Annotated in this window: 58 protein-coding genes and 2 pseudogenes (1 of these 60 only partly in view); 24 read left to right on the top strand and 36 right to left on the bottom strand. The window is 62.1% G+C overall.

Features of this window, described 5'->3' with window-relative positions; translation table 11 throughout:
• On the bottom strand, positions 1-212 hold the start of the coding sequence (locus ASD03_RS07010; protein ID WP_025427941.1) for a MaoC family dehydratase. 259 nt of this gene lie to the left of the window's left edge; the window shows 212 of its 471 coding nt (coding positions 1-212); its start codon is at positions 210-212; the stop codon falls past the left edge of the window.
• A complete protein-coding gene (locus tag ASD03_RS07005; protein WP_057212573.1) occupies positions 209-664 on the bottom strand; it encodes a MaoC family dehydratase in 456 nt (151 codons plus the stop codon). The genes ASD03_RS07010 and ASD03_RS07005 overlap by 4 nt, the downstream gene beginning before the upstream one ends.
• Positions 665-907: 243 nt before the next feature.
• Here ASD03_RS07005 and ASD03_RS07000 point away from each other — a divergent pair, with 243 nt between their 5' ends.
• Complete coding sequence (locus tag ASD03_RS07000) at positions 908-2014, top strand: hypothetical protein (RefSeq protein ID WP_063997064.1); 1107 nt, start codon at positions 908-910, stop codon at positions 2012-2014.
• A gap of 150 nt (positions 2015-2164) precedes the next feature.
• Here the strand turns inward: ASD03_RS07000 and ychF are convergent, their stop codons facing one another.
• Positions 2165-3268: a redox-regulated ATPase YchF gene (gene ychF, locus ASD03_RS06995; protein ID WP_057208775.1), complete on the bottom strand. Its 1104-nt coding sequence runs from the start codon at positions 3266-3268 to the stop codon at positions 2165-2167.
• Between the two features lie 204 nt (positions 3269-3472).
• On the opposite strand from ychF, the gene clpS reads away from it, so the two are divergent.
• Complete coding sequence (clpS, locus tag ASD03_RS06990; RefSeq protein WP_025427937.1) at positions 3473-3784, top strand: ATP-dependent Clp protease adapter ClpS; 312 nt, start codon at positions 3473-3475, stop codon at positions 3782-3784.
• 3 nt (positions 3785-3787) lie between these two features.
• Here clpS and ASD03_RS06985 read toward each other — a convergent pair whose 3' ends face one another.
• The 6 genes from ASD03_RS06985 to ASD03_RS06960 all read right to left on the bottom strand — a co-directional run bounded on the left by ASD03_RS06985 (position 3788) and on the right by ASD03_RS06960 (position 10470).
• The gene (locus ASD03_RS06985; protein WP_057208773.1) at positions 3788-4240 is read right to left on the bottom strand and encodes a GNAT family N-acetyltransferase; all 453 of its coding nucleotides are present in this window, start codon (positions 4238-4240) and stop codon (positions 3788-3790) included.
• Positions 4241-4243: 3 nt separating this feature from the next.
• A complete protein-coding gene (gene pth, locus ASD03_RS06980; RefSeq protein ID WP_025427935.1) occupies positions 4244-4963 on the bottom strand; it encodes an aminoacyl-tRNA hydrolase in 720 nt (239 codons plus the stop codon).
• Positions 4964-5025: 62 nt separating this feature from the next.
• The gene (locus tag ASD03_RS06975) at positions 5026-5760 is read right to left on the bottom strand and encodes a transporter substrate-binding domain-containing protein (RefSeq protein WP_057212571.1); all 735 of its coding nucleotides are present in this window, start codon (positions 5758-5760) and stop codon (positions 5026-5028) included.
• Between the two features lie 30 nt (positions 5761-5790).
• Positions 5791-8163, bottom strand: coding sequence for an EAL domain-containing protein (locus ASD03_RS06970; RefSeq protein WP_025427933.1), 2373 nt, complete (start codon positions 8161-8163; stop codon positions 5791-5793).
• Between the two features lie 283 nt (positions 8164-8446).
• The gene (locus tag ASD03_RS06965) at positions 8447-9055 is read right to left on the bottom strand and encodes a 50S ribosomal protein L25/general stress protein Ctc (RefSeq protein ID WP_025427932.1); all 609 of its coding nucleotides are present in this window, start codon (positions 9053-9055) and stop codon (positions 8447-8449) included.
• A 233-nt stretch (positions 9056-9288) separates the two neighbouring features.
• Complete coding sequence (locus ASD03_RS06960; protein WP_025427931.1) at positions 9289-10470, bottom strand: benzoate/H(+) symporter BenE family transporter; 1182 nt, start codon at positions 10468-10470, stop codon at positions 9289-9291.
• Positions 10471-10718: 248 nt separating this feature from the next.
• Here ASD03_RS06960 and ASD03_RS06955 point away from each other — a divergent pair, with 248 nt between their 5' ends.
• The 3 genes from ASD03_RS06955 (at position 10719) to ASD03_RS06945 (ending at position 14043) form a co-directional block, all read left to right on the top strand.
• The gene (locus tag ASD03_RS06955; RefSeq protein ID WP_025427930.1) at positions 10719-11675 is read left to right on the top strand and encodes a helix-turn-helix domain-containing protein; all 957 of its coding nucleotides are present in this window, start codon (positions 10719-10721) and stop codon (positions 11673-11675) included.
• Between the two features lie 267 nt (positions 11676-11942).
• Positions 11943-13451, top strand: a complete 1509-nt coding sequence (gene adh, locus ASD03_RS06950; protein ID WP_025427929.1) for an aldehyde dehydrogenase — start codon at positions 11943-11945, stop codon at positions 13449-13451.
• A gap of 199 nt (positions 13452-13650) precedes the next feature.
• Positions 13651-14043, top strand: coding sequence for a DUF779 domain-containing protein (locus ASD03_RS06945; RefSeq protein ID WP_025427928.1), 393 nt, complete (start codon positions 13651-13653; stop codon positions 14041-14043).
• 85 nt (positions 14044-14128) lie between these two features.
• On the opposite strand, the gene ASD03_RS06940 is transcribed toward ASD03_RS06945, so the two are convergent.
• The 8 genes from ASD03_RS06940 to lgt all read right to left on the bottom strand — a co-directional run bounded on the left by ASD03_RS06940 (position 14129) and on the right by lgt (position 21466).
• Positions 14129-14482 carry an EF-hand domain-containing protein gene (locus ASD03_RS06940; RefSeq protein WP_025427927.1) on the bottom strand — a complete coding sequence of 118 codons (354 nt, stop codon included), beginning with the start codon at positions 14480-14482 and terminating at the stop codon, positions 14129-14131.
• 17 nt (positions 14483-14499) lie between these two features.
• Positions 14500-14739 (bottom strand): membrane protein, encoded by a 240-nt coding sequence (locus tag ASD03_RS06935; RefSeq protein WP_025427926.1) that lies wholly within the window; start codon positions 14737-14739, stop codon positions 14500-14502.
• A gap of 516 nt (positions 14740-15255) precedes the next feature.
• On the bottom strand, positions 15256-16188 hold the full coding sequence (locus ASD03_RS06930; protein ID WP_025427925.1) for a ribose-phosphate pyrophosphokinase: 933 nt from the start codon (positions 16186-16188) through the stop codon (positions 15256-15258).
• A 208-nt stretch (positions 16189-16396) separates the two neighbouring features.
• The gene (locus ASD03_RS06925) at positions 16397-17212 is read right to left on the bottom strand and encodes a hypothetical protein (RefSeq protein ID WP_025427924.1); all 816 of its coding nucleotides are present in this window, start codon (positions 17210-17212) and stop codon (positions 16397-16399) included.
• An 89-nt stretch (positions 17213-17301) separates the two neighbouring features.
• Positions 17302-18453 carry a Xaa-Pro peptidase family protein gene (locus tag ASD03_RS06920; RefSeq protein WP_025427923.1) on the bottom strand — a complete coding sequence of 384 codons (1152 nt, stop codon included), beginning with the start codon at positions 18451-18453 and terminating at the stop codon, positions 17302-17304.
• 1 nt (position 18454) lies between these two features.
• The gene (gene pgeF / locus ASD03_RS06915) at positions 18455-19249 is read right to left on the bottom strand and encodes a peptidoglycan editing factor PgeF (protein WP_025427922.1); all 795 of its coding nucleotides are present in this window, start codon (positions 19247-19249) and stop codon (positions 18455-18457) included.
• A gap of 255 nt (positions 19250-19504) precedes the next feature.
• A complete protein-coding gene (locus ASD03_RS06910; protein WP_025427921.1) occupies positions 19505-20608 on the bottom strand; it encodes a class I SAM-dependent methyltransferase in 1104 nt (367 codons plus the stop codon).
• Positions 20609-20620: 12 nt separating this feature from the next.
• Entirely contained in the window at positions 20621-21466 is an 846-nt protein-coding gene (gene lgt, locus ASD03_RS06905; protein WP_057212569.1) for a prolipoprotein diacylglyceryl transferase, read from the bottom strand.
• Positions 21467-21657: 191 nt separating this feature from the next.
• Between lgt and ASD03_RS06900 the strand changes: the two genes are divergently transcribed.
• From ASD03_RS06900 to ASD03_RS06880, 5 genes are all read left to right on the top strand, one after another.
• Entirely contained in the window at positions 21658-21918 is a 261-nt protein-coding gene (locus ASD03_RS06900; RefSeq protein WP_025427919.1) for an accessory factor UbiK family protein, read from the top strand.
• A gap of 447 nt (positions 21919-22365) precedes the next feature.
• Positions 22366-22866: a YbjN domain-containing protein gene (locus ASD03_RS06895; RefSeq protein ID WP_025427918.1), complete on the top strand. Its 501-nt coding sequence runs from the start codon at positions 22366-22368 to the stop codon at positions 22864-22866.
• Between the two features lies 1 nt (position 22867).
• Positions 22868-23686: a pyrroline-5-carboxylate reductase gene (proC, locus tag ASD03_RS06890; protein WP_025427917.1), complete on the top strand. Its 819-nt coding sequence runs from the start codon at positions 22868-22870 to the stop codon at positions 23684-23686.
• A gap of 15 nt (positions 23687-23701) precedes the next feature.
• Entirely contained in the window at positions 23702-24043 is a 342-nt protein-coding gene (locus tag ASD03_RS06885) for a tRNA-binding protein (protein WP_025427916.1), read from the top strand.
• A gap of 4 nt (positions 24044-24047) precedes the next feature.
• The gene (locus ASD03_RS06880) at positions 24048-24611 is read left to right on the top strand and encodes a protein-tyrosine phosphatase family protein (RefSeq protein ID WP_025427915.1); all 564 of its coding nucleotides are present in this window, start codon (positions 24048-24050) and stop codon (positions 24609-24611) included.
• A 158-nt stretch (positions 24612-24769) separates the two neighbouring features.
• On the opposite strand, the gene ASD03_RS06875 is transcribed toward ASD03_RS06880, so the two are convergent.
• The 4 genes from ASD03_RS06875 to ASD03_RS06860 all read right to left on the bottom strand — a co-directional run bounded on the left by ASD03_RS06875 (position 24770) and on the right by ASD03_RS06860 (position 28061).
• Entirely contained in the window at positions 24770-25273 is a 504-nt protein-coding gene (locus ASD03_RS06875) for a tetratricopeptide repeat protein (RefSeq protein ID WP_198956839.1), read from the bottom strand.
• A 43-nt stretch (positions 25274-25316) separates the two neighbouring features.
• Positions 25317-26699 (bottom strand): ATP-binding protein, encoded by a 1383-nt coding sequence (locus tag ASD03_RS06870; RefSeq protein WP_057212567.1) that lies wholly within the window; start codon positions 26697-26699, stop codon positions 25317-25319.
• Positions 26700-26831: 132 nt separating this feature from the next.
• A complete protein-coding gene (locus tag ASD03_RS06865) occupies positions 26832-27533 on the bottom strand; it encodes a response regulator transcription factor (RefSeq protein ID WP_025427912.1) in 702 nt (233 codons plus the stop codon).
• Between the two features lie 45 nt (positions 27534-27578).
• Positions 27579-28061 carry a MarR family transcriptional regulator gene (locus ASD03_RS06860; protein ID WP_025427911.1) on the bottom strand — a complete coding sequence of 161 codons (483 nt, stop codon included), beginning with the start codon at positions 28059-28061 and terminating at the stop codon, positions 27579-27581.
• A 271-nt stretch (positions 28062-28332) separates the two neighbouring features.
• Between ASD03_RS06860 and ASD03_RS06855 the strand changes: the two genes are divergently transcribed.
• Positions 28333-29223 (top strand): branched-chain amino acid aminotransferase, encoded by an 891-nt coding sequence (locus tag ASD03_RS06855; RefSeq protein ID WP_025427910.1) that lies wholly within the window; start codon positions 28333-28335, stop codon positions 29221-29223.
• 75 nt (positions 29224-29298) lie between these two features.
• Here ASD03_RS06855 and ASD03_RS06850 read toward each other — a convergent pair whose 3' ends face one another.
• On the bottom strand, positions 29299-29565 hold the full coding sequence (locus tag ASD03_RS06850) for a hypothetical protein (protein ID WP_025427909.1): 267 nt from the start codon (positions 29563-29565) through the stop codon (positions 29299-29301).
• 338 nt (positions 29566-29903) lie between these two features.
• Positions 29904-30527, bottom strand: coding sequence for a DUF1236 domain-containing protein (locus ASD03_RS06845; RefSeq protein WP_025427908.1), 624 nt, complete (start codon positions 30525-30527; stop codon positions 29904-29906).
• A gap of 243 nt (positions 30528-30770) precedes the next feature.
• Between ASD03_RS06845 and ASD03_RS39890 the strand changes: the two genes are divergently transcribed.
• Both ASD03_RS39890 and ASD03_RS06840 read left to right on the top strand, forming a co-directional pair.
• A complete protein-coding gene (locus ASD03_RS39890; protein ID WP_164474916.1) occupies positions 30771-30935 on the top strand; it encodes a hypothetical protein in 165 nt (54 codons plus the stop codon).
• A gap of 271 nt (positions 30936-31206) precedes the next feature.
• Positions 31207-31848 (top strand): MBL fold metallo-hydrolase, encoded by a 642-nt coding sequence (locus ASD03_RS06840; RefSeq protein ID WP_057212565.1) that lies wholly within the window; start codon positions 31207-31209, stop codon positions 31846-31848.
• A 106-nt stretch (positions 31849-31954) separates the two neighbouring features.
• On the opposite strand, the gene ASD03_RS06835 is transcribed toward ASD03_RS06840, so the two are convergent.
• Both ASD03_RS06835 and ASD03_RS06830 read right to left on the bottom strand, forming a co-directional pair.
• Positions 31955-32407, bottom strand: coding sequence for a BA14K family protein (locus tag ASD03_RS06835; RefSeq protein WP_025427906.1), 453 nt, complete (start codon positions 32405-32407; stop codon positions 31955-31957).
• A gap of 142 nt (positions 32408-32549) precedes the next feature.
• Positions 32550-32765, bottom strand: coding sequence for a cold-shock protein (locus tag ASD03_RS06830; protein ID WP_025427905.1), 216 nt, complete (start codon positions 32763-32765; stop codon positions 32550-32552).
• Positions 32766-32983: 218 nt separating this feature from the next.
• On the opposite strand from ASD03_RS06830, the gene ASD03_RS38700 reads away from it, so the two are divergent.
• Complete coding sequence (locus ASD03_RS38700; protein WP_128090426.1) at positions 32984-33391, top strand: hypothetical protein; 408 nt, start codon at positions 32984-32986, stop codon at positions 33389-33391.
• 77 nt (positions 33392-33468) lie between these two features.
• Here ASD03_RS38700 and ASD03_RS06825 read toward each other — a convergent pair whose 3' ends face one another.
• Entirely contained in the window at positions 33469-34365 is an 897-nt protein-coding gene (locus ASD03_RS06825) for a DMT family transporter (protein ID WP_025427904.1), read from the bottom strand.
• A gap of 104 nt (positions 34366-34469) precedes the next feature.
• Between ASD03_RS06825 and ASD03_RS06820 the strand changes: the two genes are divergently transcribed.
• A complete protein-coding gene (locus ASD03_RS06820) occupies positions 34470-34922 on the top strand; it encodes a hypothetical protein (RefSeq protein ID WP_038576303.1) in 453 nt (150 codons plus the stop codon).
• Between the two features lie 35 nt (positions 34923-34957).
• Here ASD03_RS06820 and ASD03_RS06815 read toward each other — a convergent pair whose 3' ends face one another.
• From ASD03_RS06815 to ASD03_RS06805, 3 genes are all read right to left on the bottom strand, one after another.
• The gene (locus ASD03_RS06815) at positions 34958-36106 is read right to left on the bottom strand and encodes a PQQ-dependent sugar dehydrogenase (protein ID WP_051509213.1); all 1149 of its coding nucleotides are present in this window, start codon (positions 36104-36106) and stop codon (positions 34958-34960) included.
• Between the two features lie 125 nt (positions 36107-36231).
• Positions 36232-36900 (bottom strand): class GN sortase, encoded by a 669-nt coding sequence (locus ASD03_RS06810; RefSeq protein ID WP_025427901.1) that lies wholly within the window; start codon positions 36898-36900, stop codon positions 36232-36234.
• Positions 36890-39175 (bottom strand): marine proteobacterial sortase target protein, encoded by a 2286-nt coding sequence (locus ASD03_RS06805; protein ID WP_244445425.1) that lies wholly within the window; start codon positions 39173-39175, stop codon positions 36890-36892. The genes ASD03_RS06810 and ASD03_RS06805 overlap by 11 nt, the downstream gene beginning before the upstream one ends.
• A 518-nt stretch (positions 39176-39693) precedes the next feature.
• Here ASD03_RS06805 and ASD03_RS06800 point away from each other — a divergent pair.
• The gene (locus tag ASD03_RS06800; RefSeq protein WP_025427899.1) at positions 39694-40896 is read left to right on the top strand and encodes a pyridoxal phosphate-dependent aminotransferase; all 1203 of its coding nucleotides are present in this window, start codon (positions 39694-39696) and stop codon (positions 40894-40896) included.
• Positions 40897-41031: 135 nt separating this feature from the next.
• On the opposite strand, the gene ASD03_RS06795 is transcribed toward ASD03_RS06800, so the two are convergent.
• The 4 genes from ASD03_RS06795 to ASD03_RS06785 all read right to left on the bottom strand — a co-directional run bounded on the left by ASD03_RS06795 (position 41032) and on the right by ASD03_RS06785 (position 43165).
• On the bottom strand, positions 41032-41337 hold the full coding sequence (locus ASD03_RS06795) for a hypothetical protein (protein WP_025427898.1): 306 nt from the start codon (positions 41335-41337) through the stop codon (positions 41032-41034).
• Between the two features lie 176 nt (positions 41338-41513).
• Positions 41514-41939, bottom strand: a complete 426-nt coding sequence (locus ASD03_RS40310) for a hypothetical protein (RefSeq protein ID WP_348523266.1) — start codon at positions 41937-41939, stop codon at positions 41514-41516.
• Complete coding sequence (locus ASD03_RS40305) at positions 41940-42380, bottom strand: NAD(P)-binding domain-containing protein (protein WP_244494608.1); 441 nt, start codon at positions 42378-42380, stop codon at positions 41940-41942.
• A gap of 23 nt (positions 42381-42403) precedes the next feature.
• Positions 42404-43165: an SDR family oxidoreductase gene (locus ASD03_RS06785; RefSeq protein WP_025427896.1), complete on the bottom strand. Its 762-nt coding sequence runs from the start codon at positions 43163-43165 to the stop codon at positions 42404-42406.
• Positions 43166-43279: 114 nt separating this feature from the next.
• Here ASD03_RS06785 and ASD03_RS06780 point away from each other — a divergent pair, with 114 nt between their 5' ends.
• The 3 genes from ASD03_RS06780 (at position 43280) to ASD03_RS06770 (ending at position 45829) form a co-directional block, all read left to right on the top strand.
• Positions 43280-44185 (top strand): LysR substrate-binding domain-containing protein, encoded by a 906-nt coding sequence (locus ASD03_RS06780; protein WP_025427895.1) that lies wholly within the window; start codon positions 43280-43282, stop codon positions 44183-44185.
• A gap of 93 nt (positions 44186-44278) precedes the next feature.
• Positions 44279-45037, top strand: a complete 759-nt coding sequence (locus tag ASD03_RS06775; protein WP_025427894.1) for an AraC family transcriptional regulator — start codon at positions 44279-44281, stop codon at positions 45035-45037.
• 30 nt (positions 45038-45067) lie between these two features.
• A complete protein-coding gene (locus tag ASD03_RS06770) occupies positions 45068-45829 on the top strand; it encodes a sulfite exporter TauE/SafE family protein (protein ID WP_025427893.1) in 762 nt (253 codons plus the stop codon).
• Positions 45830-45903: 74 nt separating this feature from the next.
• On the opposite strand, the gene carA is transcribed toward ASD03_RS06770, so the two are convergent.
• Positions 45904-47109, bottom strand: a complete 1206-nt coding sequence (carA, locus tag ASD03_RS06765; RefSeq protein ID WP_025427892.1) for a glutamine-hydrolyzing carbamoyl-phosphate synthase small subunit — start codon at positions 47107-47109, stop codon at positions 45904-45906.
• 324 nt (positions 47110-47433) lie between these two features.
• Between carA and ASD03_RS06760 the strand changes: the two genes are divergently transcribed.
• Complete coding sequence (locus tag ASD03_RS06760; protein WP_025427891.1) at positions 47434-47883, top strand: GatB/YqeY domain-containing protein; 450 nt, start codon at positions 47434-47436, stop codon at positions 47881-47883.
• On the opposite strand, the gene ASD03_RS06755 is transcribed toward ASD03_RS06760, so the two are convergent.
• Positions 47864-48121, bottom strand: coding sequence for a hypothetical protein (locus ASD03_RS06755; protein WP_025427890.1), 258 nt, complete (start codon positions 48119-48121; stop codon positions 47864-47866). The two genes, ASD03_RS06760 and ASD03_RS06755, sit on opposite strands and share 20 nt — an antisense overlap.
• A gap of 236 nt (positions 48122-48357) precedes the next feature.
• Between ASD03_RS06755 and dnaG the strand changes: the two genes are divergently transcribed.
• Positions 48358-50376 carry a DNA primase gene (dnaG, locus tag ASD03_RS06750; protein WP_025427889.1) on the top strand — a complete coding sequence of 673 codons (2019 nt, stop codon included), beginning with the start codon at positions 48358-48360 and terminating at the stop codon, positions 50374-50376.
• Between the two features lie 57 nt (positions 50377-50433).
• Here dnaG and ASD03_RS06745 read toward each other — a convergent pair whose 3' ends face one another.
• Positions 50434-51273, bottom strand: a complete 840-nt coding sequence (locus ASD03_RS06745; protein WP_025427888.1) for a hypothetical protein — start codon at positions 51271-51273, stop codon at positions 50434-50436.
• Between the two features lie 198 nt (positions 51274-51471).
• On the opposite strand from ASD03_RS06745, the gene recQ reads away from it, so the two are divergent.
• From recQ to ASD03_RS06730, 3 genes and pseudogenes are all read left to right on the top strand, one after another.
• Positions 51472-53349 carry a DNA helicase RecQ gene (recQ, locus tag ASD03_RS06740; RefSeq protein WP_025427887.1) on the top strand — a complete coding sequence of 626 codons (1878 nt, stop codon included), beginning with the start codon at positions 51472-51474 and terminating at the stop codon, positions 53347-53349.
• A 239-nt stretch (positions 53350-53588) separates the two neighbouring features.
• A pseudogene (locus tag ASD03_RS06735) lies at positions 53589-53875 on the top strand (GIY-YIG nuclease family protein).
• Between the two features lie 411 nt (positions 53876-54286).
• A pseudogene (locus ASD03_RS06730) lies at positions 54287-54490 on the top strand (glycine C-acetyltransferase); the annotation flags it as partial.
• Positions 54491-54555: the final 65 nt, after the last annotated feature.

The following is a 54555-nucleotide window of genomic DNA, read 5'->3' as shown; positions in this document are numbered from 1 at the left end:
AACCGGACGAAACACTGCATCCATCCGGCCGCGGTGTGCCAGCCGGAGGCGCACAGACCGCCAAACAGCGAATGCCGAGCCTCTTCCGCGTCGAGGTGGAACGGTTGCGGATCGAAGTCACGGGCGAAGCGGACGATATCCTCGGCGGTAAAGGCCAGGGTGCCGATGACGGTCCTGCGACCGGTGGCGTAAAACTCCTCCATCGTCATCATGAATTCTGACCTTTGTCGCGGCAGCGGAAGAGCACGGAACATTCCGAAACCGCCACCGGTTCGCCGGTCTGGTTGACGATTTCGTTGCGGAACTTGACGATGCCGAGGCTCGGCTTGGACTTCGAGCGGCGCGCTTCGAGCACCTGGCTGAAGCCGGTCAGCACGTCGCCTGCTATCACCGGCTTCTTCCAGTCCATGAAATCGATGCCGGGAGAGCCTTGAGACGAAGACTGGCCCATGAAAGCGTCGAGCATCATGCGCATGCCGACGGCGCTGGTGTGCCAGCCGGAGGCCGAGAGCCCGCCAAGGATGCTGCGCTTGCCGGCTTCCTCGTCGAGATGCATCGGCTGCGGGTCGAATTCACGGGCAAAGGCGATCATGTCCGCAGGCTTCATTTCGACCGGCTTGTAGTCGAAGCGTCGCCCTTCGGAAAAATCCTCGAAATACAGCATGCTGAGTTGTCCCGTCTGATTTGCTGACGCTTTACGTACTGCATAATTTCTCAAACCGGAATCGATTTAAGCGGGAAATTAAGCAGTGGCTTTCAAACGTTAGAGCGTGCCTCATTCGTCATCTCTGACCTGTGGCGCTCTCGTGTCGGTTGATCGTAGAATTTCCAGGTTGCGCATGCCGATTGTTCATGCAACCACCATGATTCATGGGTGTATCGACCGGCTTTTGATTGAGGAATGCTCGTGACCGAACTGAACAGGGCGCTCGCAGGCGCTGCCGAAAAAGGGATCATCTCTGCCCATCAGGTGAGCGATCTCGAAGCCTATCTCGCTGACCGTGGCATCAGCTTCGGGCCGGTGGCACCGGATGCTGCCGCCGACCGGGACGATGCGGCGTTCGATGCCCGCGCCGCCGAAGACAGCGAACAGCCGCGGTTCGTCAGGGGATTTCACGATATCCTGATCACGATCGGCGTCGTTGTCGTGCTGATCGGCCTCTGGGGCTTGGGCGGCCCATTCGTAACGCTGCCGGTCATTCTTGGGCTCGCGGAAATCCTGGTGCGGCGCCAGCGGCTGGCGCTGCCGTCGGTGGCGCTGACGGTTGCTCTCGTGCATTGGGTCGGGACGACGTCAATGTTGTTCGTGAGCGAGCATGATGATGCCTGGAAGCCGATGGTCTTTGCACTCGCCTATCTATCAGCGTTCCCGATCCCGCTTGGTCTGTTTTACTGGCGCTATCGCGTTCCGCTGGCGCTGGCCGGTCTGATGGTGTCGGTCGCACTCATCTGCGTGGTCGCGATCCTTCTTGCCTTCGAGAGGAGCTTGGGGATCGACCTCGCCAACGACGACCATTTCATGCTTCTCGCGCTCACCGTTCTTGTCGGAGCCCTGGGTCTCTTTGCGACCGCCATGCGCTACGACGTTTCCGATCCACAGCGTGTGACGGCGCGCTCCGATACGGCGTTCTGGCTGCATCTGGCCGCCGCGCCCGCATTGCTCTACTCGCTGATCGGTCTGGTCTTCGTGTCGAACGGCCGCGGCACGTGGTGGGACGGGCAGGCCGGGCTTGGCCAGGCGATTGCCGCCATTCTGATCGTTGCCCTGTTCATGCTGGTCGGATTGGTCATCGACCGCCGCGCCTTCGTCACTTCAGGGCTGTTGTCGCTCGGAGGCGCGATCTGGACGATGCTCAACCAGACCGGCGCGTCGCTTGACAACTACGTCTTCGTTGCCTTCGCGGCGGTCGGCGTCACCGTGCTTTTCATCGGCATTTTCTGGCAGAAGCTGCGGCGCATTGTCATGAACCTGTTGCCGGAAATGATTACGGCGCGGTTGCATGCCGCGCCGTAATATCGGGTAACGCGCGTTGCGATCTTTCAGATCGCTTTCTGCGCTTTAAGCTCTTGTTCTTTGCGCATGTCGTTATCGCAAAACCGCAGCACACTTTTGCGCGACATGCTTCAATGGCTGCGCGCGTGAAGCGCGCCTCATCTCATTGTCTTACGTGTTGAAGCGGAAGTGGATGACGTCGCCGTCCTGGACGACATATTCCTTGCCTTCGTCGCGGGCCTTGCCGGCTTCCTTGGCGCCGACTTCGCCGCCGAGCGCAATGTAATCGTCGAAGGCGATGGTGTTGGCACGGATGAAGCCGCGCTCGAAGTCGGTGTGGATGACGCCGGCGGCCTGCGGTGCCTTGGTGCCGCGCGGGATCGTCCAGGCGCGCGTTTCCTTCGGACCGACCGTGAAATAGGTGATGAGATCGAGCAGCTTGTAGCCGGCGCGGATCAGGCGGTCGAGACCAGCCTCCTCGAGACCGAGCGCGCTCAGGAACTCCTTGGCTTCCTCTTCCGGCAGCTGCGCCACTTCGGATTCGATCGCCGCCGAAATCACGACGCTTTCAGCGCCTTGGGTCTTTGCCATTTCGGCAACCGCGCGGGTGTGCTCGTTGCCGTCGACGGCATCGCTTTCCGCGACGTTGCAGACGTAAAGCACGGGATGGGCGGTCAGGAGATTGAGGCCCTGCAGAATGCGCAGTTCTTCGGCATCAAGCTTGGCAAGCAGCGTGCGCACCGGCTTGCCGTCCTGCAGCAGCTTCAGCGACGCGTCCATGATCGGCAGCTGTGCCACCGAATCCTTGTCCTTGCCGCCGGCGCGCTTGCGGGTCTGCTCGGTGCGGCGCTCCAGGCTGTCGAGGTCGGCGAGCATCAGCTCGGTCTCGATCGTCTCGGCATCGGCGACCGGGTTGATGCGGCCTTCGACGTGGGTGATGTCGTCATCTTCGAAGCAGCGCAGCACGTGCACCACCGCATCCACTTCGCGGATGTTGGCGAGGAACTGGTTGCCGAGGCCTTCACCCTTCGACGCGCCGCGCACCAGGCCGGCGATGTCGACGAAGGAGATGCGCGTCGGGATGATTTCCTTCGACTTGGCAATGTCGGCCAGCTTGCGCATGCGCGGATCGGGAACCGCGACTTCGCCGGTGTTCGGCTCGATCGTGCAGAACGGATAGTTGGCAGCCTGAGCCGCCGCCGTCTTGGTGAGTGCGTTGAAGAGGGTGGACTTGCCGACGTTCGGCAGCCCGACAATACCGCATTTAAAGCCCATGGCTAAAACCTGTCGTTCTCGAATTCGTTGGGCGTGGCTATGGGATAAAGGAGCCGAACGGTCAAGCCTTCGCGCGTTTCGGCGCGGTGAAGGAGCGGGCTTTTGCTTGATTGGCGGTGTCTGGCGTACGATATTGAGTGGCAGCGTCCTGGGGCCGGATGGCCAACCGCGACCGCCTTCCTGTCATCAACGGGTGGATTTCCGATGAGTGACGACGATCTTGCCGCAAAACCGAAGCTGAAGCCGAAACCGAAGCTGGAGCGGCCGAAGCTCTACAAGGTCATTCTCGTCAATGACGACTACACGCCGCGCGACTTCGTCGTCATGGTACTGAAGGCCGTGTTCCATATGAGCGAGGAGGCGGGCTACCGGGTGATGATGACGGCGCACAAAATGGGGGTTTCCGTCGTTGTCGTCTGCGTGCGCGATATCGCCGAGACCAAGGCAAAGGAGGCGACCGACCTCGCCAAGGATGCCGGCTTCCCGCTGATGTTCATGACCGAGCCGGAGGAGTGACGGTCAGGGGCGGCGGATCTGATAGCCGGTCTTGTCCTGCCGGAAGCCACAATTTTCGTAGAAACGCAGCGTCGCGGGATCCTTCGACCCCGTCAGCAGCATGACTTTGTAGCAGCCGGCGGCCCACGCATCGCCGATGGCATGCAGGATCAAAGCGCGGGCAAAGCCGCGCTTGCGAAAGGCGGCCGAAGTGACGACGTTTTCGATGAGAGCGTAGGGTGCGCCGCCCCGCGTCAGGTTCGGCACGACGACCGACGTGACCGATGCGGCGGCGACATCGCCGGCAAACCCGATGAAGACCGTCATGCCGGGTTGTGCAAGGATTGCCTGAAAGCGATCGGTGGCGAGGGTTGTGTCGAGCGAAGGGTCGTCCGGGTTCAGTTCGCCATAAAGCGCAAGAAGTCCCGGCAGATCGTCTGCCGATGCCGCACGGATCGCGAAGGGCAGGGGCGACACCTGTCAGTCGCCCTTGGGGCCGAACAGCTTCTTCAGCATGTCGGCCATCGGACCGCTCGTAGGCAGCTTCTTCGGCTGAGCCGAATTGCGCGCCTGATGGATATGGGATTGCGCGCCCTGCTTCTTTTGCGCCTGCGGCTTGTCCTCGTCCGGCTTGCCGCCGGTCGCAAGCGCGATCTTGTTCAGAAGCTGCGAGTCCTCACCGCGCACCAGCATGTCGGCATTGTCGGCGATGGCGTCGAGCAGCGGCACCAGCCAGGTCTGGTCGACCTTGGCGAAATCGCCGAGCACATGGGCGTGGACGAGGTCCTTGACGCCAGGATGGCCGATGCCGAGCCGCAGACGGCGATACTCCTTGCCGCAATGGGCGTCGATCGATTTGATGCCGTTGTGGCCGCCGTGGCCGCCGCCGACCTTGATGCGGGCTTTTGCCGCCGGCAGATCCAGCTCGTCATAGATGACGGTGATATCCTTCGGATGCAGCTTGTGGAAGCGCATGGCTTCGCCGACCGCCTCGCCGGAGAGGTTCATGAAGGTCTGCGGCTTCATCAGCAGAACCCGTTCGCCGCCGATTTCACCCTCGGCGATCTCGGACTTGAATTTCTTCGACCAGGAGGAAAAGTTATGGCGGCGATGGATGACGTCGACAGCCATGAAACCGATATTGTGGCGGTTTGAGGCATATTTCGAACCTGGATTGCCAAGTCCTGCAATGATCAGCATGTCGTTACGCTCCGTCGGGCTTTCCCCGCTTCACGAGCGCGAAACGCCATCAGAGTCAATCCTTATTTCGTTGCCTGTTCGCTTCCGCTCGGCCGAACGCCGTAACGATCGAAGATCGCATCCTGGGTGCCGTTGCCGATCAGGCGGTCGAGTTCGCGCTGCATCTTCTCGACCGTTTCCTTGTCCATGTCGCGATGGCAGGCGATGCCGTAATATTCTCCTTCCAGCATCAATGCCGCCTCGACGGGCTTGCCCTCGGCACGCATGCTTTCGAAGGTCTTCTCCGATGTCATCATCAGGTCGATGCGGCCGCCGATCAGTTTCTTCAGCGTCGAATCGAGATTGGTCGCATAGTCGATCTTCTCGAAGCCGTGTTCCGTGAGGTAGGTGGCGGAAAAATCTTCCCGCTGGGTGCCGATGGTGAACCGCTTTGCCGCATCGATCGAACCGGGGGCGATGTCAGATCCCTTGCGCCGGACCATGATCATGTGGTCGACGAGCAGCGGCTGCACCCACTGGAACAGCTTTTCGCGCTCGGTGTTGCGGCCGGTGGTGAAGACGCAATAGGACGCATCGGTTTCTGCCAGCATGTAGGCCCGCGCCCAGGGCAGGACTTCGATCGTATAGGGAAGCTTCAGCCCCTCCATGATCGCGGTTACCTGCTCGACCGAGGCGCCGCTTGCGCCGCTCGAAGTCGAGAAGTTGTAGGGCGGGTAGTCCTCGGTGACGAATTTGATCGTCTGTGCTTCGGCGGCGGTGGAAAGGCCGAGGAACAATGCCAGGATCAGCTCTTTCACGCCTTGCTCCTTCGCGCCAGTGTCTGGCCGTTATGCCTGGATGTTGGCCTTGACTTCGGAATCGCTCTCCAGCATGGCCAGCATCTTGCCGATCGGCATGGGGCGGCTGAAAAGATAACCCTGCCCACAATCCACACCAAGCTTGCGCAGGAGTTGCCACTGCTCCTTGGTCTCGATGCCTTCCGCGACCACGGTGCAGCCCATCTGGTGCGAGATCGTGCGGATGCCCTTGATCAGCATCCGGCTCTTGCGGCGGATATCGGCGGTGCCGGAGCTGAGCGAACGGGTGAAGGACTGGTCGACCTTGACGATGTCGACCGGGAAGCGGTTGAGGTAGCTCAGCGACGAGTAGCCCGTTCCGAAATCGTCGAGCGCGATCCGGCAGCCGAACTCGTTGAGCTGCTTCAGCACCGCGTGCACTTCCGGATTGTCGAGCATCAGCACCGCCTCGGTGATTTCGATGACGATCCGGTTCGGCGAAATATGGTGCTTGAGGAGCAGGGCCGCGAGCTTGTGCGGCAGCGTAAGCTCGAACTGCAGCGGCGAGAAGTTTACCGCGAGATAGGTGTTCTGCGTGCCGTCGAGGGCGGAGATATCAGCCAGATGCCGGATAGCCTTTTCGAGAATGCAATCGCCGATGCGGGCGATCGTTCCCGTTTCCTCGGCAATGCCGATGATCTTGCCCGGCGGCATCACGCCCTTTTCCGGGTGGTTGAGGCGCATCAAGGCCTCGAAGCCGGCGATCTGGCCGTCGCTGAGGCTGACGATCGGCTGCAGCCACGCCTCGAAGTGATCGTCCTTGAGGGCCGCTTCGATGCACTGTTCGATCTCGTGGCGCTCGCGCGCGGCATCGAGCATGCTGGCGTCGAAGACCTGCAGACCGTTCTTGCCGTCGCGTTTGCGCGCATACATCGCCATGTCGGCGTTGAGCAGCAGGTCCGAAGCATTCTCGGCGTGCTCGGGATAAACGGAGATGCCGACGCTGGCGCTGACGAAAAGTTCGTTGCCGGCAATCGGCATCGGCTCGCGCAGGGCACTGACGATGCGCTCGCCGATTTCAGACGCAAGAGTGGCGACGTCCTTATCCGATACCAGGATCGCGAACTCGTCACCGCCGAGGCGTGACATGACATCGTCAGGGCGCAGGGTTGCGCGGATCAGCTCGACCGTGTGGCGCAGAACCTCGTCGCCGGCGGCATGGCCGAAATTGTCGTTGATCCACTTGAAGCGGTCGAGGTCGATGAACAGGCAGCCGACCTGGATGCCGCAGGCATCGGCGGTGACGATCGCCTCGTCGAGTGCCGCCTCGAAGCCCTGGCGGTTGAGAAGGCCGGTGAGGTGATCGGTGATCGCCTGGGCATGGTTGCGGCTTTCGGCCTGCTTCAACGCGGTGACGTCGGTCATGACGGATAGCGACAGGTCGCCATCGCCGGCCGTTTCCGTCTCCAGGATCAGCACGGTCATGAACGCGCCGTCTGCTTTGCGGAAGGGGACTGTGACCTCGCAGATGTCGTGGTCGCCGACGGCAATCGCCTTGGCGTGGCTGCGGTACGTCTCGTGCCAGTGCGGGTCGATGAAATCGGTGAAATCCTCGCCGATCACCTGTTCGCGGTGATAGCCGGTTGCCAGCAGCCAGTAATCGCTGACGGCGCAGAGGCGGTTGTCGGTGTCGAGCGAGAACAGCATCGCCGGGGTCAGGTTGTAGATGTCGGTGGCGCGCTCATGCGCGCTCTTCAGCTCCATCGACTCACGCTCGAGCCGGTCCTGCATCTCGTTGAAATTGGCAGCCAGCGCGCCCATTTCGTCGTCCGAGGTCCAATCGACCCGGTGGCGCGAGCCCAGGCGCCGGGTCGCCTCTATGGCGGACGTCAAGCGCATCAGTGGGCGAATGACGGTGAAGCGGTTGCCGATGAGCGCGGCGGCAAAGACGGTGGCTACGGCAATCAGCAGGATGGCGAGGATAGCCAGCTCGTCCTTGCTGAACTGCGATAGCAGGCCGGGTGTCGGCGCGCGCACTTCGATGCTGCCGATTTCCTTGATGCCGTCGATCGAGTCGTAGGAAATGGGTGTTTTCAGGCTGCGGCTGTCGCTGTCGATGCCGAGGCCGCCGGAGGGCATCTGCGCGAGGATCGAGCCGGAGGTGTCGCGGATGGTGACAGCGACGATATCGGTGTCGTTCATCAGCGAGCGGGCGATGCGCTTGATGCCGTCGCTGTCGAAATCCCAGATCGGCTTGCCCAACGCTTCGGCGCTTGCGCCCATCAGAAGCTCGATGTTGTGCAGGCGCTCACGGGCGGCGCGTTCGCTGGAGATGCTGAGGAAGAGCACGAAGAGTGGGGCAACGAAAACCAGCATTGCACCGCAGACAATCGCAATAAATCGGTTCTCGACGGAATGCATCACTGGACGCATCCCCCAGGCGTTGCCACTCGTGTCATTTCGGATTCTCTTTAGACGCTTGCTTACAAATTTCCCCGGCGCAAGAACATCATCAAAACCTTAAATGTTGCTGAAATTGCTACGTGACAATTCGTGAGGAAGCCTGCTCGATTGCAGGACAGGGACAGCACGGCGGCAACCGGTGCGTTCAACGCAAAAGGCCCGCCTCGTTTGACGGGGCGGGCCTTTCAATGGGTACCGCAGGGTATCCGGCCGATGCCGGATCGCCGCTTCACCTCAAGGTGAATCAGGCTTCTGCTTCGCCTTCTTCTTCTTCCTTCAGACCGCCAGCCGGAGCAGCGATCGTGGCAACCGTGAAGTCGCGGTCGGTGATAACCGGGGTCGCGCCCTTCGGCAGCTTGATGTTGGAGATGTGGATCGCGTCGCCGACCTTGTGACCCGACAGGTCAACGGTCAGGAATTCCGGAATGTCGTCGGCAGCAACGGCCAGTTCGACTTCGTGGCGAACGATGTTGAGAACGCCGCCGGCCTTGAGGCCCGGGGACTTCTCTTCGTTGACGAAGTGAACCGGAACCTGAACGGTGACCTTGCTGTCCTTGGAGACGCGCAGGAAGTCAACGTGCATGGTGAAGTCGCGGACCGGATCCAGCTGGTAGTCCTTCGGCAGGACGCGGATCTTTTCGCCGTTGACGTCGATGACCGCAACGGTGGTCATGAAACCGCCGGCGTGGATCTTCATCGTCACGTCCTTGGTGGACAGCGCGATCGAAATGGGGGCCTGCTTGTCACCGTAGATGACAGCTGGGATAAGACCGTTGCGACGGAGTTCACGGGAGGACCCCTTACCAACCCGTTCGCGCGTCTCGGCCTTGAGCTCATAAGTTGCGTGGCTCATAGGTAGACCTTTCTATGTCTAATTCTGGAGAGTTCATCCGCAACGCGGAAAAACCGAAGCCGCATGGGCTTCATCCGCGTTGCCTCCAAGGGTGTCTACGCGGACGGGCGGTGCATAGACGAGATCACCCGCAAATGCAAGCTTTGCCGTGGTTTTAAAGCATGTGGCGCAGAGTGCACAGCGGTTTTGCGATAACGACTTGCGTGAAATCAAAGTGCGAAGGCGCGTCGCGCTCAGGCCTTTTTGCGCGTGAAGCGCGCCAGCGCCAGCATCAGGCCACCGGCGATCAGCCCCCAGAAGGCGCCCGAAACGCCGCCGAAGCTGACGCCGGAGGCGGTGACCAGGAAGGTGATTGCGGCCGCCTCGCGTGTCCTGGCGTCGGTGAAGGCCGCCATGGCGGAGCCGGCAAAGGCGCCGACAAGCGCAAGACCGGCGACTGCCTCGATCAGCACCGATGGTGCGAGGCTGACGAAGGTGGTGACCGCGCCGGCGAGCAGGCCGAAGATGACATAGAAGATGCCGGCATTGATCGTCGACCAGTAGCGTCGCGCCGGATCCGGATGGCTGTCGGCGCCGGCACCCATGGCCGCCGTGATCGCCGCAAGGTTGACCGCATGGCCGCCGAAGGGCGCGCTCAGCATCGAAAACAGGCCGGTCGTCGCGAACAGCGGGCCGGGGGTGGGGTTATAGTCATTGACCTTCATGACGGCGATGCCGGGAATGTTCTGCGACGCCATTGTAACGATGAACAGCGGCAGCGCGATGCTGATCATCGCAGGCGTCGTGAAGGCGGGCATCACGAATTCCGGCCGCGGCACCAGAGCCGAAGACAGCTCGGCCAGGGCATCAGCAGGCATTTCGACGCCAAAGGCGATCACCAGCACGAAGGCGAGCAGGGCGGCCGGCACCGCATAGAGCTTGTTGACGCTGCCGACGATCGCCCAGGCCAAGAGGATCGGCAGGCCGAACAGCGGATTGAAGCCGATCGCCTTGACCGGGGCAAAGCAAAGGCTGAGCAGGACGCCGGCCAGCATGGCATTTGCCAGTGTCGCCGGAATGGACGAGACCATGCGGCCGAGCGGCTTCCAGAGGCCGGCAATAACGATGAGCAGGCCGCAGACGAGGAAGGCACCGACCGCGGCGTTGAAGCCGCCCTCGACCATGCCGGAACTGGCGAGCAGCGCGGCACCAGGCGTCGACCAGGCGACGCTGACCGGCAGCCGGGTCACGGCACTGAGGATGACGGCGCATACGCCCATCGAGATCGACAGCGCCATCAGCCCGGATGCGGCCTGTGCTTCTGTCGCACCGACGCCGCCAAGGCCGTGAAGGACGACGGCGAAGGAGCTGGCGAAGCCGACAAAGGCGATCAAGAGACCCATGAAGAGGCTCTGGAGCGAGAAGTCACGAAGCATGGCTGGCAACCGGTTGTTGTGAATGAGTGTCGGATGATGCTCGAACTCGCGTATCATATTCCGCCGGCGTGTCGATACCGCCGGCGTGATGAACGCATCAAACGCGCTGATGCGGGCATGAAGGTGGACCTTCGTCTTGCTGGACCTCTCATCCAATCGATGCCTATAGTATGGCCAAAGCAGGCTCAGCCGTTTGGGAGATCGGGTGGGACTTGCGTTGCCGGACGTGGCTTGCAGGGAGGAAACCGATGCCTGCCGTCAGGGATCATACGGAATACGTCTATCAGGTTGCGCACCGGTCCTCGGCGGCTGCAAGCTCGCCGGTGGCCGCATCCTGGCGCCGCTGCATGACGCTCCATGGCCTGGCACCTGAGGATCGGCGCACACCGGTTCGACTTTCCGATAGCGAGTTCCGATTGGCGCGGCAGCGATCGGCCGAACTGATCGCCGAGGCGGGCGGCGAACTCGACCGGCTGTTTGCGACGGTCGGCAAGGCCGGCTGCTGCCTGCTTCTGACCGACGACAAGGGCGTGGCGCTGGAGCGGCGTGGTGCGGTCGGTGACGATGCGGATTTCCGCGATGTCGGACTGTGGTCAGGAACTATCTGGAGCGAGGCCAGCGTCGGCACCAACGGCATCGGCACGGCGATCGCCGACGAGCGCGCCGTCATTATCCAGCGTGATCAGCATTTCCTCAGCAGCAATATCGGGCTTAGCTGCACGACCGCGCCGATCCGCGATCACCTCGGCCGGCTGGCGGCGGCGATCGACATCTCCACCTGCCGCGATGATGCGTCGGAGATCACCGTCTCGCTTTTGTCACAGGCCGTGCGCGATGCGGCCGCGCGTATCGAGGCGGGGCTCTTCCGTCGAGCCTTTGCCGGATCGCGGATCGTGCTCGTGCCGATCGACCGGGCAGGGCCGGCACTTCTGGCTGTCGATCGCGACGACCTCGTCAAGGGCGCGACACGCGCGGCGCGGCAATGGCTCGGACTCGACGACAAACGCATCGCCTCGGGCATTCCGGCATCCGATCTTCTCAAGGAGGATCCGTCCGGCGACGGGAGCGAGCTTCCCGATGCCGAGCGGGCCGCGCTTCGGCGCGTGCTGTCGCGCGCCAATGGCAATGTGTCGATGGCAGCCGAACTGCTCGGCATCAGCCGCGCCACGCTTTATCGCAAGATGAAACGGCTTTCGGTTAACTGAACTTTTACCTCATCTGAGGCTGCCCCCTCATCCTAACCCTCTCCCCGCTGGCGGGGAGAAGGTCCCGGCAGGGGGATGAGGGGCGGAAGCGGCTCGAATCACTCATCAACGCGCCGCTTATTGCGCTGCAGCACGCTGACCTCAGCCCAGGTGTCTCACATCTGAAACAGATCGCGTCGCTGGCGATCGTGCCTCACTATCGAACACGCACGTTCGGCTTCACCTTCCTCTCACAGCTTTGGTTGCTGTTCACAGGGAGGAATGAACATGTTGCATCAGAAGATCGTCGAGAGCCCGTTCAAGCAGAAATACGGCAACTTCATCGGCGGTGAATGGCGCGAGCCGGTGGCCGGGCGCTATTTCGACAATACGACGCCGGTGACCGGCGGCGTGCTGTGCCAGGTCGCGCGCTCGGATGCGGCCGACATCGAGCTTGCGCTCGACGCTGCCCATGCCGTCCGCGAGAAGTGGGCGCGCACGTCGGCTGCGGAGCGGTCGAACATCCTGATGAAGATCGCCAGCCGCATGGAAGACAATCTGGAGCTTCTGGCGCGCGCCGAGACCTTCGACAACGGCAAGCCGATCCGCGAAACCATGGCCGCCGACATTCCGCTGGCGATCGATCATTTCCGCTATTTCGCCGCCTGCATCCGCGCCCAGGAAGGTTCTATCGGCGAGATCGACCACGACACGGTTGCCTATCATTTTCACGAGCCGCTCGGCGTCGTCGGCCAGATCATCCCCTGGAACTTCCCGATCCTGATGGCCGCATGGAAACTCGCGCCGGCGCTGGCCGCTGGCAATTGCGTGGTGCTGAAGCCGGCCGAGCAGACGCCGGCCTCGATCCTGGTCTGGGCAGACCTCGTCGGCGACCTGTTGCCGGCCGGCGTGCTCAACATCGTCAACGGTTTCGGTCTTGAAGCCGGCAAGCCGCTGGCCACCAGCCCGCGCATCGCCAAGATCGCCTTTACCGGCGAGACGACAACCGGGCGGCTGATCATGCAATATGCCAGCCAGAACCTCATTCCGGTCACGCTCGAGCTTGGCGGCAAGTCGCCGAACATCTTCTTCGCCGACGTGCTGGCCGAGGACGACGACTATTTCGACAAGGCGCTCGAAGGTTTCGCGATGTTCGCGCTCAACCAGGGCGAAGTCTGCACCTGCCCGAGCCGCGCCCTGGTCCAGGAAAGCATCTATGATCGCTTCATGGAGCGGGCGTTGAAGCGTGTCGAGGCGATCCGACAGGGCAACCCGCTCGACAGCGCCACGATGATCGGCGCGCAGGCGTCGAGCGAGCAGCTCGAAAAGATCCTCTCCTATATCGACATCGGCAGGCAGGAGGGCGCTGAGGTGTTGACCGGCGGCGGCCGCAACGTGCTCGAAGGCGAGCTGGCGGAAGGCTTCTACGTCAAGCCGACCGTCTTCCGCGGGCACAACAAGATGCGGGTGTTCCAGGAAGAGATCTTCGGGCCGGTGGTGTCCGTCACCACCTTCAAGACCGAAGCCGAAGCGCTGGAGATCGCCAACGATACGCTCTACGGCCTTGGCGCCGGGGTCTGGAGCCGTGACGCCAACCGTTGCTACCGCTTCGGCCGCGAGATCCAGGCGGGCCGGGTGTGGACCAATTGCTACCATGCCTATCCGGCCCATGCGGCCTTCGGCGGCTACAAGCAATCGGGCATCGGTCGCGAGACCCACAAGATGATGCTCGACCATTACCAGCAGACCAAGAACATGCTGGTGAGCTACAGCCCGAAGGCGCTCGGCTTCTTCTGAGGCTTCGCCATCGTTCCCTCTCCCCTATGGGAGAGGGCCTCCCAGGTGCGGCCGAGGGCTCTTCTCCAGCTCTCGCCCTCGGTCCACCCCGACTTTGAAAACGCAAGGCGCGGCGCTTGTTTCAAGGCGCTTGATTCGCGCATATCGTCATCGCAAAACCGCTGCACACTTTTGCGCGACATGCGCAAGGAGGCTCAACATGACCACCACCGAACCGCGCGTGCTGGCGACCGACGCGGCGCTCGAGTTCATCGCCGAGATCAGGCGCGATCATCCCGACATCCTGTTCCATCAATCGGGTGGCTGCTGCGACGGCTCGTCGCCGATGTGTTATCCCGCCGACGACTACATCGTCGGCGACAATGACGTGAAGCTCGGCGAGATTGGCGGCGTTCCCGTCTATATCAGCGCCAGCCAGTTCGAAGTCTGGAAGCATACGCAGTTGATCATCGACGTGGTGCCGGGCAGGGGCGGGATGTTCTCGCTCGACAATGGTCGCGAGCGACGCTTCCTGACGCGTTCGCGCCTCTTCGGTGGTGGCGAGGCCTGCCCGCTGGCGGCCACAGCCACGGCGACAAGCGCCGGCGCATGACCGCTACTTCCGCCAGCGTGAGCTGACAGCCGTGTCCTCTGTTGCGCTGCCTTCGCGACCGTTTTTCGTCCGATCCGCGCGCGTTCTACTGCAGACTGCCGTCGCCGCCGCGGTCGGCCGCCTTGAAATCGGCCATCACGCTGTTCAGGAACTCGCTTTGGGTGATCTTGCCGTCGCGGTTCACGTTGATGGCGGCAAACTGTTGGGCGTTAAGGACAGGCGCTACCTCGTCGGCGCTTAGAGTGCCGTCCTTGTTCTTGTCCAGATTTGCGAAAGCCGTTGTCATGAAGGCCTGATATTCGGACCGGCTGATCACGCCGTCGCCGTCGCGGTCGAGCCGATCCATTTGCCCCTGATACATCGCCGCAGGCTTATCCTGTGCGGCGACCGGAGCGAACTGGCAAAGCACGGATGCCATAAGGAGAGTCACTTTTCGCATCTCGTAGCCTTTCGCAATCAGCGGCAAGTCAAGGCATTACCAACCGCACCGCCAAGGGTGGCGCCGCCGCCGACAGCCCAGAGCTGACCGGTGCCTGCGCCGATGGCCGAGCCGGCGAACCCGCCAAGGATTGCGCCGCTGACGGTCCCGGCAAGGCAGCCGAAATCGCCGGTGCTCGTCCGAGAGTACGTAGCAGATTGGCAACCAGACAAGGCGAGGCCGCCTGCAAGAATGAGGGTTAGCGTACAGTTACTCATCTTTTCCTCCAAAATTATCCGGGGTGATCGGGATAGATCGGGGAGCCGCCATTTGCGTGGCGCTGCATGGAAGTAACGTTCCGATTATGTTCTTCTAAGAATCAAAAAGGCTTCTGTTCGATCAGAAGCACGTCATTGATGAACAATGCTGTCTGCAGAGAAAGGTGTCAGCAACAGCGGGCAGATGTTACCCCTTGGGATGGAAGATGACAACTCTCGGGGGCCGTTGCTACAGCGCCGCGCCTCCAACTAGACGCGCAAAGATTGCTGTAGCGCTTTGATTTACTGCATAATTCTTTCGCTAGACCGTTTTCGATTTAACGAAAGAATTATGCGCTAAGGCATGTCGCACAAGAGTGCACAGCCGTCTTGCGACAACGACATGCGTGAAATCGAGCCTTGGAAGCGCGTTGCATAGGGCTGCCTAAACGCAACGCGCTTTTCAGGAACGACAGAAAATGGGCGCCAAATCCCGCTTGACGAAGACGGATGCTTTTGCGGGCGGCCGAGCCTCTCTCAGTCGAAGAGGCTCGAAACCGATTCTTCCTGGCTGGTGCGGTTGATCGCCTCGCCGAGCAGAGTTGCCGTGGTGATGACGCGGATGTTGTGCGCCGACTGAACCGCCGTCGTCGGCTGGATCGAGTCGGTGATGACAAGTTCCTTAAGCATCGACGAGGTGACGCGGGCAACCGCGCCGCCGGAAAGCACGCCGTGGGTGATATAGGCGGTAACGCTCGTTGCGCCGTTCTTCAACAGCGCTTCGGCCGCGTTGCAGAGCGTGCCGCCGGAATCGACGATGTCGTCGATCAGCAGGCAGTCCTTGCCCTTCACGTCACCGATGACGTTCATCACTTCGGATTCACCCGGGCGGTCGCGGCGCTTGTCGACGATGGCAAGCAGACAGTCGAGACGCTTGGCGAGCGCACGGGCGCGTACCACGCCGCCGACGTCGGGCGAAACGACCATGACGTTCTTCAGGTCGTAGTTTTCCTTGACGTCGCGGGCGAGGATCGGGATCGCATAGAGGTTGTCGGTCGGAATGTCGAAGAAGCCCTGGATCTGGCCGGCGTGAAGATCGAGGGTCAGCACGCGATCGGCGCCGGCCTCGGTGATCAGGTTGGAAACCAGCTTGGCCGAGATCGGCGTGCGCGGACCGGGCTTACGGTCCTGGCGGGCGTAGCCGAAATAGGGCAGCACCGCGGTGATGCGGCGGGCCGAGGAGCGGCGCACCGCGTCGATCATGATGAGCAGTTCCATCAGGTGATCGTTGGTGGGGAACGAGGTCGACTGGATGATGAAGACATCCTCGCCGCGCACGTTTTCGCCGATCTCGACGAAAATCTCCTGATCGGCAAACCGCCTTACGGTCGCTTTTCCAAGAGGCAGGTTGAGATAGTTGCAGATCGCTTCGGCCAGCAGCCGGTTCGAATTGCCTGCGAAAACCTTCATTGACGGACCGCCTTGAGCTGGCGCGGCTACCGTCCGGGTTCATTTCCGGGAGCGGCATTTTCCGCGCAGATTCCGAGAGCCATTCCAATCGCGGACATTCATTGCGGATGGCCGCCGTTCAGAGCTGATCGGCCGCTTTTTAGCGACACTGAACTTGAATGCAAGGGGAATGCTGCGCCGCGAAGCGCATTATCCTAAAAACTTTGTATCAACCGGGTCTGGATTGCCGCCATTCGAGGTAGGCGCTGATGGTTTTGGTGGCGATTGCCTGCATGGTTTCGGCCGGAATGCCCTCCCAGAGATCGGCACCGACAGTGGCAACTGAGTCCTGCCCCTGAATGCGGTGCAGCCGATTGCCGCTGCCGTCGAGCACATCCCAGACGTAGACGATCGTGGTCTTGCCATTGTCCTTCAGGGCCGAGAAGTAGCCCTTGAGGATATGTTCGCTGCTGGCATCGGCCGAACCCTTGATCGTCAGGCCATGGCTGCGCGCCTCGGCGCCGAGCTGTTTCGACAGCGGCGTGACGGCGGCGACAGGCGCGCCGATGATCGGCAGGAAGCGGATCGTCCCGCTCGTCGCCGTGCTTGCGGAAGGCACGGAGGCAACGGCCGGCTGCTGCTGCTGAACCTCTTCGGCAACAGGTTCGGATGTTTCCACAGGCGCCGGCTCGGCGAGCATCGTCGTGTTCTGCACCGGTTCCACACCGGAAGCCAGGCGACTTGCCTGCGCCTCAAGCGAGCCGGCGGGATCGGTGTAGGTGCTGTCGCCGGTCGCATATTCCGTCGGCATGCTGGCAGGTGCCGGCTGGGAGGCGAAGGCCCGGGTCCGCTGCACCGGCGAGCTTTGCACCGGAACGACGGCGGTCTGCGTCGACATCGATTCGAGGTCGGACTGCGTCACCGGCGGCGAGCGGAACGTTCCGCCGCCGACATCGACCTGCGGTATCAGCGCGTCCGTGCTGTTACAACTTGCCAGGGCCGCTACAAGGCCAAGGCTTGCGATGGGCGTGATAAGCTTTCGCATCGTTCAAACCGTCCGTCTTTCCTTCGCGGCAGTTCTGTGAAGTCATCTCCTGTTGTCTGCCATTTCAGCGCGAGTGTAGGCGGATTTCCCTAAGCAGAAATGAAGTCCAGCCCATAACGGGAAAGAGCACGCGGCGTATCGGTGGTTGTGATGTAGGTCTGGCCGAGCGTCATGGCCGTGCCGCTGTCGGAATCCATGATGATCATGTGCACGAACAGCGACATGTCAGGCTCGATCTCCTGCGGGTTGCCGACATGGAACATCTGGTGCTCCATCCAGGACGGCGAGAAGCGCGCGCCCAGCGAATAACCGCAGGTGTTCAAGCGGTGCCGGGCCAGGCCGCGCTCGTCCATGATCTTGGCGTGCACGTCGAAGACCGTGCCGAAGGTGTTGCCGGGGCGCAGCACCATCTCGATCGCCTGGATGGTCTCACGGCAGGCGCTGTAAAGCTCGCGGTGGCGGTTGGTCGGTTCGCCGATCACGACGGTGCGCATCATGGCGGCGTGATAATGGGCGCTGACGCCCGCCCATTCCAGCGTCAGCTGATCCTGGCTGTCGAGCAACCGGCGGCCGGCCTTGTAGCGGCAGAGCAGCGCGTCGGCGCCCGACCCGATGATGAACTCGTTGGCGGGGTAGTCGCCGCCGCCGGCAAGGATCGCTCCCTGCATCGCGGCAAGGATGTCAGCTTCGTTGCCGCCGGGGCCGATCAGCGGCAGCGCGGCGTCGAGCGCGTCATCGGCAAGGCTTGCGGCCTTTTCCACATGGGCGATTTCGGCCGGGCTCTTGATCAGGCGCAGCCGGCTGACGAGCAGCGAGGCATCGACGAGCTCGCCGAAGGTCGAAAGCTGGTTGTCGACAAGGCGTGCGGTGCGGCCGGTCATGCCATGGGTGTCGTATTCGACGCCGATGCGGCTGCCGAGCAGGTCCATTTCGCTCAAGAGGTTCTTCAGGTCCATCGTCGGGTCGGCGTTGACACGGTCGACCCAGATCTCGATGCGCTCGATATTGGAGGTGTGACGGGCCTGGCGCAGGTCGGCCGAGCGCGTCAAAAGCACCATTGAACCGTCCTTCTTGACCACCAGCGTCTGGAAGAAGCAGTAGCCGAAGGTGTCGTAGCCGGTCAGCCAGTACATGCTTTCCTGGGCAAAGAGCAGAACCGCGTCGAGCTTGTCTTCGCGCATCTTCGCGGTCAGCCGCTCAAGGCGGGCGGCATATTCCTCCTGGGCAAATTGAAGCGCCATGTCAGGTCTCCCGTATGCAAATTGCGGATATCTGCCGGCCGTAGTCCGGCTCCTGCCGATGCGTGGTGCGGCGGTAGGAGAAGAAGCGATCCTCGTCTGCATAGGTGCAGATGTCGAGGTTTTCGGCAGTAACGCCGGCTGCGGTAAGGCGTGCGATGGTCAGGCCCGGCAGATCGAACATGGCGTGGCCGTCGCGTTCGGATGGGTTGAAGAATTGCGCATAGCTGCCATCGGTCGCCAGGAACCGATCGACGAACTCGGCGCCGACTTCGTAGTTGCGCCGGCTGATCGAAGGTCCGAGACAGGCGACGATGCGTTCGCGGCTGGCGCCGAGCGTCAGCATCGCCTCGATCGTGCTTTCGAGCACGCCGCCGAGCGCGCCCTTCCAACCGGCATGGGTCGCGCCGATAACACCGGCGTCGGCATCGGCAAACAGAATAGGTCCGCAATCGGCCGACAGAACGCCAAGCACGATGCCGGGCGTCGCCGTCACCAGGGCGTCGGCCGTAGGTCGGCTGCCGTCGTAGCTTGCGTCCACGACGATGGCGTCGGGGGAATGGACCTGATGGACGGTGGCAAGCTGTTCCGGAGCGGCGCCGAACCAGCGGCTGACACGAGCGCGGTTCTCACCGACCCGCTCCTTGTCGTCATTCGAGCCGAGACCAACATTCAGTCCGCGATAGATGCCTTCGGAAACGCCGCCTTGGCGGGTGAAATAACCATGTGCGATCGCCGGACCGGCCTTGTCGCTAAAGAGCGAGCTTTGCACGGGGGAAAGCGCGGCATCATGCTGCATCGGTGTTTTCGCCCTTTGCTTTGACGTGAGTTTCAATGGGGTTGGGGGCACGTGTGGCCCGGTGGCTGGCGGCTGATTTGCCAGCGCGATGTTGACCCGCGATGGCGGGGCTGTCAATTGCCGAACGACAGGGGTGCCGTTCGGCGCGGGCTTAGGGCCGATGGCGCAAGGCGCCAATCCCAAGGCTCAAGGGGCGCAGGAACACCCCAGGCCCTCTATATGATTTTCACCCTTGGCCGGCCACGCCCGAAGCAATCATGCCTTGGGTTTGCGAAACGGCGGAAGCGCGATTGGCGGGCTGCTGACGGCGAGCACCTTGAAAAGTTCGCCCATCTTGCCTTCGCCGGATCCGGCAAGCCTTTCGACGTCCTGGCGGATGCCTTCCTGGATCATTGCATCCTTCTCGCGGCCCAGCGCCGCGGCGCGCTCCAGAAGACCAAGGCCGATCAGGAAATCGCCCTGGTGAGCAAGCCCATTGATCTGCACGCCGTCGTTCTGCGCGCGCCGCGCCAGTTGCTCGAAGTCGACATGGCTGGTCAGGTCGGCGCGTCCAGGGTTGGCAAGTGGCGGATCGTACTGATGGTCGAGCAGCGCTTGCAGCGTGTCGCCGTAGTTCGTCGCCAGGTGCCCGTAGTCGATGATGACGGCGGTGCCGCCGCCGATCTTCAGCCGTTCGCAAAGGGCGGCCATGACTGCGTCGCGGGCAGGCGCGATCTCGAAGATCGTGCCTTCGGCAACTGCTTGTGCGGGCGTCGGCAACAGTGTCGGGTCGATGCCGGCAATCCCCGCGGCAAATGTCAGCTCGTCCTCAGCGTCGAGGCCGACCATGCGTTCGCGAAACCCTTGCGGCGTTCGCACGAACTGGCGGATCGGGATGGCATCGAAAAGCTCGTTGGCCGCCAGGAGCACAAAACCCTCCGGCAGCGTTTCGAAACTGGTGTGCCATTCCACCTTCTCGCCATGGGCGGCCAGTGTTTCCGCCTGGATCTTGCGCAGGCGATCACTCGTTTCGACGAGATGGACGCTGGCGGTGGCATAGAGTTCGGGGGACAGGCGCCTGACGACCCGTAGGACGTCGGACATCATCGTGCCGCGGCCGGGGCCGATCTCGACGATCACGGGCTGCTCCGGCGCGCCATGCTGCTGCCAGGCATGAACCAGGAAGATGCCGATCATCTCGCCGAAGAGCTGGCTGATTTCAGGCGCCGTGGTGAAGTCGCCCGCTTTGCCGAAGGGTTCGCGAACGCGATAGTATCCGTGCTCCGGATCCGCGAGGCAGAGCGAGAAATAGTCGGTGACGCTGATCGGTCCGTTGGTCCTGATCAGCGTCTTTATCTTGTCCGCGAGTGGTGTCGTCATGCGCCCGTCCAATTATGCAGCAGCGACGGCGGCCCGGCACGCCCGGGCGATGGCCCAGATGCCGGCAAGCGCCATCGGCAGCGAAAGCAGCATGCCCATGGTCAACCAACCGCCGGCGAGATAGCCGATCTGCGCGTCCGGTTCGCGGAAGAATTCGACGAAAATGCGGCTTGCGGCATAACCGAGCACAAAGATGCCGGTGACAAGACCCGGCGATTTCAGCGCATGGCGGCGATAAATGAACCAGGCGATGACGGTGAGCAGCACGAGACCCTCGAGTGCCGCCTCATAGAGTTGGCTCGGGTGGCGGGCAAAGGGGCCGCCGGTCGGAAACACCATTGCCCAGGGCATGGACGACAGCCGGCCCCAGAGTTCGCCATTGATGAAGTTGGCGATGCGGCCGAAGAACAGGCCGGTTGGCACCACGGTCGCGACGATATCGAACATGCTCCAGATGGCGATGCCGTTCCTGCGCGCAAAGACGATCATGGCGATGGTCGTGCCGAGGAAGCCGCCGTGGAACGACATGCCGCCATTCCAGATCTCGAGCGCGCGGATCGGGTTTTCGAGAACGGAGCCCAGATCATAGAAGAGGATGTAGCCGATGCGGCCGCCAAGCACGATGCCGCCGGCGGCCCAGAGCAGGAAGTCGTCGAGCTGCGCCAGGGTTGCCGCGGGTTCGCCATTGCGCCAGAGCGACGTGTTCTGCACGAGGCGGCGCGCGTAGTACCAGCCGATGAGGATACCGGCGACATAGGCCAGTCCGTACCAGTGGACAGCGAGCGGACCGATCTGGAAGATCACGGGATCGATTTGAGGGAAGGGGAGAATGGCGAGGCGGGTCGCGATGGTTTCCAAAATGTCTTCTCGTTCCGGACCGGTTGTTTTGCCGGAACATGGCGATCGAATCCGGCGGGGTCAAGGCCGCTTGCGGCCGACGGCCAGCCACAGTTTGGTGATTTTTCTTGCATCCGTTCGCGCCTGACCCTACCTGAAAACCAGGACCGCATCGCAGTGCGAGGCGGCGGCTGAATATGGAGATCAGAACGATGAGCACAGGCGCCAACCGCATCATGGATGATTTTGCCAAGTTGATGACCGATGCCGCAGGGGCGGCCCAGGGTGTGCGTCGCGAGGTCGAGACCGCGTTTCGCGCCCAGGCCGAGCGCGCGATGAATTCGCTCGATGTCGTCAAGCGCGAGGAGTTCGAAGCCGTGAAGGAAATGGCGATCAAGGCGCGCGACGAAAACGATGCGCTTCTGGCGCGTATCGAGGCTCTGGAAGCGCGTCTCGCCGAAAGTGGCAAGTAACGCGATTCTTGCGAAATAACGGCTTTTCAACGTTTCTACTTCGCCCGCGGATCGATTCTGCGGGCGTTTTGCTGTCGTTACTCCTTGGCGGTGTGAAACGCCGCACAGGGAGGTTAATAAAACCTGAAAAGTTTTCCACCTGTGGACACTGGCAAAAAACCCTTATGCCAGAGTCGCTTAACCACCCGCGCTGAATCGAAATGGCAACACGCAAGTGGTTGTACCCGGCTATTTTTCGGCCGGGGGGCTGGCAGCCAGACTCCGCCATTATACACTGATTTTAAATGATGATTCGAAACGGACCACGCAAGCTCCAGGCAGGGTAAGTCAGCCAGGATGGATGTGAGTTCAGCAATCATAGTGTGTTCTTATTCAGTGCCAGGTTTGCAGAGTTGCGTCTTGTAAACGTGATAACGCGCGCCTGTGTCGCGCCTACTAGGGTGATGCATGAGCCTTTTGGAAATGGAAATCGAGCGTCAGTCCAACCCGGTCGATATGATCGAGTTTGTGGCCGCCACCAATGACTGGTCATTCGAACGGTCGGGCGAGGACGAGATCGCCATGACCGTGGAGGGCAAGTGGGCGGACTACCACGTTTCCTTCTCGTGGATGGAAGAGTTCGAGGCGCTGCATCTTGCCTGTGCCTTCGACATCAAGGTTCCCGACAGCCGCGTCAACGAAGTCATCCGTCTTCTGTCGCACATCAACGGTCAGGTGCTCATGGGGCATTTCGATCTGTGGCGGCAGGAAGAGGTGGTGATCTTCCGGCAGTCGCTGCTGCTCGCCGGCGGCGCCGAGCCCACCAATCAGCAGGTCGAAGTTCTGCTTTCGAGCGCGCTTGATGCCTGCGAGTCCTATTTCCAGGCGTTCCAGTTCGTCGTCTGGTCGGGCATGGATGCGCAGCGCGCCGTTGATGCGGTGCTGTTCGAAACGGTCGGGGAGGCTTGAGATGGCAGCCGTCGCTTCCGGTCCCATCGTTCTCATCGGCGCCGGCAACATGGGCGGCGCCATGCTCAGCGGTTGGCTGAAGAGCGGCGTCAAGGGCGCCGACATTCTCGTCATCGATCCCGGCCCGCCGCCGGCGATGGCAAAGCTGATCGCCGACAATGGCGTCAGTCACGCGACCTCGGCTCCCGCTGGCGTCGAGGCTGCGGTGATTTTCATCGCCGTCAAGCCGCAGGTGATGGAGGCGGTGCTGCCGCCGCTGAAGACACTCGTCGGTGCAAGCACGGTGATAGTTTCAGTCGCTGCCGGCAAGACGCTTGCCTTCATCGAAAGCCATCTGGGTGCTACCGCCACCGTGCGCGCCATGCCCAACACGCCGGCGATGATCGGGCGCGGTGTTACCGGCGCCTTTGCCAATGCCCGCGTCAGCGACGCGCAGCGCGGCCAGGTACATGATCTCCTGAAGGTCAGCGGCCCGGTCGAATGGGTCGAGACTGAAGCCGATATCGATGCCGTCACCGCCGTTTCCGGAAGCGGTCCGGCCTATGTCTTCTACCTCGTCGAGTGCATGGCGGAGGCCGGGCGCAAGGCCGGTCTCAAGGCGGACCTCGCCATGCGGCTCGCGCGGGAAACCGTCGCGGGGGCTGGTGAACTCCTTTATCAGTCCCCCGACGACGCTTCGCGGCTGCGCCAGAACGTAACCTCGCCGGGTGGCACGACCGCCGCAGCACTCGCGGTGCTGATGGCCGATGACGGGATGCAGCCACTTTTCGACAAGGCCATTGCCGCTGCCCGCCAGCGCGCCGAGGAACTGGCCGGTTAATTCAAGAGCATTGTCATGTCGGAAACGATTACTTTCGCAGATTTCGAACGCGTCGATATTCGTGTCGGCACCATCATCGAAGCCGAGGTTTTCCCCGAGGCGCGCAAGCCGGCCTACAAGCTGCAGATCGATTTCGGCCCTGAAATCGGCATAAAAAAGTCATCGGCGCAGATCACGGTGCACTACCAGCCTGAGGATCTCATCGGCCGGCAGATCATGGCAGTGGTCAATTTTCCGCCACGCCAGATCGGTCCTGTCCGTTCCGAGGTTCTTACGCTGGGCTTTGAAGACGAGGCTGGCGCAATCGTGCTGGCCGCCATCGACAAGGCGATTCCCAACGGCCGCAAACTGATGTGATCCGATGACAATCCATGTTGATCTGATACCCGAGCGCGTCAAGGTCTCCTGCCTTTGGCGCGCGGCTGATGCTGCGCGCGACTGGCGCGCCAGCCATGTTCTCTCGCTGCTCGATCCGGAATTGCCCGATACCGACGTGCCTGTTATCGCCGAGGCGAGCCACCGCGTCGTGCGCATGCGCGATCAGGAAAACGCCGGTGCGACGCAGCATTTCCCGGATCTGGTCCTTGAAGTGTTCGAAGCGATGCGGCCGGCTGCCGACGACAGGTCGAGCCGCATTCTGGTGCATTGCCATGCCGGCGTCAGCCGTTCGACCGCTTTTGCCTATGGTTTGATCGCCCACCAGCTCGGCGCCGGCCGCGAGGACGAGGCTTTTCGGGCGCTTTTGATGATCACCAGAAAGCCCTGGCCGAACCGCCGGATCATCGAGATCCTCGATGCGTCGCTTGGTCGTGAGGGCCGGTTGCTTGCACCGCTCGACGCCATGCGCGCGCGCCATCCGCGTCGCATCGATGCCTGGCACCGCTTCAACGAGCGGCGCGGCCTGATTTCCATATATTCGCGCTAGAGCATTCCAGGAAAAGTGCGAAGCGGTTTTCCGTCAAGAAATGCGTAAAAACAAAGAGATAGAGCGTTTGTGCGGTTCCGTCTAAATCGGAAACGCTCAAGAATAAACCGGCCGAAGGTGGGCAGCGCTTTCGGGGAAAACGACTTGCTTGGGGATGCTCACGCGTCCGACAGCAACGCGTCGGCGTAGCGCTTGAGCGAGCGATTGTAGCGGGGCAGATGGCGCGCCAGACGGCCGAGCGCCAGGCCCGCCGCCTCCTGCGCTCGTCCGGCATCGACGAGCGAGAGCGCCAGAAAGCCTAAGACCGCATCGTCGAGTTCGTCGGATGGCATTGTCCGTTCGGCCTCCAGCAAGGCAATGCTCTCTTCGATCTGCCCGAGATTGCGCAGCGTGCTTGCAAGCTGGATGGTGGCGCGGCGGCGGCGAATGCCGGAGAGGCCACCGGCAAGCGCCTGCCGATACAGAGGTGCTGCATTTGCTTCGTTGCCGAGGGAATCCTGGGCTGATGCACGCTCGAAGAGGCCGATCGGATCGCCGTCCGGAAGTTCGGCGGCCAGCACATCGAGCCGTGCGATAAACGCGTCCGCGTCCATATGGCCGAAATCCGCCCAGTGCAGCGCCAGCCGCTGTTCCCAATCGTCCCAGTCTAGCGTGTCGGACAAGTCCGGAGCCTCCATATTTGCAGCGCTGACCAGATCGCCCCGCTCACGCCGGCAAACGCACGGTTGCCCGCAGGCCGCCAAGCGGGCTGTCGCCAAGCGTGACGTTGCCGCCGTGGCTGCGGGCGATGTCGCGGGCGATCGCGAGGCCGAGGCCGGTTCCCGAACTGTCGAGATTGCGCGCCTCGTCGAGGCGGAAGAACGGCTTGAACACGTCCTCGCGCGAGCGCTCGGGAATGCCGGGCCCGTCGTCGTCGACCGTGATCGTCACCCATTTGGCGCTGTGGCGTGCCTCGATTTTGACCCGGTTGGCGTAGCGATAGGCGTTGGATGCCAGGTTGGCGATAAGGCGGGTGAAGGCGTTCGGGCGAACACGGACCTGGTCCTCCCCCTCGACGGAGGTCGTCAGCGTCTTGCCGTGCAGTTCTGCTTCGGCGGCAAGACGCGTCATCAGGTCGCTGAGCTTCAATTGCCCGACGTCTTCCTCAGCCTCCCCACGGGCAAAGGCGAGGTAACCTTCGAGCATGTTCTGCATGTCGTCGACATCCTGATTGAGGCTTTCGAGGTCGGGGTTGTTGCCGGCGAGCGCCAGCTGCAGCCGGAAGCGGGTCAGGATGGTTCGAAGGTCATGACTGACGCCGGTGAGCATGGCCGTGCGCTGCTCGATCTGGCGCTCGATGCGCTCGCGCATCTGGATGAAGGCAAGGCCGGCGCGGCGAATTTCATCAGCGCCACGCGGTGCGAAGTCGTCGATCTTCTGGCCCTTGCCGAAACTTTCCGCTGCCTTGGTCAGCGCCAGGATCGGCCGGATCTGCCCGCGCAGGAACAGGATGGCGATCGACAGCAACACCAGCGAGGCGGCAACCATCCAGACGATGAAGATATGGGTGTTGGAGGCGTAGGCCCGGTTGCGGCGGGCATAGACCCGGAGCATGCGGCCGTCGTCGAGCTTGATGCGGATTTCGACAAGGTTGGAATTGCCGACCGTGTCGATCCAGAAGGGGCGGCGGACCTGGTCGGAGATCTCCTCGCTCAAGATTTGATCGAGGATCTCGAAGAAGGGCTTGGGCCGCGGCGGCGGCAGTTCGCCGCCCGGTTCGACGGAAATGCTGAGATTGAGCTGGTCGCGGGCGATGCGGACGATTTCCGAAATGTCGCGATCGGCGGGGAAAGTGGCGATCAGATCGACGATTGCCGCGATATCTCCGGTCACGGCTGCCGAGAGGCGCTGTGTCACCAGTTGCCAGTGCCGCTCCATGAAGATGAAGGCGACCACCGATTGCAGCAGCACCATCGGGATGATGACGATGAGCAGCGAGCGGGCATAGAGGCCCATCGGCAACCGCCGGCGCAGCCAGCGGGTGACGCGCTTCCACGGATTGTCGCTCGGGTTTGCCGCCTCGCGCCGCATACTGTCAAAGCTTGCCATCGGTTTCCGCTGCCCTCATCGGGGTCGCCACTCTAAAGCGCGTCGCGATCTCCGGGATTCGCTTCTTGCGCTTTAATTTCTTGTTTCTGCGCATGTCGCGCAAAACCGCTGCGCACTTTTGCGCGACATGCTTTAGTCCACGCTCAATCTATAGCCGATGCCGCGGACCGTCTGTAGCCAAACGGGATTGGAGGGATCGTCCTCGATCTTGCGCCTCAGGCGATTGATCTGGACATCGATGGTGCGCTCGCCGACCTCGGCATCGTCGCCGATCAGCTCGTGGCGCGGGATCGTCTCGCCGGCGCGTTGGGAGAACAGCGTCATGATTTCCTGCTCGCGGTCGGTAAGGCGGATGTGATCGGCGCCGCGTCGAAGCTCCTTGCGTACCACGGAGAAGGTGTAGGGACCGAAGATCACCTGATCGATCTTGGGCGCCTGGGCCGGCTGGTTGCGCCGCAGGATATTGCTGATGCGCAGCACCAGTTCGCGCGGCTCGAACGGCTTGGAGAGATAATCGTCGGCGCCGGCTTCGAGGCCCTCGATGCGAGAATTCGATTCCGCCAGCGCCGTCAGCATCAGGATCGGCACGGTCTTGATCTGGCGCAGGCTCTGCGTCAGGGAAATGCCGCTTTCGCCGGGCATCATCACGTCGACGATCAACAGGTCGAAATCGAGACCGACCAGCTTGCGTCGCGCTTCATCGGCGTCGGCGGCGGTCGTGACGCGAAAACCCTGTTCGACCAGATAGCGGTTGAGCAGATCGCGGATACGCCTGTCATCGTCGACGATCAGTAGATGGGCTGCATCGTCGGAGACTGTCGCTTTTGTTGTCATGCCTAGCTTTCCCCCGTCGCCCGCCGATAGCGGGCTTTCGACATTTCAGTCCCCGGCGCCGTTCTTCATGCAGGCAAGGAAGCGCTTGACGGTTTCGCGCGCGCCGGGACCCGTCTTTGCCAATGCATCGGCTATGCGGCGGGACTGTGGCTCGGCAAGCGCACGGGCAAGCGCCTGGCCTTCCTCGGTGGTATAGAGCATGCGCTGGCGCCGGTCCTCTGGCCCCGTGACCTGCCGGATATAGCCGGAATCGATCAGCTGCTTGAGCACGCGGGCCAGGCTCTGCTTGGTGATCTTCAGCGTATCGAGCAGGTCTGCCACGGTCATGCCCGGCTCGCGGTCGACAAAGTGCACGACGCGGTGATGGGCGCGGCCGAAGCCGCTCTTTTCCAGGATCGCATCCGGATCGGAGGTGAAGTCGCGATAGGCGAAGAAAAGCAGCTCGATGATTTCGAAGTCGATCGTATCATCGTCGTGCGCGACCGTGTCGCCCACATATCGGGTGTTTTCTTTGGATTGGCCGGCCACGCGGTCATTTCCTTTCAGCCAAGTTGCAACTTACGAAACAATCGGAAAAATATGTCAGCTTTATTGACATATTTTTACCGCGTTGGTAGCGTCCATGCTCGGTAAGCGAGACATTTGGCGGCGGTAATACCTCAGGAGGATATGCCGCGCCGCACTGATCGCAAATCCAAAATCTCGAAATTGAATTTTCCCACAATCAGTTTGCCGATAAACTGAAAGCGGGAAGATAATCAACAGCAAGAATGGCGCACAAGCGCCAGAGGACGACATCATGGCAGCGGTTCCTTTTGATCAGTTGGACGGCGAAATCTGGTTCAACGGCGAGTTCGTCGCGTGGAAGGACGCCAAGATCCACGTGCTGACCCACGGCCTGCACTATGCAAGTGCCGTATTCGAGGGTGAGCGCGCCTATGGCGGCCGCATTTTCAAGCTGACCGAACACAACCAGCGCCTTCACAACTCCGCCGAAATCCTCGGCTTCAAGATTCCCTATTCCGTCGAAGAACTGGACGCGGCGAGCGTCGAACTTCTGAAACGTCAGGGCTTCTCCGAAGCCTATGTCCGGCCGATCGCCTGGCGCGGCAGCGAGATGATGGGCGTTTCGGCCCAGAGCAACCGCATCAACGTGGCGATCGCCATCTGGCAGTGGGGCAGCTATTTCAACCCGGCCGAAAAGCTGAAGGGCATTCGTCTCGATATCGCCGAATGGCGCCGCCCGGATCCGAAGACGGCGCCGTCGAAATCGAAAGCTGCCGGCCTCTACATGATCTGTACGATCTCCAAGCATGCGGCGGAAGCCAAGGGCTATGCCGACGCGATGATGCTCGACTACCGCGGCCAGGTGGCTGAAGCGACCGGCGCCAACATCTTCTTCGTTAGGGATGGCGTCATCCATACGCCGGTGCCGGATTGCTTCCTCGACGGCATCACCCGCCGCACGGTGATCGAGCTGGCGAAGCGCCGCGGCTACCAAGTGGTCGAACGGGCGATCATGCCGGAAGAACTGTCCGGTTTCAGCGAGTGCTTCCTGACCGGCTCTGCCGCCGAGGTCACGCCTGTTTCCGAGATCGGCCCCCATCGCTTCACGCCGGCAACCATCTGCGAAACGCTGATGAACGACTACATGAAGGAAGTCTATCCGGTTGCAGCGGCAGCCGAGTAACCGGATTATCCCTGAATGCAGAAAAGGCGGCCCAGGGCCGCCTTTTGTCTTGCTACGGATATCGTTCGGAAGGCGTCAGGCTTGTTTTCCGAGGAATTGCCCGACGATGCCGCTCAACACACCGCCGCCGACGAGGCCGCCGAGTGCCTGCATCGCAAGACCAGTTGCGGCCGCTTCGCCACCGAGCATCTGGATCAGGAACCCCCCGCCGAGGCCGCCGATAGCGCCGACGATCGTGCGTGCGACGACACTGAATGCCCCTTGCTTCAACACTGCGCTGGCCGCGTTGCCGCCGGCCGCCCCCGCGATCAATTGGGTAATGATTGGCATTAATGCTTCCATTGATCCCTCCGTATCCAGGCCCGTCGAAGACGAGCCGCCAAATGCCGATGATCCGGCAAGGACAGGTTGAGGCCGAATTTAGACTCTTGTCAATTTGGGGAAGTCACGGCTGCCTTCTGTGAAGGCGTTACTCGCTAAAATGTTGCTGTTTCATGCCGGAAACCGCGCTTTTCGAGCTTCGAAAGCCGAAAAATGACAGAATTACTGCAGTGTTCGAGGATCGTTTCAGCCGCCCGTGGCTAAAAAAGACTGGTGATTCGCTGCAGTGCAAACGAAAACTCCAGCGGCCAAGCCGCTGGAGTTGGTTGTGTATTCGCCCACGTGGAGGCGTGTTTCGTTTAGCGATAGACGTAGACGATGCGGCGTGTTGTCGGCTCGACCAGAACCGGCTGGCCGTTGATGCTGACATAGTCGTAGCTATAGTCCGGCACGCGGCGCACTTCGACTGTCTGCGGCAGCTCGGCGCCGACCACGACTTCGCCGTCGAGATAGACGGTTTCGCCCGGGTTGGTGGTGATATAGGTGCGCACCGTATCCGGCGGCGCGATCGGATCGACCTCTTCGACAGGGCCGAGCAACTCGTCACCGGGTGCAGGCATTGGCGGATCGCCGGCCTGCGCCTCATAGGTCACGACGGGAACCGCCAGGTCGGCGCGTCGATCCTGAACGACGACAGCAGCGCCGCCGAGATCGGTGGTCAGATATTGGGCATAGACCCAGCCACGAAGGCCGTTGACGTCGACACGGCACCACTTGCTGCCTTCGATGCAGCCATCAAGGACTGCGGTGCTGCCGCGTGTTGCCAGGCCAACGGTGGGATATTGCGGGCCCGGGCCAGCGCGGACATTGAGGTCAGTGACGGTTGTGGCGGTCATGGCTGCGAAGGCTGCCGAGGTGCCAGCTACGAGTACGAAACCCGCAGCCGCGGCAGTTCGCAACAGGGTGCTGGTAAGGTTCTTCATCATCATGCTCCTTCGTTATCCCTGATGAGCAAACGCAGCGATGGTGGGGATGTTCCCGCGGTAACGTCACGAAATGTGAAGATGCGACATACTAACCCTGTCGCAGTTCAACCCGGCGTTACGCCGAGGGAACTGTTTCGCGATCAAAGTATTTTTCCTGTCGATGTCGGGCAGGCGCCCGAGGGAACGATCAGCGATATGCCCGCGCAAAGAAGGTGAGCACGGGCAGGAGAGGGAGGTTCAATGTCGAATTCAGCTGTTAATCCGGTAAATCCTGCCATCAACGGCTTGCGCCCGGTGGTGGCAATCGTCGTTGCGGCCGAACTGCTTGTCTCGGCCTTGCTGCTTACCACCGTGCAGCTCCCCGCACCTCAGTCTCCATCAGCGGAAATTGCCAGCCTGCGTTAAAGCGCGTCGCGATCTCCACTGCATGTTTCCTTAGATCGTATTCGATTTAAGGCAGCATGCAGTCATTTAAGTGCTACCGCGACCTTTGCGCATCTAATAAGACGCGCGGCGCTCAAGGATTCGCTTGCTGCGCTTTAAGCTCTTGTTTTTGCGCATGTCGTCATCGCAAAACTGCTGAACACTTTTGTGCGACATGCTTTAATTCGCGCTGTGTCTGATGCCGTTTGGCGCTATAGGTGTGCCAACGACATCTAAGTGAGGCGCAGACGGCATGCTACAGGCGGGCATCATCCCGGTTACTCATTTCCAGCAGAACTGCACGGTTCTCTTCGATGCTGAAACCAAGGAAGGCGTGATCGTCGATCCCGGCGGCGACGTCGATGTGATCCTCCAGACGATCCAGGAGAACGGCATCACGCTGAAGGCGATCTGGCTGACGCACGGCCACATCGACCATGCCGGCGGTGCCAAGGAACTGAAGGAAGCGCTCGGGCTTTCGATCATCGGCCCGCACAAGGACGATCTGCCGCTGTTGTCGCGGCTGGAAGAGCAGGCCGAGAAATTCGGCCTGGCGATGAAGGTCGAGAACGTCGTACCCGACCAATGGCTGGAGGACGGCGATACCGTCTCCTTCGGCAATCATGTGTTTGAAGTGCTGCATTGCCCCGGCCATGCGCCTGGCCACGTGGTCTATTTCAACCGGGTGCAGAATTTTGCCCATGTCGGCGACGTGCTGTTCCACGGCTCGATCGGTCGCACCGATCTTCCCGACGGCAATCATCAGCAATTGCTCGATTCCATCCGCCACAAGATCCTGCCGCTCGGCGATCAGGTCGGCTTCATTTGCGGCCATGGCCCCGGTGGACAGATTGGTGAAGAGCGGCGCACCAACCCCTATCTGCGTGGTCTCTGACCCCGAAAAGACGCGGGCCCCGGTTCGGGAATATAGGCCGTAATGAAAAAGCGCATGCCCCGGGAAAAGGCATGCGCTTTTTGTTTATCGCATCGCGGCTTTTCAATCAGCCTGCGTCGCAGAAGTAGCTGCGGCCGTCGTAGCCGCGGAACGTACCGTTGTCCGGGTTGAACGAGCGGTAGCGCTGCGAGCAATAACGATACCAGGACGGGGTCCAGGGCTCGAGCGAACCGTAGCCGCCGCCGCCGTAGCCGCCGCCATAGTTGTCGACGACAACCGGACGCGCGCGATAGACAGGGCGCGGACGATAGACCGGGCGCGGCTCGTAATAATCGGGCTCCGGGTCGACATAGACGCGCTCGCTGTAACGCGGCTGCGAAGCAATCGCGCCGCCGATGATCACGCCGGTCGCCAGGCCAAGAGCGCCGAGTGCAACGGCGTCACCGTTGTCATAGTGCCTGCGGCGGTTCCAATCACCAGCCTCAGCCGTGCTGAGGGTCGGGAGAACCGAGGCGGCGGCGATGACCGAGAGAACCGTCGCTTTGATGAACTTGTTCATGGCTTCAATCCTGTGCATGGTCCGGAGCGTTTCCGGCCTTCATGATGAAAGAGTGTTAACCACGCCAAACTGAACGGGGCCTGAACAAAAAAACCCGGCATCGCTGCCGGGCTTCAACTTGAATCTTTCAGCAGAACCGGTGTTAGCCGGAGATCTGCAGGTTGACCGCCTTCGGGCCTTTGCCGCGGCGATCCGGTTCGGTGTCGAAGCTTACCTTCTGATTTTCCGACAGGCCGTTCAGGCCGGAAGCCTGGACAGCGGAGATGTGTACGAAGATATCTGCACCACCGTTGTCAGGCTTGATGAAACCAAAGCCCTTGTCGGTGTTGAAGAATTTAACAGTGCCAGTTTCGGCCATGCGTCAGGTCCTTTTCTCTCCACCCGTTTGACGGACGGGTAGCATTGCAGTTTGCCCGATTGGGCGTTGGGCAGGCAGTTCTCGATATTTGAGGAAAGGTTCCTGTTACCGCAGCCAGCCATCGGAAAGGTTGCAAACTCGCGTCCCCCCAGTCTGGCCACCCGGAGTTTTTGCGTCTCCGGCCCGCTTTTATTTCAAGATCTTCCCATGCTCGTAGATTGCCCGAACAGAGTAAGATTGATGGGTTTATTTTGAATTGGCAAGCAAAACTTTTTAGAAGTGGTATTGCGTCTTGCCATTGCTCAAAATTCGGTCAGTCGCCGATTTTTCAGGTGATATTGAAGGTGCATCGCAAGCTGTTGAAATCACAGCTTTTTGAACGAATGTGCCGAGAAGTTGAGTGCTTTGCGCCGTTTTTCGCCGCAATCGGCGACGCCGCGATGGCTGCCAAACAGGTCCATTCATTTGTCAAGCGACTGATATGGTTGAAGCTTCTTGCCAAAGTGATGCTGTCGGGCACCGTGGCGGTTCGCTTTGCAGAAATCCTGCAAGTAATAACCGGGAATCGGCAGGTTGCATCGCGGCGCTTTAAAGTGAAGCAACAGCTTTGCGGGGCGGGGCAATAACAAGTAACGCAGCAGTTCAGTACCCGCCAAAATCAAGGGTTATAGTTCTGCAGGTCCCCGCGCATGCCTATCTCGTCTCAGGCTGCGGCTTCCTTCCGGCCACCTTTCGTGATCTCGGGCACGATCTCGACGACCAGCATGGCGGCAAAGATGATGGCGCAACCGACATAGCCGATGGGCGTGATGATCTCCCCGAGCAGCAGCACCCCGAAGAGGGCTGCAAACAGCGCCTCGCTCGACAGGAAGATCGCTGCCTGCGGTGCCGTGGTGTAGCGCTGGCCGACGACCTGGCAGATGAAGGCGACACCACTGGAGAAGATGCCCGCATAGAGGATTTCCGGCAGCGCGCCCTTAACCGCCTCCATGCTCAGGGGCTCGATCGCCAAAGCGACGACGCAGCCGAGTACGGCGCAAACGGCAAACTGCGTCATCGACAGCAGCATCGGCCGGCCGCTGCTCGGTGCGAAGATGCCGACAAGCATCAGCTGCAGTGCCCAGAACAGGGCGCAGACAACAGTCAGATAATCACCACCGGTCAGGCTCGACAGAGCGCCACCACTCAAAAGGAAGATACCGAGCAGGGCCATCAGCGCGCCGGGCCAGATGATCCAGTGCGGCCTGCGGCGGAGGAAGATGATGGTCAGCACCGGGACGAAGACGACGTAAAGCCCGGTTAGAAAGCCGGAGTTGGTGACGCTGGTGGTGAGCAACCCGTATTGCTGCGTAACGGCGCCTGCAAAAAGCGCGAGCCCGACAAACACGAAGTTGCGAAGGGTCCTGCCGGTCAACGGCTGCGGCGCCCGCCTGGTTTCAACGACGGCGAGCGGCAGCGCGACCAGGGTTGCGATGGCAAAACGAAGCGTGATGAACCAGAGCGGTCCGATCGCCTGCATCGCCGTCGACTGGGCGACGAAGCCGGCACCCCAGATGGCGCCGGAAAACAGCAGGAATAGATTGGCCTGGACGCGGGTCATCATTGCTCTCCTCAGATGCTTCGCCGTCTATCAGTTGCGATTTTTCCGGGCAAGGCTCATCGTCGGCGGCCGGCTGATCTGCGCGGCGTGCCGGCGACGGTTGCATGGTGGAGATGGGGACGGTGGAGATGGGCGAGAGCGGTTATTCGGGAACGCCGCTTGTCCGCAAGCTGGGCATGAGGGGCGGGCAGTCAGCGCTGTTGCTTGGCGTCCCTGACGATCTGACCGATATTGCCGGCTTTCCAGGGTTCTCCAGGTGCGAAACCGCCGTCGACGGCCCGGCGTCACGTCGGCACGACTACATCCACGTCTTCGCCGTGGAGAGGGCAAAGCTTGAAGCGCTGGCACTACCGCTTGCGGCGAGCCTCAAGGCAGACGGCATGATGTGGATCTCGTGGCCGAAGCGCGCATCGAAGGTTCCGACGACGCTGACGGAGGACGTCTTGCGCGAGATCTTTCTGCCGCTCGGGCTCGTCGACACCAAGGTCTGCGCCGTCGATGCGGTCTGGTCCGGATTGAAGTTTATGTTCCGCAAGGACGTTCGCGCCGATCTCTGATCCCGAATTTGGATTTATACGAGCGCCGGTTGGTATTACTGCGTCGGTGCCTTGGAGACCCTGAGCAAGGCGCCATCCTCTTCGTCCGTCACCATCAGCAGTGCGCCGTCCGGCGCCACCACGATGTCGCGGATACGGCCGAACTCGCCGTCGAACAGCCGTTCCTCGGAGGTCACAGCGCCGGTGTCGTCCCGCTCCAGCCGGGCGAGGAGCTGATACTTCAGCGCCGCCACCAGCAGGTTGCCATCCCACTCCGGAAACATCTTGCCGCGATAGACCGCGAGCGCGCCTGGCGCAATCGAGGGATCCCAGTAGTAGATCGGCTGGTCGAAGCCGTCCTTGGCCGTGCCTTCGCCAATCTCGGCGCCGGAATAGTCCTTGCCGTAGGTGATCACCGGCCAGCCGTAGTTATGGCCGGATTGCGGGTTGTTGACCTCGTCGCCGCCGCGCGCGCCGTGCTCTGCCGTCAGAAGCGTGCCGTCCTTCGGATCAATGGCGATGCCCTGCGGATTGCGATGCCCCTTGGACCAGATTTCCGGCAGGCCCTCGGTGCCCCCGCGATAGGGGTTGTCGGCGGGAATGCTGCCGTCGGCGTTGATGTGCAGGATGGCGCCGGCATGATCGTGCAGATCCTGGGCGCGCTCGCGCTCGCCGCGGTCGCCGATGCCGAAGAACAGGCTGCCATCAGGCGCGAATGCGATGCGCGAGCCGAAATGCTGGCCGTTGCGGGTCAGCTTGTTCATCCGGAAGAGTTCCTTGACGTCGGTCAGGTCCGAATTATCCGCCGACAATGCCGCCCGCACCAGGACCGTTCCGAAACCGCCGTCTCCACTGGCCGCGAGCGTCAGGTAGAGCGTGCGGCTGGTGGCAAAATCGGGGGCAAGGGCGATGTCGAGCAGGCCACCCTGGCCCTGCTCGGCCACCTCAGGCACGCCGGAAAGCGGCGCCGAGGCCTTGCCGTCGCGGATGATGCGCAGCCGACCGGCGCGCTCGCTGACGATGTAACTGCCGTCCGGCAGCACCTCGACGGACCAGGGATGTTCGAGCCCGCTCGCCAGCGTTTCGACGAGAACGTCGCCATGCTGGGAGGGAAACTCACGCGTTTCCTGTGCTGCGGCAGCAAACGGGGCGGCAAACGAAACAAGGCCGGCGAGGAGCGGCAGCGCGCGAATTGTTCCCGCCATCCGGGTCGTTTCCAGCCTTGATGCCTGCGCCTGCCACATTCGATATCTCCGATCAGTTCATGCCGCCACACGCCAAGCTGGAGTGGTCACCCGGTTCGTTCAAGTCAAATCGGATCAAAATGGCTTTATTTCGAAACCGAGCCTGTCGTCAGCGGCACCGGATGCTGCTCGCCGACCAGTTCGGCGGTCACGATGTAGCGCATCGGTCCCGGCTCGATCGCATCGAAAGGGAAGCAGGTGGCAAGCGCCAGCTTGTGGCCACTGGCCGAGGCGTTGATGCCGCTCTCGTCCCAGCGCGCGACCCGGCCTTCGCCGGCGCGGAAGAGAAAGCGCCGCCCGTCCTTGCGGGTCAGCACCAGCAGGTCGCCCGCGGACACATCCTTCAGCCAGCGGAAATGCGTGTCGCGGTGGGCGGCGATGACCGAGGTGCCTTCGTCGCCGGGAAGGGGGGTGTTTGTGAGCCAGGCAGGTCCGAAGGCAAGCGCCTGGCCGCTTGCGCCCTTGAGCACGATCGCCGAGCGGTTGATGCGCGGCGCCATGATTTCCGCTGTCGTTTCGAAGTCGGCCCAGGGCCAGGGCCTGCCATTGGCCTCGCCGTGCAATTGCGCCTCGAAGCTCTTTTTCAAGAGGACTTGAGAGACCTCGGCCTTGGCCTTCATGTAAAATCCCTTGCCGACCAGCATCAGGCCGGCAAGGGCGAACAGGGCAATGAGCGCGACCACGATCGTCTCGATCGCCGAAAGACGGGCGAGGAAGCCCGGGCGTGGCCCGGGCAGGTCGTCGTCAGCGGCCATGGCGTCGAACCCCTGATGTGACGAGGGCGGCGATCTGCCCACGCCAGAAGACGAAGGTGCTGCCGGCAGCAAGGGCAAAGGCGAGCAGCATCAGCCCGATGAGGATCTGCTTGTCTGCTTCGGTTGCCGTCTGCGGCAGGTTCACCTGGTTGTTGGCTTCGGCAATCAGGCCGGCGGCGCGCGCCGTCGGTGCCGCCAGCATGCGGTCGGCGGTCAGCATTGCGAGCTTCGTCTGGCTTTCGGCCGAAGCCTCGCGCTCGTCGACCTTTTCTGTCGCATCGGACTTCTCGCCGAAAACCTTGCCGAAGTCCCAGCCGGCCGGCAGGTTGAGCGGCACAGCGGTTTCCGTCAGGTTTTCGCCGGCGGGCCGCGACGGTGTCGCATCGACGGCGACAAGGCTGGTGACGCGCGAGACCAGGTGATGGGCGAGCGCGACGGTTTCGATCTGCCTGTCGAGCGTTGCCGGGTCGGCGATCGTCGCCGCGCTTGCCTCGAGATCGTCGATCTTACGGCGGGCCCAGAGCTTGGCGACGCCTTCGCCGGTTGCCGCCTTGGCGATGTCCATCTCGACGCGCCAGGGCTGGTCGCCGGCCTTGCCGACGATGCGAAGCTTGCCTTCCGGCGCGGCGCCGTCGAGTTCGGCCGTCAGCACGACCGGCTCGCCGCGATAGAGATCGGGCATCGGGTTCGGGGTGATGTCGCCCGTGGCCGCACCCTCGAAAGTGGCGGAGATGTCGGTCATAACAGGGCTCTCGAGCTTGGTGAAAAGCTCGCCCATACGGGCGGCCACCTGGCTCTCGGAACCGATCAGCGTGAAGGTGCCGCGGCCGTACTCAGCCGCCTTGGTCATGAAATGGCTGTTGGGCGCGGACCCGATGCCGACGGTGAAGACGCGCGCGTCGCCGCGGTTGTTCTGGATTTCCTGGAAAAGCTGGCCTTCATTGCCGATGGCGCCATCGGTGAGGAAGACCACCTGGCGAAGGGCGCCAGCGGCAACCGGTCCCTGCGTGCGCAGGGCCGCTTCCAGCGCCGGCAGCATTTCGGTGCCGCCGTCGGCGGTCAGGCCGCGCACGAAGGAGATCGCGTCCTCGCGCTTGTCAGGTGTCGCCTCGACGAGCCCAGGGAAATGCACAGTCATCGTGTCGTCGAAGCGGATGACGTTGAACCGGTCTTCCGGCTTCAGCCGCGAGATCGCCAGCGCCAGGCTTTCCTTTGCCTGCTCCATCGACGGGCCGGCCATCGAGCCGGAATTGTCGATGACGAAGACCACCTCGCGCCGGAGTGGTTTGTCAGTCGCGGTCGCAGTGACCGGCGGGGTGACGAAAGACAGGAGATAGGTCTTGCCGTCGACGGTCTCGCGGAAGAGGCCAGCATAGGGGCTCTTGCCTGCGACAGCCTTCCAGCTGAGTTCGAAATCCCTGTCGGCCGGAACGCTTCCTGCTTTCAACGTGATCTTGCGAGTAAGCTGGTCGAGGGTGGTCGTTTCGATCTCGTGAAAGGCCGATGTCACTTCGCCGATCGGGAAGCCCGCCTTCAGGTTGATCGTCAACGTCACCGGGTTGATCCTGGCGTTCTCGCGCGGATCAAGCACCGGCGGCTCGATCTTTTGGCGATCGGGGACCGGATCGCTGACGGCATAACCGGAGCGGCTGTCGAGATCGACGGTCTGGACGACCGGCTGCGGATTGTAGCGAGGGGCGACCACCATCGGGAAGCGGAAGGTGAAGGCGTCGTTCGACTGGCGCACACCGCTTTGATATTCGATCTGCACCACCACCGTTTCGCCAGGGCCGATATTGGCGACCTGATTGGTGAAGAGGTTGGGGCGTTGCTGCTCGAGCAGCGCCGCCTTCTTGCCCTCGGCCTTTGCCTGCTCGTAGATCTCCTTGGCCGCCTGGCGCGGCTTGATCTGACCCTCGATGAAGCGGTCGCCGATCTGCATCTTCAGCGTGTCGACGGCGGAATCATCGGGAAGCGGGAAGACATAGGTGCCTTCGACCCATCCCTTGCTCGGGTTCTGGAACCGTTGCGTCACCCGGGTGCGCATGATCGGGCCGTTGACGTCGATCTGAACGTCGGTCGCCAGTCGCGGCGCCTCGACGAAATAGCCGGGCTCCTTGGAGGGGAAGAGCAGGGCGCCGGTGCCCATGTCGTTGGGCCTGACATAGCCGGCCATCTGCTCGGGCCTGGCGTTTGCTGTCTGGGCCGAGGCCTGGGTCATCAGGCCGAGGATCATCACGATGCAGGCGGCGAGCGCTGCGAGCGCCAGATACATGCCCCAGCGCGCTTCGTTTTGCCGTGTCCGTGATTCAGCGATTTCGTCGTCGAGAAACATTGCATACCCCCGTCATGCCATGCGTTCGGATCATGGAAGGAAAGGCCCGGAAATCGGCTGTTGCGGGACGGAATTGCGGCGTTCCGCGACAGTTGTTGTGGCCAAAATATGGCTTTTCGAAAAAAGTCGAAATCCGCTGTTTTTTCTGAATAAATCGGGACCGTGGCACGTGTCTGACTGACCGCGCCTTCATCGGATGGAAGCCCCGGTTTCTTGTCGGTATGCGGACCGTTCTGGCCGGGGCTGCCATCACCTCAGGCGGAGCGCGTCGATCGTGATTGCTGATCACACTCATGAAACTTTGTCATGGTGACGCATTTTGCCCGCATTCCGGCGGTTTTTCAGGCTCTGGCGCTTGCAAGACCGGGCGTCTTTCGACATAGACCTAACCGCTATGGAGCCTGACTTTTTCGTTCCGTAGCGCTCACCGCGTCTCGAAACGATCAGGACCTTTCATCATGGCCTTCCTTGCCGATGCCCTTTCCCGTGTAAAGCCTTCCGCCACCATCGCCGTTTCGCAGAAAGCCCGCGAGCTGAAAGCGAAGGGACGCGACGTGATCGGCCTTGGTGCAGGGGAGCCGGATTTCGACACGCCTGATAATATCAAGAAGGCTGCGATCGACGCGATCAACCGCGGCGAGACGAAGTACACGCCGGTATCCGGCATTCCGGAACTGCGCGAAGCGATCGCCAAGAAGTTCAAGCGCGAGAACAACCTCGACTACACCGCCGCCCAGACGATCGTCGGCACCGGTGGAAAGCAGATTCTTTTCAACGCCTTCATGGCGACCCTGAACGCGGGCGATGAAGTCGTCATCCCGGCGCCCTACTGGGTTTCCTACCCGGAGATGGTGGCGCTGTGCGGCGGCACGCCGGTGACTGTTTCGGCGACGCAGGAAAACAACTTCAAGCTCCAGCCTGCCGACTTGGACAAGGCGATCACGCCGAAGACCAAGTGGTTCATCTTCAACTCGCCGTCCAACCCGTCGGGCGCTGCCTACAGCCACGCAGAACTCAAGGCGCTGACCGACGTCCTGATGAAGCACCCGCATGTCTGGGTGCTGACCGACGACATGTACGAGCACCTGACCTATGGCGACTTCAAGTTCGCGACCCCTGTCGAAGTCGAGCCCGGCCTCTACGACCGCACGCTGACCATGAACGGCGTCTCCAAGGCCTATGCCATGACCGGCTGGCGCATCGGCTACGCCGCCGGCCCGCTGCAGCTGATCAAGGCCATGGACATGATCCAGGGCCAGCAGACCTCGGGCGCAACCTCGATCGCGCAGTGGGCTGCCGTCGAGGCGCTCAACGGCACACAGGACTTCATCCCCGAGAACAAGAAGATCTTCGAAGGTCGCCGTGATCTCGTGGTGTCGATGCTGAATCAGGCCAAGGGCATTGCGTGCCCGACGCCGGAAGGCGCCTTCTACGTCTACCCGTCCTGCGCCGGCCTGATCGGCAAGACCGCACCGTCGGGCAAGGTCATCGAGACTGATGAAGACTTCGTCTCCGAGCTGCTCGAAGCCGAAGGCGTTGCCGTCGTGCATGGCTCGGCCTTTGGCCTCGGCCCGAACTTCCGCATCTCCTACGCGACGTCGGAAGCGCAGCTGGAAGAAGCATGCCGCCGCATCCAGCGCTTTTGCGGCGCCTGCAAGTAAGCTCAGGCATTCCATCTCATGAAAAGCCCGCCGGCAACGGCGGGCTTTTTTGTTCGTAAACGGATTCAACGGGCGGTCAATTTGATTCAAGCGCGGCGGCTAAGGCGTTGAAATCAGAGTCGAACTGCCCTTCGTTCAAGCCCCCGGAACCTCGTCATCGCCGACGACGCCGCCCTCGCTTTCGAGAATGGAGAGGCGACGTGCCTCGGAACGGGTAAACTTCAGGCAGACGCCGATGCCGCGTTCGCCTTCCGGCAGAAAAATGGCGCCGGCATTTTCGAGTGCATGCGTCAGCGACACGATCACCGCGTCGGCGGGCTTTTCCAGCTTGCGCTCGAACTTCAGGATCGTGTCTTCGTCGACGCCTGAAAAGCTCGCCAGCATCTCGCGCGAAATTTCGATCAGAGCCCGGGCGGCGCGGCACTGTGGACCTGTAATCATCGTCACCTCCAGTTGCGGCGAGGATGCGTGAAGCCCGGCGGCGGGTCAACAGCAAGCGAGGGCCCGCGACCTTTCGACCGCGGACCGTTTTGCTCGAGCCGGTTGGTTATGACGATGTTTAGGCGAGCGGCGGACGCTGCTTTCGCCGGCGCCTGCCACCCGTGGACGACAGAACCCTATTTTGCCCGCATTCCCTCGATGATGCCGGAGATCTCGTCGGCACCGAAGCCGCCGGCGAGGCGCTTTTGCGCCAGTCTTTCGATCGGATCCATGAACGCCGGATCGATGCCCTGGCTGCGGCTTGCGGCGACGATATTGGTGATCGCCACCGATTGCATCGCAAGGTTCGACATCACGTCGCGGGCGTGGTCGCCGCTGTCGATCCGCTCGGCAAGGTCGGGCAGAGCCGTCATCATCGCTGCCAGCCAGGGCTCGACGAAGGCTAGGAACTGTATTGCCGTGACGCCAACGCTGCCGGCAAGCGCCGTTGCGTGCAGATAGCCGCCGAAGAGGCCGTACATCGCCGACAGCAATGCGAGGTCGTTGACCGCGGCGAGAACAGGATCTTCGCCGAGATAGTGGCTCTGGCCAAAGGCAGCCAGTTACTCCTTTGCGCCCTCAAACGCATCGGCGCTGCCGCTGTAGAGAATGAAGGCGTGCGACGAGCCGATCATCGGCGGCGTCGCCATGATGCCGCCGTCGAGATAGAGCGCACCGTATCCGCCAAGACGGCCGGCGATCGCCCGGACCTCGTCCGGGCGACCATCGGTGAGGTTGACGACGGTCTTGCCGGCCAGCAAGGGAGCGGCGTCGGCAAGCGTGGCTTCAGCGGCGGTATAATCGGTGAGGCACAGCACGATCACGTCGCTGACGTCGATGGCTTCCTGCACCGTTCCGGCTCGGCGCGCGCCGCGGGCAACAAGTGTGTCAGCCCGCGCCTGGGTGCGGTTCCAGACCGTCGTTACGTTGCCTGCTTCGATGAGGGCGTTTGCGAGGGCCGTGCCCATGGCGCCGAGGCCGATGATGGTGATGCAATTGGACATCCGATTCTCCGTTCTGGCTTGTTTCAGGCAGCCGGCGACAATTGCTGGCCGAGACCGCCATCGACCGTCAGCCTCGCGCCAGTGGTAAACGTCGCGTCGAAGGCGAGGAACAGCACGGCGCGGGCCACTTCGTCGGCGGTGCCGTTGCGGCCCATGGGCGTGATCGCGTCCCCCAGCGCCTTGAACTCTGCACGCTCGGCATCGGTGATGCCGGCAACGCCCTTGGTCGGCGTGTCGATGAAGCCGGGGCTGACCGAGTTGACGCGGATGCCGCGTGGCAACAGTTCGGCGGCAAAGACGGAGGCAAACGAGATCAGTGCCGCCTTGCTGCCGCTATAGACAGCCATGCCCGCATGACCGCCGACATCGGCGACAGAAGAGGTGAAGACGATGGAGCCGCCGTCGCGGATGAGCGGCGCCAGCCGCTGCACGGTGAAGAAGGCGCCCTTGGTGTTGATGGTGAACTGTCGGTCGTAGGAGGCCTCCGTCACCTGGTCGAACGGTTCGAGCAGCGACGTGCCGGCGTTGACGTGCAACAGATCGATCGACCCCAGCTTTTGGCCGACGGTCGCCCCGAGCACGGCGATCTCGCCGAGGTCGGAGATGTCGGATTTTACCGCATGGACACGCGCCCCGAAGCGCTCCTGGATCTTGGCGAGGTTGGCCGCATTGTTGCCGGTCAAGAGTACTTCCGCGCCGCCGTTGACGAGCCGTTCGACTGTCGCCAGGCCCATGCCATGCGTGCCGCCGATGACGACGGCTTTCTTGTCCTGATAGCTACCCATGATCTTTTCCTTCGATGTGAGTTCGATGGAGAAGAGATAAATTCATGGACGATATTGCGGAAGACGGGCAAATGTGGATGTATCGTCCACATTTGTAGACATCGGAAAATGGCCATGCGCAATCTCAACGACTTCATCGTCTTTGCCCATGTGGTCGATCACAAGGGGTTCGCGCCGGCCGCGCGCGCGCTCAACATGCCGAAATCGACGCTGAGCAAGCGCGTGGCCGAACTGGAAAAGACACTCGGCGTCAGGCTGATCAACCGCACGTCGCGCCGCTTCACCGTGACCGAGATCGGCGAGGACTTCTATCGACATGCCGCGGCGATGCTGATCGAGGCGGATGCGGCCGAAGCCATCGTCAAGGGCCGGCTCGCTGAGCCGAGCGGCACGGTCAGGATCACCGCCTCAGTGCCGACGGCGCAGATGACGCTGGCAGGCCTTCTACCGCCGTTGGCGCTCGCATACCCTAAGATGCGCGTGATGGTGCACGCGACCGACCGTTTCGTCGACGTCGTCCAGGAAGGCTTCGACATCGCCGTGCGCGATCACTTCGCGCCCTTGCCCGATTCGGGTCTTGTGCAGCGGCGGGTGGCAACGGACGCCATCTGGCTGGTGGCGGCACCGGCCTATCTCGAAAGCCGCGGGGCCCCGCGCGAACCGAGCGAGCTTTCGCGTCATGACGGACTTCTGGCGTCGTTGACCGCCGAGGGATGGACGATGCGCAATGATGCGGGTGTGGTCGTCCGGGTCCGTCCGGAGCCGCGTTTCCTTGCGGACGAATCCAATGTGCTCCGTGCGGCCGCCGTTTCCGGCCTCGGCATCACCGCGCTGCCGCGCAAACTCTGCCGGGCGGAAATCGAGGAGGGCAGCCTCGTTCGTGTCCTGCCCGATTGGGAAGCGGGCAGCGTCACCACGACCCTGCTGATGCCGCATCGGCGGGGGCAACTGCCGTCGGTGCGCGCGGTGGTCGACTTCATCGCCGAGCATCTGCCCGGCGCGCAAGGGTCGGCCGCATAGCTGCAATGATTGGCCAGATGGCGTGCATCACTGCCGTTGCGCGTCGGGCGGCCCCAACCTATCCTTCGCCCGAACGGATGCCCGAGTTGTCGAATGATCCCGCACGAGAACCATCAATGGACTTATTGGCTGGGCCGGGCGTCGCCTGAAGTCGAGTACGCCTTCTGGGCTGGCGGGCCTGCACCGGCACTTGGCATGCATTTCCACCCCGAAAGCCAGCTGACGACGGTGCATTCCGGCTGTCGCGCCTTTCAGGTGGGAAGCGTGATACTCCGGGTCGAGGCGGGGCAGTGCCTGCACATTCCCGCCGGTATGCCGCACCGAAGCCTTGCTGCCGAGCCCGAGGGCGCGCAATGCCTCAACCTCTACGCTGCCCTGCCGGATGCAGGCTGTGGCCCCACAGTATACTCGCTTCGTGAACTCGGGCTTTCCGAAGGGGAGGCCGATCCGCTCGCGCTGCTCCGCGGCGTTGGGGAACGATTGCAAGCGGGTGGCAGGTTGCCGGGACATGCGAGCGACGATCTCTGGCTTGGCGATATCGGTGTAAGCAGCATGACGGTCGGCAAGATCGCCGTTCGTCATGGTCTGAGCCGCGAAGGTTTCAGTCGTCGGTTCACGCGGCTGATCGGTATGTCGCCGCACGCCTATCGGCTGATGCACCGCCTGAACGCGGCCCGGCGCGATCTGCGATCGGAAACGTCGGTGGCCGACATCGCAGCAAAATATGGTTTTGCCGACCAGAGCCATCTCGGCCGTCATTTCCGCCGCGTCTTCGGCGCCACACCACGCGCCTATGGCGAAAACATGCGGGCGGTCACAAACGTTCCAGACGTGGTCACGGCCACAGGCTAGATCTCTTCGCATCATTGCGAAAGGCATGGCATGGACGGACTGATCGCGCCTCTTCTGTTTCTCGCCGGCATAGCCGGCGGCATCATCAATGCGCTAGCAGGGGGCGCAACGCTGATCACCTTCCCGGCGATGCTTGCCGCGGGTCTTCCGCCTGTTGTTGCCAATGCCTCGAATGCCATTGCCATCGCACCTGGGCACCTGCTGGCGGCGATTGCCGATCGCGAGAAGCTGCCGACCTTCGATCGGCGCATGCTGGTCCTGCACGCCCTCTGCGTCGTTGGCGGCGTCATCGGCGCACTGGTTCTGCTTGCGCTTCCCGATCGCCTCTTCGTGCTGCCGGTTCCCGGGCTCATCGGCCTTGCCACGCTGCTCTTTGCGTTTGCGCCGCGCATCGGCCAGTGGACCGTAACGCATCGCGGGAAGGGACAAGCATCAAGGACCGAAGGAATGGCCGCGCTGTTTGCCACTTCGATCTATGGCGGTTTCTTTGGTGCGGGGCTCGGCATCCTCCTGACGGCGGTGCTTTCGCTGCAAGAGCCGGGCGACATCCGCAAGGTCAAGGTGATGAAGAACCTGCTCGGCAGCTGTGTCAGCCTCGCGGCGATCGTCATCTTCATCGCGAAGGGCATGGTGCAATGGCCTGAGACGCTGACGATGTTGTCGGGCGCGCTGATCGGCGGCTATGCCGGCGGTCATCTGGTGCGGGTGCTGCCGGCCCAAGTCGTGCGGCTGTTCGTGATCCTCTCCGGCGCGGTCATGACCTGCGTCTATGCCGGCCGCTACTGGTTTTAAGGATGGCAGAAAGTTAGGGTTCAAATGAAAAAGGCCCGCTTGGAGCGGGCCTCTATGCTGTCTCGGTCGCGCGCTCAGCGCTCGGCAAGCGCCGGTTCGCCCTTTTTCTCGCGCACGAGGTTCATGAACCGGCGGAAGAGGTAGTGGCTGTCCTGCGGGCCCGGCGAGGCTTCCGGGTGATGCTGCACCGAGAACACCGGCTTGCCGGCGACGCGCAGGCCGCAATTGGTGCCGTCGAACAGCGAAATGTGAGTCTCTTCAACACCTTCCGGCAGCGACTTCGAATCGACCGCGAAGCCGTGGTTCATCGAGACGATCTCGACCTTGCCCGTGGTGTGATCCTTGACCGGATGGTTGGCGCCATGGTGGCCCTGGTGCATTTTTTCGGTCTTGCCGCCAAGCGCCAGCGCCAGCATCTGGTGACCGAGGCAGATACCGAACACCGGGATATCGCTCTTCAGCAGGTCCTGGATGACAGGCACGGCGTATTCGCCGGTTGCCGCCGGGTCGCCCGGGCCGTTGGAGAGGAAGATGCCGTCCGGCTTCTGGGCAAGCACCTCTTCGGCGCTCGTCGTTGCCGGCATCACGGTGACGCGGGCGTTGAGGCCGGTGAAGAGGCGCAGGATGTTGCGCTTGACGCCGTAGTCGAGGGCGACGACGTGGTAGTCGGCCTCGGCATCGCCGAGCGTCGAATAGCCTTCGTCCCAGACCCAGGGCTTCTCGGTCCACTGCGAGGACTGGCCGGAGGTCGCGACCTTGGCAAGATCGAGGCCTTCAAGCCCGCTCCAAGCCTTGGCTTCCTTCTTCAGCGTCTCGATGTCGAAGACGCCTGAGGGATCGTGGGCGATGACGGCGTTGGGCATGCCGTTTTCGCGGATCCAGGCGGTGAGTGCCCGGGTGTCGATGCCGCAGAGGCCGATGATGCCGCGGGCTTTCAGCCAGGCATCGAGGTGCTTGACGGACCGGTAGTTCGACGGCTCGGTGATATCGGCCTTGAAGATCACGCCGACCGCGCCGTGGCGGGCTGCCGGCGTCAGGTCTTCGATGTCCTCGTCATTGGCGCCGATATTGCCGATGTGCGGGAAGGTGAAGGTGACGATCTGGCTGAGGTAGGAAGGATCCGTCAGGATTTCCTGGTAGCCGGTCAGTGCCGTGTTGAAGCAGACTTCCGCCTGCACCTTGCCGGTTGCGCCGATGCCCTTGCCTTCGATGACGGTGCCATCGGCAAGAACGAGCAAAGCGGTGGGTTTTTCAGTGGTCCATGCGGGTGTCGCGGTCATCGTTCCTATCCCGTTGCGGCGCGAGGCGGGGCTTGAAAGCCCGACGGCTGATCGCCATTTTATGTGCTCAGGCATGGACGCGCGGAATCCCCGCGAAAAGTGCTCACATGCCAATGTCGTGCAGGTGCGGGAAAATAGCCAAAGCGCAAAGCCCGGTCAACCAGCCGCTGTGAATTGTCTGGAAATAAAATTCCTTTTAATTCAAGCGGTTGTGTAATCCGTTTGATTGCACCTGCCACACTGGTTTAAGACGACGACAACATTGACGCATCGAACCGGTTCCGGGCAAGAGCACCGCGGGCCGGCTTCGACATGGAGAAAGACATGCGCGACCAGTTCGCTGAGGTACTGAAAGAAGCCCTGAAGGCCAAGGACACGCGGCGCACCTCAACCGTGCGGCTGATCCAGGCTGCGATCAAGGATCGTGATATTGCCAACCGTGGCCTGGGCAAGGATCCGGTCGGCGACGACGAGATCCTGCAGATCCTCGCCAAGATGATCAAGCAGCGCGAGGAATCGGCGCGCATCTACGACCAGGGCGGCCGGCCGGAGCTTGCCGAGCAGGAGCGGCAGGAAATCGTCATCATCAACCAGTTCCTGCCGGCTCAGTTGCCAGAGGATAAGGTCAAGGAACTCTGTGCTTCGGTGATCCAGGAAACCGGCGCGCACGGGCTTCGCGACATGGGCAAGTGCATGAACGCGCTCAAGGAACGGTATCCCGGCCAGATGGACTTCGCCAAGGCCTCCGGCCTGGTCAAGGACCTGCTGAAGTAACCGACTGCGCCCGCTCGTCTGCGGCGGGCGCCGTTGCGGCATTGAAATTGCCGGTGAGCCTTTCATGGGCCTGATCGATCAGCGCGAACTTCTCCGCCTGATAATCCCAATATTCCCGGATGAAACCCTGCGACAGCCAGAGGCTGCTGCGACCCGGCGGGCCATCCCATCCCATGCCGCTGGGCACGGCGTTGAAGAAGCCGGCGCTGGATGCAAGTGCTTCGACGGTGATGGCCATGATGCGGGATCCGAGGTCGGGAGGCGAATTCATCCTGTTGTGCTTGGTCGGAGTCAGGGTCGATGCACGGCCTGGGTGTAGAAACATGTTCGCGCTAGACGCGCATCATCCGATGACCTACAGCAAGCGGGGTTTGCAATTGCCTTTTTACAGCCTGTGAATTGCGGGCAAGGCCGGTCAGCGCTGTGGCGTCCGGCGGTTTCGCCGCCTATATGGAGGATTGACCAGAGGTACCCATGCGCTTTTCACAGTCCTTTCTTGACGAGATACGCGACCGCGTGCCGATTTCGGACGTGATCGCCAAACGCGTCACCTGGGATCGGCGCAAGACCAATGTCTCGCGCGGCGACTACTGGGCCTGCTGCCCGTTCCACGGCGAGAAATCTCCGAGCTTCCACTGCGAGGACCGCAAGGGCCGCTACCATTGCTTCGGCTGTGGCGTTACCGGCGACCACTTCCGCTTCCTCACCGATCTCGAAGGCCTGAGCTTCCCCGAGGCGGTGCAGCAGATCGCCGACATGGCCGGTGTTGCCATGCCGCAGCCCGACCCGCAGGCCGAGAAGCGCGAAAAGGAACGCACCAGCCTGCTCGATGTGATGGAGCTGGCGACCCAGTTTTTCGAGGACCAGCTACAGACGGCCAATGGCGCCAAGGCGCGCGCCTATCTGCGCGAGCGCGGGCTGACCGGCCGCACCATCGAGACCTTTCGCCTCGGCTTTGCGCCCGACAGCCGCAATGCGCTGAAGGAATTTTTGGCCGGCAAGGGCATCGGCAAGGAGCAGATAGAGGCCTGCGGCCTGGTGGTGCATGGTCCCGAAGTGCCGGTTTCCTACGACCGCTTCCGTGACCGCATCATGTTTCCGATCCTGTCGTCGCGCGAAAAGGTCATCGCCTTCGGCGGCCGCGCCATGTCGCCGGATGCGCCGGCGAAGTATCTCAATTCGAATGAGACCGAGCTCTTCCACAAGGGCAACGTGCTCTACAACTTTGCCCGGGCACGCCGTGCAATGTCCGGGGGCAGCCGCCCCGGTGATGCCGGGCAAAACGAAAGTGCTACGGCGACGATCATCGCGGTCGAGGGCTATATGGACGTGATCGCGCTCCACCAGGCGGGCGTCGAGAATGCCGTTGCGCCGCTTGGAACAGCACTCACCGAAAACCAGCTCGATCTGCTCTGGAAGATGACGTCGCAGCCGGTGCTCTGCTTCGATGGCGACGGCGCCGGCATCCGCGCTGCCAACCGCGGCGTCGATCTGGCGCTGCCGCATCTGAAACCCGGCCGCTCGGTGCGCTTTGCCATGCTGCCTGACGGCAAGGACCCGGACGATCTGGTGCGGCAAGAGGGGCGGGCGCCCTTCGACCAGGTGCTGGCCAATGCAAGGTCGCTGGCCGAGATGGTCTGGCAACGTGAAATCCAGGGCGGCTCGTTCGATACGCCGGAAAAACGCGCCGAACTTGAAGCGAGGCTGAAGCAGGTCACCGCCGTCATTGCCGACGAAAGTGTGCGGCGCCACTATGGCCAGGACATGCGCGACCGGCTGCACGCCTTCCTGCAGGCCTCAAGCCCCGGTCGCGGCGGCGAGCGGCGGCAATTCGAGCGCGGCGGCCGCCAGGGCGGCGGCCAACGCGGCGGGCAGGGTGGACGCCAGCCCAACACCTCGGGTCCGACGGCAATCTCGGACCGGCTGGCGCGCTCGTCGCTGGTCAGCGGCCAGCAGGCGGTGCCCTCGTTGCGCGAAAGCGTGCTGGCGCTCACCATCGTCAACCACCCGCAACTGCTGTTTGACGAATACGACGAGATCTCGACCATCGAGTTCGACCACCGCGATCTGCAACGCTGCTGGGCGGCGGTGCTCAATGCGGCTGCCGCCAACGGCCCGCGCCTGACGCGTGAAGGGCTGGTGGAACAGCTGGAAGCCGAAGGCTTTGCGCCCTTGATCGCGGCCATCGACCAGCAGATCCGCTATGCCCGGCTGTGGACGGCGACAGCTGCTGCGGCACCCGAGGATGCGCGCGAGGGTTACCTGCAGGCGCTGGCGCTGCACCAGCGCTCCAAGGCGTTGCATTGGCAGCGGCGCGAGCTGGAGCGGGAACTGGCGCATGCGACCGAGGAGGGAGACCTCGAGGCCGTGCCTCAGCTCCTGCGCACACTTCAGGAAGTACAGTTCGAAGTGACGCGGCTTGAAAACCAGGAAGCGATCATCGAAGGCTTCGGTGTGCTCTCCGGCCGCGTGAAGGGACCGGCGGCCCGGTGACCGCCGAAAAGTCGCGCGCCCACGCCGAAATCCGGTCCGGTCTCAACAGTATGCCGACTATTCGCGCCAATGTTCGGCCACCCAGGGAGCTGGGCGGATATAGTGGCGCAGGTAGCGGATTGGATTCTTTTCACGCCGGTCACCGGAAAACAGGCGCCGGATATGCCCGAGCGGCGTGTCCACGCGGCCGCGATAGCCATACTGTCCGTCGATCGCATGCTGCGGCAGCAGGCTGCGGGGGAAAAGCACCACGCGTGCATCGGTCGGCAGGCGCGGCGCGAAGAAGTAGTTTAGGGGGAGCGGCCAGTGGCAGTCCTGCCGGAAATGCAGCACCCAGCGCCTTGGGAAAAGTTTTACGCCGCCCGGCGCGTTGCGCGTCACGAAACGCTGCTCGAAGCGGTATTCATTGGCAACGGCTTGCGGATCGGCCAGGAACTTCTGCTGCAGCGGCACCAGCTTGCCGACCGGGAAGCGAAACAGCGAGGTCTGGCCGAGCCGTTCGAACGGCGTCGTCTGGTTGCGCGCCAGGATCACATCGTCGGGTTCTCCGACCTCGAAGAAGGCGTCGAGCGACCCGACGATGACGATATCGAGGTCCAGAAACAGCACCGGTCCGCTGAGGTTGCCCAGCTTGGCGCCCCATAGCCGAGATTTGTTCCAGATGCCCGGCGTCTTCTCGGGCATTTTTCCAATGTCCAGCGGCGGCAGATCCTCGCAGAGAATTTCCGGGTGCAGACCCTCGCGATTGTCGGTGAAGCAGGTGAAGGTGAAGGGCGGGGTGATGTTGCGCGCCGCCATGGCATAGAGGCGGTTGATGAAGGGCGCGCCGTATTTGGTCCCCCAGTTGATGCAGATTAACTGCTTGACGCCGCCGCTTGCCGCCAGAATGCTAGACATCGTTACTTTCCAGTTTTTTCAATCCACGAGATTGCCGGTGACCGGAAGGGTCGCATCGGCGGCGAGTTCAGCTAACAGGTCCGAAGCCGCCCGTCCAGCCGCCGCGATTTGCCTTGCTCTATTCCGTTGACCGGAAGGCTATGGCATTGCGGTCGCTTGGGGCGATGATGATCAGGTGATTCCCGTAAAGGAGATATGATGGAGATTGGGCAAAGGGCGCAATGCGCCAAGGGCGTCGCCGGCCATCTCTTCGACGGAGCCGCGCCGGCACCTTTGGATGTGCTCAAACGCGTCTATGGCTACTCCGCCTTTCGCGGCCGGCAGCAGGAGGTGGTCGAGCATGTGGCCGCCGGAGGCGATGCAGTCGTTCTGTTTCCGACCGGCGCCGGCAAGTCGCTCTGCTTCCAGATCCCTGCACTCTGCCGTCCCGGCCTCGGCGTCGTCGTTTCGCCGCTGATCGCGCTGATGCGCGATCAGGTCGAGGCGTTGAAGCAGCTCGGCGTCAATGCGGCGGCACTCAATTCGTCCCTGACGCGCGAAGAAGCGGTGGCCGTGCGCCGGCAGATTGCCGATGGCACGCTTGACCTCCTCTACGTCACGCCCGAGCGCATCGTCACCGATGGTTTCGCCGATCTCATCGGCAATGCCCGCATTGCGCTTTTCGCCATCGACGAGGCCCATTGCGTTTCGCAGTGGGGTCATGATTTCCGGCCGGAATATCGCACCCTCGGCCTGCTTGCCGAGCGCTATCCCGGCGTTCCGCGCATCGCGCTGACGGCGACGGCCGATCCGCATACCCGCGAAGACATTATCGAGCGCTTGTCGCTGCAGGGCGCCGAAGTCTTTACCACCAGCTTCGACCGACCGAACATCGCCTATGAAATTGTCGAGCGCGACCAGCCGCGCCAGCAGTTGCTGCGCTTTGTCTCCCGCTTCCGCGGATCGTCCGGCATCGTCTATTGCCTGTCGCGGGCAAAGGTCGAGGACACTGCGGAATGGTTGAACGGGCAGGGCATTCGAGCGCTGCCCTATCACGCCGGCATGGACCGGACGCTGCGCGACACCCATCAGGACGCGTTCCTCAAGGAGGAGAGCCTCTGCCTGGTCGCAACCGTCGCCTTCGGCATGGGCATCGACAAGCCGGATGTGCGCTATGTCGCCCATCTCGATCTGCCGGGCTCGGTCGAGGCCTATTACCAGGAGACCGGCCGCGCCGGACGTGACGGCCAACCGTCCGAGGTCTGGATGGCCTATGGCATGGCCGACGTCTTGCAGCGCCGCCGGATGATCGACGAGGGCGCAGTGGCGGACGAAATCAAGCGCATCGAGCGCGGCAAGCTCAATGCGCTTTTGGCGATCTGTGAGACGGCTGGCTGCCGCCGACAGGCGATCCTCGCGCATTTCGGCGAGGCGCATCCCGGTCGTTGCGGTCATTGCGATACCTGCCTGAAGCCCGTGGAAACCTGGGACGGCACCGAGGCCGCGATCAAGGCGCTCGCCGCCGTCTACCGCACCGGCGAGCGCTTCGGCACCGGCCATGTCGTCGACGTGCTGATGGGGACCGTCAACGAAAAGACCGAGCGTTTCGGCCATGTCGACATCCCGGTCTTCGGCGCCGGCAAGGATCTGCCGGCGCGTACCTGGCAATCGGTGTTTCGGCAATTGCTGGCCGCCGGTCTCGTCAGCGTCGATCACACGGCCTTCGGCGCAGTCAAGCTCGAAGCGGAGGCCCGCGCCGTGTTCAAGCGCGAGCGCCAGGTGCTGTTTCGCAAGGACCGCCCGCAGACGGGCAAGGCGGCGCGGCAGGCGAAATCGGGCAGCCAGCGCGAGCGCGCCGACCTTGCCGGTTCCGACCTCGAACTGTTCGAACTGCTGCGCGCCGAGCGCTTCACCATCGCCAAGGACCTGAACGTGCCGCCCTACGTCGTCTTCCCGGATGCAACGCTGATCGCGCTCGCCAAGGAGCGCCCGCGCGGCTTCGACGAGCTGCTCGACATCCCCGGCATCGGCGAAAGCAAACGCGAGCGGTACGGCGAGGCATTTCTGGCCGTGATCGACGGGTATTTGGAGGGGTGAGGCCCGACGATTAGCTCTCGCGGTTGGGCTTTGTCCCGATTCTCGTATCTTTTCGGCACTGGTGCAGTACGAAGTTGGGGGAGTTCCGCCCTCAGACCAGCTAAGTCGCGCCGCCGACGCGGCGCGGCTGGATTCCTGTGACAAGCACAGGAATGAGGGCGTGGCGGGCGGTCGAAATTCTTTCACCCAACTACAATTTTTACTTGTGCAATAAGCGCGATATCGCCAATTTCCCTTTCATGAGGGGCTATGTCTACATCCTCGCGTCCAAGCGAAAGGCACGCTTTATGTTGGCGTGACGAAGGATCTCGCCACCCGGCTTTACGAACATCAGAACGACCTGACGCCCGGCTTCACATCGAGATACGTCAAGACGCTGGTCTGGTTTGAGGAGTTTGATTTGCTGACCGCGGCGATAACTCGGGAGAAAACGATCAAGAAATGGCCTCGAAAGTGGAAGTTGAACCTGATCGAACGCATGAACCCGGATTGGGAGGATATCTCGCCCTATCTGCATGCCCTCTGACCAATGATCCCGTCTCATTGTCCTGAGCTTGGGATAATATTGCCGCGATTGTTGGGGACCAGATTCTGAATACGCTGGCTGCAACTACGTCCCCTCCCTCATTCCTGTGCTTGTCACAGGAATCCAGCCGCGCTGCGTCGGCGGCGCGAATGGATGGTGCTTGATGGGACAAAGGGTGCCAGCTTCGATCTTCGACCGCTCAAAAGCTGGAGTGGCCGAAGCAATATGTCTCGCACCGCCAAGGGCGCGACATAAAATTTCAGACCAGCGGGTCTGTTGCGAAAGGCCCTGTCGTTTTCCCTCACTACTGCCTCTGCGCATGGCCTGGCCGCTGGAATTTGCTGCAACGGGAAAGCTGTCGTGGTACTCGTCTGGCACGAAACGTCCTTTTCACAGTGAAAGCGGCCCGCCATGACCAATGCTTTTCTTTCCCACCTCCGCTCCGAACTCGATGGCTTGAAATCATCCGGTCTCTACAAGTCGGAGCGGGTGATCGTCTCGAAACAGGCGGGCGAGATCGAGGTTGCCTCGGGCGAGCGGGTGCTGAACTTCTGTGCCAACAACTATCTCGGCCTGGCCGACAATGCGGAACTGACTGAGGCCGGCAAAAAGGCTGCTCACTGAGGCCGGCAAAAAGGCTGCTCGAAAAACAAGCACCATCCAGCCGGTTCCATCAAAAC

This window comes from Ensifer sp. Root127 (genome assembly GCF_001425225.1).
In the GTDB taxonomy this organism is placed as follows: Bacteria; Pseudomonadota; Alphaproteobacteria; order Rhizobiales; family Rhizobiaceae; genus Ensifer; species Ensifer canadensis.
Note: the sequence above shows the minus strand (reverse complement) of the source record. Positions and strands in the feature narration are given on the sequence as shown.

Coding starts and splice junctions, on each gene's coding strand:
- ASD03_RS06810 (WP_025427901.1), bottom strand. CDS start 36,900: ATGGCCGCTGACGACGACCTGCCCGGGCCACGCCCGGGCTTCCTCGCC.
- ASD03_RS06925 (WP_025427924.1), bottom strand. CDS start 17,212: ATGCGAAAGCTTATCACGCCCATCGCAAGCCTTGGCCTTGTAGCGGCC.
- carA (WP_025427892.1), bottom strand. CDS start 47,109: ATGACCGCGACACCCGCATGGACCACTGAAAAACCCACCGCTTTGCTC.
- ASD03_RS40305 (WP_244494608.1), bottom strand. CDS start 42,380: ATGTCCAATTGCATCACCATCATCGGCCTCGGCGCCATGGGCACGGCC.
- ASD03_RS06770 (WP_025427893.1), top strand. CDS start 45,068: ATGGACGGACTGATCGCGCCTCTTCTGTTTCTCGCCGGCATAGCCGGC.
- ASD03_RS06900 (WP_025427919.1), top strand. CDS start 21,658: ATGAGCACAGGCGCCAACCGCATCATGGATGATTTTGCCAAGTTGATG.
- ASD03_RS06845 (WP_025427908.1), bottom strand. CDS start 30,527: ATGAAGAACCTTACCAGCACCCTGTTGCGAACTGCCGCGGCTGCGGGT.
- ASD03_RS06840 (WP_057212565.1), top strand. CDS start 31,207: ATGCTACAGGCGGGCATCATCCCGGTTACTCATTTCCAGCAGAACTGC.
- ASD03_RS06920 (WP_025427923.1), bottom strand. CDS start 18,453: ATGGCGCTTCAATTTGCCCAGGAGGAATATGCCGCCCGCCTTGAGCGG.
- pth (WP_025427935.1), bottom strand. CDS start 4,963: ATGCTGATCATTGCAGGACTTGGCAATCCAGGTTCGAAATATGCCTCA.
- ASD03_RS06940 (WP_025427927.1), bottom strand. CDS start 14,482: ATGCGAAAAGTGACTCTCCTTATGGCATCCGTGCTTTGCCAGTTCGCT.
- proC (WP_025427917.1), top strand. CDS start 22,868: ATGGCAGCCGTCGCTTCCGGTCCCATCGTTCTCATCGGCGCCGGCAAC.
- ASD03_RS06775 (WP_025427894.1), top strand. CDS start 44,279: ATGATCCCGCACGAGAACCATCAATGGACTTATTGGCTGGGCCGGGCG.
- ASD03_RS06820 (WP_038576303.1), top strand. CDS start 34,470: ATGGTGGAGATGGGGACGGTGGAGATGGGCGAGAGCGGTTATTCGGGA.
- ASD03_RS06755 (WP_025427890.1), bottom strand. CDS start 48,121: ATGGCCATCACCGTCGAAGCACTTGCATCCAGCGCCGGCTTCTTCAAC.
- ASD03_RS06965 (WP_025427932.1), bottom strand. CDS start 9,055: ATGAGCCACGCAACTTATGAGCTCAAGGCCGAGACGCGCGAACGGGTT.
- ASD03_RS06930 (WP_025427925.1), bottom strand. CDS start 16,188: ATGAAGGTTTTCGCAGGCAATTCGAACCGGCTGCTGGCCGAAGCGATC.
- ASD03_RS06945 (WP_025427928.1), top strand. CDS start 13,651: ATGACCACCACCGAACCGCGCGTGCTGGCGACCGACGCGGCGCTCGAG.
- adh (WP_025427929.1), top strand. CDS start 11,943: ATGTTGCATCAGAAGATCGTCGAGAGCCCGTTCAAGCAGAAATACGGC.
- ASD03_RS06800 (WP_025427899.1), top strand. CDS start 39,694: ATGGCCTTCCTTGCCGATGCCCTTTCCCGTGTAAAGCCTTCCGCCACC.
- ASD03_RS06745 (WP_025427888.1), bottom strand. CDS start 51,273: ATGTCTAGCATTCTGGCGGCAAGCGGCGGCGTCAAGCAGTTAATCTGC.
- ASD03_RS06865 (WP_025427912.1), bottom strand. CDS start 27,533: ATGACAACAAAAGCGACAGTCTCCGACGATGCAGCCCATCTACTGATC.
- dnaG (WP_025427889.1), top strand. CDS start 48,358: ATGCGCTTTTCACAGTCCTTTCTTGACGAGATACGCGACCGCGTGCCG.
- pgeF (WP_025427922.1), bottom strand. CDS start 19,249: ATGCAGCATGATGCCGCGCTTTCCCCCGTGCAAAGCTCGCTCTTTAGC.
- ASD03_RS06960 (WP_025427931.1), bottom strand. CDS start 10,470: ATGCTTCGTGACTTCTCGCTCCAGAGCCTCTTCATGGGTCTCTTGATC.
- clpS (WP_025427937.1), top strand. CDS start 3,473: ATGAGTGACGACGATCTTGCCGCAAAACCGAAGCTGAAGCCGAAACCG.
- ASD03_RS06870 (WP_057212567.1), bottom strand. CDS start 26,699: ATGGCAAGCTTTGACAGTATGCGGCGCGAGGCGGCAAACCCGAGCGAC.
- ASD03_RS06760 (WP_025427891.1), top strand. CDS start 47,434: ATGCGCGACCAGTTCGCTGAGGTACTGAAAGAAGCCCTGAAGGCCAAG.
- ASD03_RS06935 (WP_025427926.1), bottom strand. CDS start 14,739: ATGAGTAACTGTACGCTAACCCTCATTCTTGCAGGCGGCCTCGCCTTG.
- ASD03_RS06885 (WP_025427916.1), top strand. CDS start 23,702: ATGTCGGAAACGATTACTTTCGCAGATTTCGAACGCGTCGATATTCGT.
- ASD03_RS06795 (WP_025427898.1), bottom strand. CDS start 41,337: ATGATTACAGGTCCACAGTGCCGCGCCGCCCGGGCTCTGATCGAAATT.
- ASD03_RS06830 (WP_025427905.1), bottom strand. CDS start 32,765: ATGGCCGAAACTGGCACTGTTAAATTCTTCAACACCGACAAGGGCTTT.
- ASD03_RS06805 (WP_244445425.1), bottom strand. CDS start 39,175: ATGTATCTGGCGCTCGCAGCGCTCGCCGCCTGCATCGTGATGATCCTC.
- ychF (WP_057208775.1), bottom strand. CDS start 3,268: ATGGGCTTTAAATGCGGTATTGTCGGGCTGCCGAACGTCGGCAAGTCC.
- ASD03_RS06895 (WP_025427918.1), top strand. CDS start 22,366: ATGAGCCTTTTGGAAATGGAAATCGAGCGTCAGTCCAACCCGGTCGAT.
- recQ (WP_025427887.1), top strand. CDS start 51,472: ATGGAGATTGGGCAAAGGGCGCAATGCGCCAAGGGCGTCGCCGGCCAT.
- ASD03_RS06785 (WP_025427896.1), bottom strand. CDS start 43,165: ATGGGTAGCTATCAGGACAAGAAAGCCGTCGTCATCGGCGGCACGCAT.
- ASD03_RS07005 (WP_057212573.1), bottom strand. CDS start 664: ATGCTGTATTTCGAGGATTTTTCCGAAGGGCGACGCTTCGACTACAAG.
- ASD03_RS06825 (WP_025427904.1), bottom strand. CDS start 34,365: ATGACCCGCGTCCAGGCCAATCTATTCCTGCTGTTTTCCGGCGCCATC.
- ASD03_RS06880 (WP_025427915.1), top strand. CDS start 24,048: ATGACAATCCATGTTGATCTGATACCCGAGCGCGTCAAGGTCTCCTGC.
- ASD03_RS06910 (WP_025427921.1), bottom strand. CDS start 20,608: ATGACGACACCACTCGCGGACAAGATAAAGACGCTGATCAGGACCAAC.
- ASD03_RS06815 (WP_051509213.1), bottom strand. CDS start 36,106: ATGGCGGGAACAATTCGCGCGCTGCCGCTCCTCGCCGGCCTTGTTTCG.
- ASD03_RS06780 (WP_025427895.1), top strand. CDS start 43,280: ATGCGCAATCTCAACGACTTCATCGTCTTTGCCCATGTGGTCGATCAC.
- ASD03_RS39890 (WP_164474916.1), top strand. CDS start 30,771: ATGTCGAATTCAGCTGTTAATCCGGTAAATCCTGCCATCAACGGCTTG.
- ASD03_RS06850 (WP_025427909.1), bottom strand. CDS start 29,565: ATGGAAGCATTAATGCCAATCATTACCCAATTGATCGCGGGGGCGGCC.
- ASD03_RS06955 (WP_025427930.1), top strand. CDS start 10,719: ATGCCTGCCGTCAGGGATCATACGGAATACGTCTATCAGGTTGCGCAC.
- ASD03_RS06835 (WP_025427906.1), bottom strand. CDS start 32,407: ATGAACAAGTTCATCAAAGCGACGGTTCTCTCGGTCATCGCCGCCGCC.
- ASD03_RS06855 (WP_025427910.1), top strand. CDS start 28,333: ATGGCAGCGGTTCCTTTTGATCAGTTGGACGGCGAAATCTGGTTCAAC.